Below are 55,143 nucleotides of genomic sequence, written 5' to 3'. Positions count from 1 at the left end.
AGCCCCGCCTCGGCGTCCACGGCGCGGATCCGGGCGAGCGCGGTCATGTCGAGCACGGACCCGCCGGCGTTCTGGGCGGCGTCTCCGTAGGCCCGGCCGAGGCCGCGCGCGATCGACCCACGGGCGCCGCACGCGCGGACGGCGGCTGCGGCCTCGTCGTAGGTACGCGGGCGGATCACGCGCGCGTGGGTGGGGGCGGTGCGGCCCCAGCCGGTGAGGGTGTCGATGTCGATGTCGATGTCGACGTCGGTGTCGAGGGCAGGGGCGACGTGGGTGTCGACGCCCGTCTCGAAGTCGGTCTCGGCTGCCATGGAGCGACCGTATAGCCGGGAGTGTCGCTTATGCCGGGATTGGTGGGCGGTTCGTCGAAATGGGTGATTAAACGAGTGTCAGGAAAGCGTGCCGTGCCGAAGGCCGCCTCCGGGCGTCAGAGTCGCCCATGGTTGACGGCGCACCGGGGAGGCGGGCGAGAGACATGCGATACGGGGAGTGGGCCGCACCCGGGACGGAGCACGGGATGGACCCCGGGATGGCGGCCGGGGTCGCGCCCGGGACCGCGCCCGGGACGGCGCCCTGGCCCGCGCCCGGGGTCGAGCCTGAGACCGCGCCCGGGGGCGAGCCTGAGACCGCGCCCGGGACCGCGCCCGGGGTCGAGCCTGAGACCGCGCCCGGCTCCGTATCCGGGACCGCACCAGGGACCGCAACCGGGACGGCGCCCTGGGTCGCACCCGGGCCCGCGCCCGGCACCGCGCCCCGGGGCGCGCGGAACGCGCCCGGGTTCGTTGCCGCCGCCGCGGTCGACCGGCGGGTGCTGGTCGTAGCGCGCCGCGCCGGGCAGTGGCCCGTCGTGGCCGGACTCGCCCGCGGCCTCTCGTACGGCGGTGAGCACGCCGCGCTCTGGCTCGCCGCCGGGGCCACCGCCGCCGCGTTCGACCCGGAGCGCCGGGCGGCCTGGCTGCGCGGCACGGCTCTGGTCGGGGCCGCGCACCTGGTCAGCATGGGCGTCAAGCGGGTGGTACGGCGCCCCAGGCCGCGCCCCGAGCGTTACGCACCGCTGGTCCCCACCGCCGGGCGGCACTCCTTCCCCAGCTCGCACGCGAGCTCGGCGGCCGCGGCGGCCGTCGCCTTCACCGTCCTGCATCCACCGCTCCGGCACGTCGCCGTCCCGGCCGCCGTGGCGATGTGCCTCTCGCGGCTGGTCGTCGGCGTCCACTATCCGAGCGACGTCGCCGCGGGCGCGCTCCTCGGCGCGGCCACGGCCGCGGCGGGCCGCGACTGGCTGCGCGCGACCTCACCAGGAGGCACCCGTGGCTGAACCGGTCGCGTCCACCTCCCTGGCCGTCTCCGCCGGCGCTCCCACTGCCGCCACTGCCGCCACTGCCGCCACTGCCGCCACTGGCGCCACCGCAGGCGCCGCGGCCGCCGCCGGCACCGCCATCGGCACCGCCCTGCTCGACGCGCCCGACGCGCCCGGCGCATCTGACACACCCGCCGCCGCACCCACCCGGCCCGCCACGCGGCCCGGGGCGCTCGCCCTCGCGGTGGCCCTCGTCCGCACCGCCCGGCCCCGCCAGTGGGTCAAGAACACCCTCGTCGTCGCTGCGCCCGTCGCCGCCGGGCAGCTCGCCTCCTGGCACAGCGCCGCCCGACTCGGCCTGGTCTTCGCCCTTTTCACGGCCGCCGCCTCCGCCGTCTACCTGGTCAACGACGCCCGCGACGCCGCCGCCGACCGCGCCCACCCCGTCAAACGGCACCGCCCGGTCGCCGCCGGCCTCGTCCCCGTACCCCTCGCGTACGCGACGGGAACCCTCCTCGGGACCGGCGCGGCGGTCGCCGCCGCCGTGCTGTGCAACGCGATGACGGCGCTGCTCCTCACCGCGTACCTGGCGATGCAACTCGCCTACTGCGTCCGCCTCAAGCACGTCCTCGTCGTCGACCTCACCGTCGTCACCACCGGCTTCCTCATGCGGGCGATGATCGGCGGGATCGCGCTCGGCATCCCGCTCTCGCGCTGGTTCCTCATCACCACCGGCTTCGGCGCGCTGTTCATGGTGGCGGCCAAGCGCTACTCGGAGGCCGTACAGATGGAGGAGGCCCAGGGGGCGACCCGGGCGCTGCTCACCCAGTACACGGCCGGCTACCTGCGTTTCGTCTGGCAGCTGGCGGCCGGGGTCGCCGTCCTCGGCTACTGCCTGTGGGCCCTGGAGAGCGGCGGCGTCGCGAACGGCTCGCTGCTGCCGTGGCGACAGCTGTCCGTCGTCGCCTTCGTCCTGGCGGTGCTGCGATACGCGGTCTTCGCCGACCGGGGCACGGCCGGCGAACCCGAGGACGTGATCCTGCGCGACCGGCCGCTCGCCGTCATCGGCCTGGTGTGGGCGGCGATGTACGGCATGGCGGTCGCCGACCTGTGAGCGGCACCGGACGAGCCGGCGCCCGCCTGAAAACAGTCGGCCTCTGCAGAGAGCCGAGGGCCCGCGTGGGCGGCGAGCTCCCGGCCCGCCTCCACAGCCCGCTGACGCGCCGCCCGCGCCGCGAGCCGACGGGTCGCCGGACAGGCAAGCACGCCGGCCGCCCGGGCGGCGAGATCCTCGGCTTCGCCCTCGCCGGTCTCGCCGCGTACGCCGCCGACCTCGCCCTCTTCCTCTCGCTGCGCGGGCCGCTCGGCCAGGACCCGATCACGGCCAAGGCCGCCTCCTTCCTCGCCGGCTGCACCGTGGCGTACCTCGGCAACGCGCTCGGCACCTACCGCCGCCGGACCGTCGCCCTCCGCGAGTACGCCGTCTTCTTCGCCGTGAACGTCGCCGGAGCCGTCGTCCAGCTGCTCTGCCTCCTCGTCTCGCACCACGGCCTCGGATTCACCTCCGCCCGGGCCGACACGGTGTCAGGACTCGGTCTGGGCATGGCCCTGGCCACGTGTCTGCGATTCTGGGGTACTCGGACCCTGGTGTTCCGGATTCCGTCCCGCGAAGGACCAGAGGAAGAGGCGCGTAAGGCATGGACTGGCTGACCAAGCTCCCCGTCGTCGGCCCGTGGGTCACACGGCTGATGAAGACCCACGCCTGGCACTCCTACGAACGCCTCGACGAGGTCCGCTGGGCCCGGCTCGCCGCCGCCATCACCTTCCTCAGCTTCCTCGCGCTCTTCCCGCTGATCACCGTCGGCGCCGCGGTCGGCGCCGCGCTGCTCTCCGACGAACAGCTCAAGAAGATCGAGGACAAGATCGCCGACCAGGTCCCCGGCATCTCGGACCAGCTCGACATCGCGGGCCTCGTCGACAACGCCGGCACCATCGGTCTCGTCGCCGGCGCCGTGCTGCTCTTCATGGGCATCGGCTGGATCGGTTCGATGCGCGAGTGCCTGCGCGCGGTCTGGGAGCTGGACGCCGTCGACGAGGGGAATCCCTTCCTGCGCAAGGGCAAGGACGCGATCGTCCTGCTCGGCCTCGGCGGTGTGATGCTCTGCTCGTTCGCCGCCTCCTGGCTCGGCTCCACCGCCGTGGGCTGGAGCGCCGAGCGGCTCGGCATCGCGCACACCGGCCCCGGCCGGGTGCTGATCGAGGCCGCCGCGATCCTGGTGGCGGTCGTCGCGGACTTCCTGATCCTGTCGTACGTGCTGACGCTGCTGCCCGGCGTCGAGCCGCAGCGCCGCGACCTGGTGATCGCGGCGCTGCTCGGCGCGGTCGGCTTCGAGCTCCTGAAACTGCTGCTCGGCGGTTACATGAGGGGCGTCGCCGCGAAGTCGATGTACGGGGCCTTCGGCGTGCCGGTGGCCCTGCTGCTGTGGATCAACTTCACCGCGAAGCTGCTGCTCTTCTGCGCGGCCTGGACCGCCACGGGCAGGGCGACGGAGCAGGCCCCGGCGGCCGAGTCCGAGCCGGAGGGAGCGGGAACGCCTACGGGTTGACGCTCTCGTCGACCGGAGCGGCGGGCTCCTCGGCCGGGCGGGAGCGACGGGCCGCCCCCGCCAGCGGCCAGCGCCGGTTGACCAGGAACACCGCGCCCGCGAGCAGCACCAGCACACCGCCCGCCACGGCGAGCGCGATGCCCACGCCGCCCGACTTCCCCCCGACGGCCGCCGCGTGCTCGGTACCCGCGGGGGCGTTCTTGCCGGGAGCGGGCTCCGTGCCGTTCGAGCTGCCTCCCGAGCTCGTCCCGGGGCTCGTACGCGCCGACTTCGGCGGCACCAGCTCGCCGACGGGCGTCACCTTCCCCGACGCCGCGAAGCCCCAGTCGAGCAGCCGCGCGGTCTCTTTGTAGACGGCGTGCTGCTCCTTCGACGACGGGTTCATGACGGTGACGAGCAGCACCCGGCCGTTGCGCTCGGCGACGCCGGTGAAGGTCGCGCCGGCGTGCGTGGTGTTGCCGTTCTTGACGCCCGCGATGCCCTGGTAGGCGGGGACACCGAGATCGCCGGTGAGCAGCCGGTTGGTGTTCTGGATCTCGAAGGTCTCACGCTTCTTGCCGGGCTTCTGCTCCCCGGGGAACTTGGCGCGCGCGGTCGCGGCGTACTCCCGGAAGTCCGGCTTCTGCATGCCGCTGCGCGCGATGAGGGTGAGGTCGTACGCGGAGGAGACCTGGCCCGGCTCGTCGTAGCCGTCGGGGGTCTTCACCGTGGTGTCCAGGGCCTGCAGCTCCACCGCCCGCTGCTGCATCTCCTGGACGGTCCGCTCCTTGCCGTTGTTCATCGCGGTGAGGACGTGGACGGCGTCGTTGCCGGAGCGCAGGAAGACGCCCATCCACAGGTCGTGGACGCTGTAGGTCTGCTTCTCCTTGATGCCGACCAGACTGGACCCGGAGCCGAGACCGGTCAGGTCCTGGGGCAGGACGGTGTGGTTCTGCGTCTTGGGGAACTTGGGCAGCAGGGTGTCCGCGAACAGCATCTTCAGGGTGGAGGCGGGGGCCAGCGGCCAGTGCGCGTTGTGCGCTGCGAGGACCTGCCCGCTCTCCGCGTCCGCCACGATCCACGAGCGCGCGCTGAGCTCCTTCGGCAGCACCGGGGCGCCCGGGCCGAGCCGCACCTGGGTGCCGGGCTGGGCCAGCAGCGCGCCACCGACGCTCGACATCCGGGCGGGCGGCTGCGGCTGCGGGGGCTTGCCGTCGGCGTGCGCGGGGGCGGCGGCGAGCAGCGGGAGCAGCGCGGCGGCGGCCGTCGCCGCCAGGGCGGCCTTCGCGGTGGTCGAGGCCTTCGCGGTCATCTTCGAAGCGGACACGATCGAGAACGTACATCCCCGGAACCCCCTTCCGAACCCCGCGGGGCGGTTCGCCGCCGCTCGTCCACCCGTCCGCAGGGCCGCGGGACCCCCCGGCGATACCGGGAGCATGAAGCTCGGCCGCCCCGTCTCCTGGTTCCTGCTCGGGTTCGGAGTGTGGAGCTGGTTCATCTGGATCACTTTCGTCCAATAACTGACTGTTAGAGCTTCAGCAGCGGAAAAGAGCAGGTGAGAGGCTTATCCCCTGGGTTCACCCGTGGGAGCCGAGCATCTGGACCCGGTGCGGGTTGTCGTCCGCGGTCGGCAGTCCAAGGCGCGCCCGGACTCGTCGGAGGCGTTCCAGGAGGCGCGGGTGGCAGTAGGCGAGGCTCTGGCGGCGAGCCGGAGGTGGGAGGTGTTTCACACGTTCAAAGACGTGGGTCGGTCCGGTTGGGATCCAACGCCGTCCGCCCGGGGTTCGAAGACCTCATGCCGGCTGTCCGCGCGGGCGAGGTCGGCGTGGTGGTGGCCGACGAACTGTCCCGACTGACCGGCAAGGGCGCGCACGACGCCCTGGAGGTCGGCAAGGGGGCGGCCGATGGCCGGCTCTCCAGCTCCGCGCCGTACGGCACGCCGGCCGGAGCGGAGGCCCGGTTGGAGACTGCCCGGGAGGCGGAAGCGGCGCGCCGTGCCGGGGCTGCCGCCGGCTCAAGACGAGCGCGGAGTTCGGGCGCGCCGCTCAGCGCTGTGCCCACCAGGTTCCCGCTGCCCCGCCGGCGGTGGTGACCAGGGTGACGAGCCATCCAGGGATGCGCTGAATGGTCAGGTGCAGCCCGCCGACGCGGAGTTCCATGGCGGGGCGGGTGGGTGTGGACGACATGACGCACCGTGAGGCGGTGCGGCCTTACCTCTTGCCCGCGCGGACACCCCGGAAGCCGATCACACCGACGGCCGTCCCTAGGATGAACGACGTGACGGCGAGGGCGAGGTGGACCCAGAAGTACGCGGTCGGGTTGCCCGCGTCGTCGAAGGCGAGGCCGCTCCCGTCCTTCCAGAGGTTCTTCGCGAAGGTCACCCAGATCACCCACGACCAGACGCCGAAGGCGAGCAGGAACCAGGAGACGCGGCGGCTGAGCTTCATGGGGTGTCCTTCGGGGTGGGATGGCCGTGCCCTGCCAGTATCGAACGGGCCTGCGGCGATCTTGCGGCAGGGTCTGCCGGCCCCGTGACGTCCGTTGTCTCGGGGACGGTGGTCGGGGTGGTCGGGTTGCGTGGCGTGCGCGCGCTTCGGCGCGAGCGCTGCTGACGGAGGAGGAGAGGGTGGGGCGGGGCGTGGTCGTGTTCCTGGTGGTACTGGTCGTGATCCTCGCGCTGCTGGGCGCGGTGCACTGGTACGTGTGGCGGCGCCTGGTGCGCGATCTCACAGCGCCCGGCGGCGCGGCCCGGCGGATCGGTACGGGCGCCGCCGTCGTGCTGCCGTTGCTGTCGGTCGCGGCGCTCGTCTCCGGGCGCGCCGGTGCGCCGTTCGCCGTGGAGCAGGTCCTCGCCTGGCCGGGCTTCCTGTGGCTCGCCGTGCTCCTGTACGTGACGCTGGCGCTGGTCGTGACGGAACCGCTCCGGCCGCTGCTGCGGCGGCTGCTCGCCCGGCGGGGGCCCGTGGCGGTGGCCGAGGCCCCGGCCGCTGCCGTGTCCGTGCCCGCACCCGCTTCCGCGGGGGCTGCCGAGGCCGCCGCGGAGGCTCCTGCCACCGCTCCGGCCCCGGTCCCCGACCTCTCCCGTCGCCTGTTCGTCAACCGGATCGTCTCCGGGACCGCCGCTGCCGTCGCCGTCGGGACGGTCGGATACGGGACGTACGGGGTGCTGCGCGGGCCGCGCGTGAAGCGGGTGACCGTGCCCTTGGCGAAGCTGCCGCGCCGGGCGCACGGGTACCGGATCGCGGTGGTGTCGGACATCCACCTCGGGCCCATCCTCGGGCGCGCCCACACCCAGCGGATCGTCGACACGATCAACGCCGCCCAGCCCGACCTCGTCGCCGTCGTGGGCGACCTGGTCGACGGCTCCGTGGCCGACCTGGGTCCGGCCGCCGAGCCGCTCGCGCACCTCAGGGCCCGTGACGGCGCGTTCTTCGTGACCGGCAACCACGAGTACTTCTCCGGTGCCGACGCCTGGGTCGACCACGTCCGCGAGCTCGGCCTGCACCCGCTGCGCAACGCCCGCGTCGAGATCGGCGCCGGGTTCGACCTCGCCGGCGTGGACGACGTCGCCGGTGAGAGGGAGGGCCAGGGGCCCGACTTCGGCAGGGCGCTCGGGGACCGCGACCGGTCCCGTACCGCCGTGCTCCTCGCGCACCAGCCGATCGTCATCGACGACGCCGTCCGGCACGGCGTCGACCTCCAGCTCTCCGGCCACACCCACGGCGGGCAGCTCTGGCCCGGGAACTTCATCGCCGAGCTGGCCAATCCCACCGTCGCGGGGCTGGAGCGCTACGGCGACACGCAGCTGTACGTGTCGCGCGGCGCGGGGGCCTGGGGGCCTCCGGTCCGGGTCGGCGCGCCCTCCGACATCACGGTCGTGGAGCTCGCGTCCAGGCAGGCGTGATCGGGTGGCGGTGGTGATGTGACGGACGGCGGCGGGACGGTGGCGGGTCGGTCGCAGTGGCGGCGGGGCCGTCGCCACGCGCCGGCGGGTCGCCGGGGCCGGGAGGCCGCTGCGAGCGTGTGACCTGGTGCGTTACGGAGTGCTTGGTGACCGGTACGTACTGTTTCCGTCGGTCGAAATCTCTTATCCCTGGACATATGCGTGCGGTGTGAAGGTTTACTCTTCCACCAGTGAAATTCGTGTGATGGGATGACGCCCATCGCGGCTGGCCGTTTTCCGCCGCGACAGGGGTGGGGATCCGATGAAGGAAACACGACTCATGCGGTCGACGGTCCGTCTGCGAATTCTGATCACTTGCGGGGTTCTGGTGGTCGCCGGGATCGGAGGCTGGCAGCTGCTGCCCTCCGACGACGTACGGACGGATCCGATCTCCGTCGGCACCACGGACGAGGTGACCTCGCTGGACCCGGCCGGGGCCTATGACGCCGGTTCCTGGGCGATGTACAGCAACGTCTTCCAGTCGCTGCTGACCTTCAAGCCCGGCTTCACCACGCCGGTTCCGGACGCCGCCGAGAGCTGCCGTTTCGTCGGCAACAAGCTGACCACGTACGAGTGCACGCTGCGCGACGACCTCACCTTCTCCAACGGTCGCAAGATCACCGGTGAGGACGTCAAGTACTCCGTCGAACGCATTCTCGCCATCAAGACGGACGTCGGCCCGGCGCCCCTCTTTCCGACCCTGAAGAACGTCGAGGCGGACGGCCAGAAGGTCACCTTCCACCTCGGCGGCCGTGACGCCACGTTCCCGCTGAAGCTCGCGACGGGCGCCGGCTCGATCGTCGACCGCACCCTGTACCCGGCGAAGAGGCTGCGCGAGGGCACGGCGGTTGACGGCTCGGGGCCGTACATCCTCAAGGAGTACAGGCCGGGCGAGCTCGCCCGCTTCGAGCCCAATCCGAGCTACCGGGGCGCGGTCTCCAAGGCCGGTCGCACGGTCGTCGTGAAGTACTTCAAGGAGTCGGAGGAGCTCGCCGCCGCCTGGAAGGCGAAGCAGGTGGACGTGACGCACCGGCAGATGCCGCCCGCCTTCATCAACTCGTTGAAGGAGGCGTCCGGCGACGGAACCCGGATCACCGAGGTGGCGACCGCCGAGATCCGCAATCTCAACTTCAACCTCCGGTCCGGCTCGGTGATGGCGGACAAGGCGGTACGGAAGGCCGTCGCCGCCGTCCTCGACCGCCCGGCCATCACCACCGGCCCCTACCAGGGCACGGTCGAGCCGCTGTACTCCCTCGTCCCCCAGGGCTTCGTCGGTCACAGCACCGCCTTCTACGACGCCTACCCGGAGCCCAGCGCGGCCGTCGCCAAGCGCCTGCTGAAGGACGCGGACGTCGACGTCCCGGTGAAGTTCACCCTCGGCCACCGCGCGGACGCCACGTACGCCGCCGAGGCCGCCGAGATCAAGAAGCAGCTGGAGCAGAGCGGGCTGTTCGAGGTCGAGGTCGAGTCGGTGGACTGGAAGGCCTTCCAGAAGGCTTACGCGCAGGGCAAGTTCGACGCCTACCCGATCGGCTGGTTCCCCGACTTCCCGGACTCCGACAACTTCGCCGCGCCCCTCGTCGGCACCGGCAACGCGCTGCACAACGGGTACTCCAGCAAGACGGTCGACTCGCTGATCGCCGCGTCGCAGCAGTACAGCGACCGGGCGCGGGCCAGCGACGACTTCAAGGACATCCAGAGCGAGGTCGCCAAGGACGTGCCGCTGGTGCCGCTGTGGCAGAAGAAGGACTACGTGCTGGCCACGGACCAGGTCGCCGGCTCGCAGTACCTGTCGGACGGCACGGGCGTGTGGCGCCTGTGGGAACTCGGGTGGATCTAGGGCCTGTCCGGCGGATCAGGCCGGAAGGGCCCTAGGGGCCTGCTCCGAGGGCCCGCTCCCGAGGGCCTGGCCCCCGGGAGCTCCGGACGCTCAGGTCCTCGGTCCTTTTCCGGTGGGTCCCTAGGACTTCCGGCCGGCCCGCTTCGGCTTGCCGGAGGCCGCCATTCCCGCCGCGGTCGGCATGAAGTCGGACAGGACGTCGTGGACGTCCGTGACCAGGGGGCGCAGGATCCGGAAGCGGGACAGCGAGATGGCCCGGGCCGTGACCGGGGCGAGGCGCTCCACGAGGCGGCGGCTGTTGGCGGCGTCCTCGGAGCGGTCGTACACCCAGAACAGCACCAGGCCCATCTGCTGGAGCCAGAGCAGCCGCGGCAGCGGCTCGGCCAGTTCCTTGTCGACCTTGACCGCGGCCCCGCGGATGACCCGCCGGTGGACCTCGATCGCCGCCTCCCGCGGGCCCTCCGACTCGGGGGAGAAGGGGCTGAGCGGGCTGTCCGGGTCGGCGGCGTTCTTGAAGAACTGGGACGCGAACTCGTGGTACGGCTCGGCGATGTCGAGCCAGGCGAGGAGCACCCCGCGGATCCGGGCCGTCAGGTCCTTCTCGCCGCCCTCCAGGATCGGCTCGACGGCCGCCTGGTGCTCCTCGGCGATCCGGTCGTAGAAGCCCTGGACGAGGTGCTCCTTGGAGGAGAAGTAGTAGTACGCGTTGCCGACGGAGACCCCGGCCTCCTGGGCGATGGCCCGCATGGTCGTCTTGTCGTAGCCGCGCTCCTTGAACAGCCGGAGCGCGGTCTCCAGGATGAGCGCGCGGGTCTGCTCGCTCTTGGGCGCCTTGGCGGCCCTGCCCTGCTTCTCTTCCATCTCTTCCCTCGCGTCCTCCACGGGACCTGAGCCTAGCCGGACGAGCTGTGAGTCTCGCACCGTCCGTCGGCGCAGCCGGTGCCGGCGTGCTCGCCGCCTTCGTCAGGACCCTCTCCGCGGCCGGACTTCAGCGCCTCGCGCCACTTGGCGGCGGCGAGGACGGTGGCCCGGGCGAACGGCTGCCCGGCGGGTGTGGCCAGCCAGTGGGCCCGGGGCCGGTGCTCGGCCAGGGCCCAGAGGCAGACGATCCAGGCGGCGGTGGAGCGGTAGATCTGGCCGCCGTCGCCGACGACGGTGATCTCGCGCAGGGTGGACGCGTGGTCGAGGTCCGGGAAGCGCTGCCGCGCCTCCCGGGAGCCGGCCGGGACCAGGTCCAGGGGCACCAGCTGCGGCTGTCGGAGCAGCCAGTGCCTCAGGTGGACGCAGAGCGGACAGTCCGCGTCGTACAGGACGGTCAGGCGCCGCACGGGCGCGTTCGGGTCCACGGGTGCTGCCGGCCGGGCGGGGCGTCAGGCGCCGGTCGCGGGGGCCGCCCAGGGGCCGGGGCCCTGCGGGCCGTTGGGGCCGCCCTTGCCGGGGCCCATCCAGCCCTGCGGCGGCACGGGCGGGACCTGGCGGCGCTCCATGACGCCCCGGCGGCGGATCTTGTTGAGGACGTAGACGTTGGCGAGGTGCAGCACGCCGAGGACGAGCAGGACGACGCCGAGCTTGACGGAGAGGGCCTCGAAGAGCCCGCGTGCGTCGGGGACGGCCTCGTCCTGGCTCAGATAGAGGGCGACGAAGCCGAAGTTGACGAGGTAGAACCCGACGACGAGCAGGTGGTTGACGGCGTCCGCGAGCTTCTCGTTCCCGTGCAGGACGTCGGAGAGGAAGACCTTTCCGTTGCGGCTGAGGGTGCGGGCGACCCAGATGGTGAGCCCGACACTGACGAGCAGGTAGACGACGTACGCGACGACAGTGAGGTCCATGCCCCACGCTCCCTTGAACGCGTTCAAAGCTGACAGGCATGACTGTAGACCTCTCTTTGAACGTGTTCAAGCCGCGATCGGTGATCCCGGGGAAACCCCTGGTGGGGCGGGTCTCCGGGGATCTAGGGTCAGGCCCATGACACTTGCTCACGATGTGGCCGGCGACGGCCCCTCCACCGTGCTCCTGCTCCACTCCGGCGTCTGCGACCGGCGCATGTGGGACGGACAGTTCCACGCCCTCGCCGAGGCCGGACGCCGGGTGGTGCGGTGCGACCTCCGGGGCTTCGGCGACAGCCCGATCGACCGCCCGCACGTCCACGCCGACGACATACGTGAGCTGCTCGACCACCTCGGCGTCGAACGCGCCGCGCTCGTCGGCTCCTCCTTCGGCGGGGAGGTGGCCCTGGAGTTCACCGTCCGCCACCCCGGCCGCACCACCGCCCTCGCCCTGCTCTGCGCCGCCGCCCCGGGCCACGAGGCCGGGCCGGAGCTGCGCGAGTTCTTCACGCGCGAGCGGGCGCTGCTCGTGGACGGCGACATCGCCGCCGCGGCCGACCTCAACGTCGACTTCTGGCTCGGCCCGGACGCGGACGCCGACGCCCGCGAGCTCGTCCGCCGCATGCAGACCCGCGCCTTCGAGCTCCAGCTGCCGGCGCCCGACGAGTTCGCGCCCGGAGACGTCGAGGTGACCGACGCCGACCTCGCCGCGATCGGCGTCCCGGTGCTCGTCGCCACCGGGGCCCACGACGTGCCGGACTTCCGCGCGATCGGTGACCGGCTCGCCCGGCTCTTCCCGGACGTGCGCCGCATCGAGCTCGACCGGGCCGGTCATCTGCCCGCCGTGGAGCACCCGGAGGAGACCGCGAAGCTGCTCCTCGACTTCCTGGGCTCCCGCGACCTCCTCGGCACACCCGCCGCCTGAGGCCGCGCCCGGGCGCCCGGGGCCGCCGACCGCATGGCGCCGCGCGCGGGCCTAAGTCCACCGGCCGCCTGAGACCGCGCCCGGCCGGGGGCCGCGCCCGGACCGGAGGTCACCCGTCGCCTGTGGCCCCGCCCGGCGGTCCTCCCCGCCCCGCCGTCAGCCGCTCCTGAAGCTCCGCACGCCCGGCACCAGTGCCGTCCCGAGGCAGCACGCCGCCACCGTCACTGCCGCGGCCACCAGCGGGAGCTCCGGCCCCCAGGCCGAGGCGGCGAGGGGGGCCAGGGCGTAGCCCAGCGGCATCGCCGCGAAGGAGAGCAGCCAGTCGTACGAGGTCACGCGCGCGAGCGCGTGTTCTGGTACGGCTCTCTGCACCGCGGTCTCCCAGACCGGCGTGAGGAACCCGAGCCCCGCCTGTGCGAGCCCGTACGCGGCGAAGACCGCCGGGCCCGGCGCGTGGACCGCCAGGAGCAGCAGCGGCAGCGCGTACAGGGCGAGGCCCAGGTTGGCGGCGAGGATCGGGCGCCGGGGGCGGATCCGGTCGGCGGCCAGCGAACCGGCGAGCAGCCCGATCGCCCCCACCTGGAGCAGGCCCGCCCAGGCGAGGTCGCCGCCCAGCCGGTCGAGGGCGAGCGCGGGGCCGAGCGTCATCAGGACGGCGGCGGCGCCGTTCCAGGCGCTGTGCCCGACGAGGCTCGTCCAGTACCAGTCACGGGTGCGGACCTCCCGCCAGCCCTCCTTGAGGTCGGCGAGCACCGACCGGCGCGGCGGCGCCACCACCCGCTCGACCCGTACGGCGCACAGCAGCGCGGCACTGACCGCGAAGCTGGCGGCGTCCAGGACGAAGGCCCAGCCGGGTCCCACGGTCACGATCAGCGTCCCCGCGAGCGCCGGACCGCCGACCCGGCTCCCGCTGTACGCCACGGCCATCGCCGCGTTCGCCCGCTGCAGGGCCTCCGCCGGAACCGTGCCCTTGACCAGCGGCGCGGCCGTGGGCATCGCGAAGGCGCCCGCCGCGCCGCCGAGCACCTCGACGACCGCGATGACCGCGAGGGACGGGGTGCCGCCCAACAGCTGGATGCCGACGACGAGCTGGGTGACACATCGGACCAGGTCCATGGTCAGGGCGACCGTCCTGGCGTCGAACCGGTCGCCCACCACACCGCCGAGCGGCAGCAGGAGCAGCTTGGGCACCATCGAGCAGGCGAGCACGAGCGCGAGGGCCGAGGTGGAGCCGGTCGCCTTCAGGACGGCGAGGGCGAGGGCGGCCGGGATGACGGCGTCGCCGAGGAGGGAGAGCGCGCGCCCGGCGAAGAGCAGCCGGAAGGAGCGGGTGCGCAGGGGATGGAGGAGGGGCGGCCGGTCGAGGGCGGTGGCAGGCATGCGCCGCAGAGTATTTCGATACCGAATAATTCGTCAACGAAATACTTCTCCCGTGCTGCGCCCGCGCGCCGACGTACGATCGCCCCATGGCACCGACCGAGCAACCGAGCGCAGAGGACCCCGGCGCGGAGCAGCCGAGCGCCGAGCGGTCGGGCGAACCCGCGCCGCAGGGCTCTCCCGCGCCCCGGCGCGACTGGACCGACGAGCACGTCGCCCGCTGGCAGCCCGTCCTGCCCGGCCTCGACCCGGTCGTCGAGGGCGCGGTCACCCGGATGAAGAAGCTCTCCGTCTACTTCCGCCGGGTCCGGGAGCAGTCCCTCGTCGACTTCGACCTCGAACGCCACGAGTTCGACACGCTCCACAAGCTCGCGGGCCGCGGCGGCAGCGCCGCGCCCTCCGAACTCGCCCAGGACCTCGACCTCGCCCCGGCCTCCGTCACCGGCCGCCTCGACGCCCTGGAGAGGCGCGGCTTCGTCCGCCGTACCCAGTCCACGACCGACCGCCGCCGCGTGATCGTCGAACTCACCGAGTCGGGACACGAGACCTGGCTCGGCGCCATGGACGTCCTCGGCCACGAGGAATACCGCCTCCTCGGCGTCCTCGACCCCGAGGAGCGCGCCACCCTCAACGACCTGCTCCGCCGCATCATGCTCGCCGCCGAGGAGGACCCCACGGTCCCGCACTGGCACGGCTAGCGCCCGCCGGCGGGCCGTGGCCCCGCGCCCGCGAGACACCCCTAGCGCGTCACGCCGCCGAACGCGGCGTCGGCTATCCTCCGGACCCGCGCGACCTCCTGGTCCGCGTTCTTGCCGGTCGGCAGTGTGGAGTAGACGAGGACCCGGTCCAGGTCCGCCGTGGCGAACACCCCGCTCGCGTAACCGTGGTTCGAGCCCGTCTTGCCCCAGACCACCGTCCCGTCCTTCAGCTCGACACGGGTCAGCCCGCCGTAACTGAAGGCGGCCCCCGGCACGTCCGGCATCGCGAACAGCAGCCGCCGCTCGGCCGGGCGCAGCAGTCCGCCGCGTATCAGCGCGGTCGTGAAGCGGCGCAGATCGGTGGCGTCGGACACGAGCCCGCCCTCCGCCCAGGCCCAGTCGTCGGCGGGCAGCCGGGTGTGCCGCAGGCCGAGCGGGCGCAGCACCCGGTCGTTCAGCTCCTCCGCGTACGTCCGGCCGGTCACCTTCTCGACCACCAGGCCGAGGACGAAGTAGTTGATGCCGTTGTACTGGACGGCGCTCCCCGGGGCGCCCGGAGTCCCGCAGGAGACCGCGGACCTGACGACCTCCACCGGCGTCCCAGGACGGACGCATGTGGGCTTCTGCAGCCCGCTGGTGTGACTGAGGAGCTGCCCCACGGTGATCGGGGCGTAGGAGTCCGGCAGCAGGCCGGGCAGCACCTCCTGGACCGTGTCGTCGAGCGACAGCCGGCCCTCGCCGACGAGCTGGAGGACCACGGCGGAGGTGAACAGCTTGGTGACGCTGCCTATGGCGAACTCGGCCTCGGCCGGCGCGGTCCACTCGCCGGCCGTCCCGCTCCACCGCCCGTCCCGCCCGGTCACCTTCACCATGGCGCCCCGCACGTAGTCGTCGGGCAGTCCGGCGAGCGCCTTCCGCAGGGCCGCGGGATCGACCCGGCCGGCGGCCGGCGCCACCGTGGCCTGCGCCACCGCCGTCGGCGCTGCCGGAGAAGGGGCCGCCGCCGCGCCCGCCGGCACGGCCGCACCCGCCACCACCAGGGCAGCCACCGCCGCAGCCGTCGTCCAACGCGTCTTGATCGTCCACGAGTTCGTCATGGATCAAGGTTCCCGCCGGACCGACCCTCCGGACCATCGGGGACCACCCTGGTCCACCCCTGACGAACAACCCTGAGGAAGGCCGGAAAGGCCCTCAGGACAACCCTGAGACCCGCTCAGACGCTCAGCGACCGCGCGTAGTTCAGCTGCCCCATCACCCAGTGGATGGTGTCCGGACCGGTCGCCGGGATCATCGTCGAGTGGTGCTTGCCGCCGCTCGTCACCGTGACCTGGATGAAGCCGGTGGTCTGCTTCTCCTTCATCAGCAGGAACAACAGGCCCAGCAGACACAGCACGAAGAAGATGATCGCGAGCACGATCGCGACCGTCGGGATCTTCTCCTCGGTCCGTGACATGTCCATCGCGTTCCACACCGCCCCCTTGAGCGGCATCGCCCCGGCCGGCGTGATGATCTGGTCGCCGACCACGGTGATGTCACCGAGGCTCAGCAGCGGGGCCCCGCCCGCCATCGGCATGGCCGGCACCGGCGCGTGCTGCGGCGGCACCGGGACGCCGCCCGGCAGGGTGGGCTGGTAGGCGGGCGGCGTCTGCGGGTAGCCGTAAGCCGGCGTCCCCGCCTGCTGGCCCGGCCCCCACTCGTAGTTGCCCGAGTCGTCCGACTTGTAAGGGTTCGGCTCGCTCATCAGTCCCCGTCCTCCATACCCACACTCGTGCGCGCACACGAAAAAGCCCGCTCCTGCACGTCGCAGCGTACAGAAGCGGGCTTCCCCGTAGTGACCTGGTGTCAGAAGCGGCGGGTGATGAGCGCGCGCTTCACTTCCTGGATCGCCTTCGTGATCTCGATGCCACGCGGGCAGGCGTCCGTGCAGTTGAACGTCGTGCGGCAACGCCACACGCCGTCCTTGTCGTTCAGGATCTCCAGGCGCTGCTCGCCGGCCTCGTCACGCGAGTCGAAGATGAAGCGGTGCGCGTTGACGATCGCGGCCGGACCGAAGTACTGGCCGTCGTTCCAGAAGACCGGGCAGGAGGAGGTGCAGGCCGCGCAGAGGATGCACTTCGTCGTGTCGTCGAAGCGCTCGCGGTCCTCCGCCGACTGCAGCCGCTCGCGGGTCGGCTCGTTGCCCTTGGTGACCAGGAACGGCATGACGTCCCGGTACGCCTGGAAGAAGGGCTCCATGTCGACCACGAGGTCCTTCATCACCGTGAGGCCCTTGATGGCCTCGACGGTGATCGGCTTCTCGGGGTTGATGTCCTTGATCAGCGTCTTGCAGGCAAGGCGGTTCTTGCCGTTGATCCGCATCGCGTCCGAGCCGCAGATGCCGTGCGCGCAGGAGCGGCGGAAGGTCAGCGTGCCGTCCAGGTCCCACTTGATCTTGTGGAGACCGTCGAGCACGCGCTCCTTCGGGTCGATCTCGATCTGGAAGTCCTCCCAGACCGCCGCGTCCGACACCTCGGGGTTGTAGCGGCGGATCCGGAAGGTGACCGTGATGTACGGGGACGCGGCGGAGTCCTTCTCCACCTTGTCCAGAACGGGGGTAGCCATCAGTACTTACGCTCCATCGGCTGGTAGCGGGTCTGGACGACCGGCTTGTAGTCGAGACGGACGGTCTCGGAGCCGTCCTCGCCGACCTCGCGGTACGCCATGGTGTGGCGCATGAAGTTGACGTCGTCGCGGTTCGGGTAGTCCTCGCGGTAGTGACCGCCGCGGGACTCCTTGCGCGCCAGGGCCGAGACGGCCATGACCTCGGCCAGCTCGAGCAGGTTGCCCAGCTCGATGGCCTCCAGGAGGTCCGTGTTGAAGCGCTTGCCCTTGTCCTGGATGGACACGTTCTTGTAGCGCTCGCGCAGCTCGGCGATCTTCTCGACGGCCGTCTTGATGGTCTGCTCCGTACGGAACACCATCACGTTCGCGTCCATCGTCTCCTGGAGCTCACGGCGCAGGTCGGCGACCCGCTCGTTGCCCGTGGAGTTGCGAAGGTTCTCGATCTGCTCGACGACGAAGGCCTCCGGGTTCTCCGGCAGCTCGACGTAGTCGTTCTTGGCGGCGTACTCGGCGGCGGCGATGCCCGAGCGCTTGCCGAAGACGTTGATGTCGAGCAGGGAGTTGGTGCCGAGGCGGTTGGCGCCGTGCACGGAGACACAGGCGACCTCGCCGGCCGCGTACAGACCCGGGACGACGGTGGTGTTGTCCGAGAGGACCTCACCCTCGACGTTGGTCGGGATGCCGCCCATGGCGTAGTGCGCGGTGGGCTGGATCGGGATCGGGTCCGTGTACGGCTCGATGCCGAGGTACGTACGGGCGAACTCGGTGATGTCCGGGAGCTTGGCGTCCAGCTGCTCCGGCGGGAGGTGCGTCAGGTCCAGGTAGACGTGGTCGCCCTCGGGACCGCAGCCGCGGCCCTCGCGGATCTCCGTGTAGATGGAGCGGGAGACGACGTCACGGGACGCGAGGTCCTTCATGACCGGCGCGTACTTCTCCATGAAGCGCTCGCCGTCCTTGTTGCGGAGGATGCCGCCCTCACCACGGGCGCCCTCCGTCAGGAGGATGCCCATGCGCCAGATGCCCGTCGGGTGGAACTGGAAGAACTCCATGTCCTCCAGCGGCAGACCGCGGCGGTAGCACGCGGCCTGGCCGTCACCGGTCAGGGTGTGGGCGTTGGAGGTCACCTTGAAGAACTTGCCGGTGCCGCCGGACGCGTAGATGACCGCCTTCGCCTGGAAGACGTGGATCTCGCCGGTGGCCAGCTCGTAGGCGACCACACCGGCCGACTTCTTGATGCCGTCGACCTCGGTGATCAGCTGGTCCAGGACGTAGAACTCGTTGAAGAACTCCACGCCCTCCTTGACGCAGTTCTGGTACAGCGTCTGGAGGATCATGTGACCGGTGCGGTCCGCGGCGTAGCAGGACCGGCGGACCGGGGCCTCGCCGTGGTTGCGGGAGTGACCGCCGAAGCGGCGCTGGTCGATGGTGCCGTTCGGGGTCCGGTTGAACGGCAGACCCATCTTCTCCAGGTCGAGGACGGCGTCGATGGCCTCCTTCGCCAGGATCTCGGCGGCGTCCTGGTCGACCAGGTAGTCACCGCCCTTGACCGTGTCGAAGGTGTGCCACTCCCAGTTGTCCTCCTCCACGTTGGCCAGCGCGGCGGCCATGCCGCCCTGCGCGGCGCCCGTGTGGGAGCGGGTCGGGTACAGCTTCGTCAGCACGGCGGTGCGGCTGCGCTTCGTCGCCTCGATGGCGGCGCGCATGCCGGCGCCGCCGGCGCCGACGATGACGGTGTCGTACTTGTGGAACTTCATGACGTGGTTACCTCAGCCCCGTGCCTAGCGGATGTTCGGGTCGAAGGTGAAGATCACCAGCGTGCCCAGAAGGATGGTGAACACCGTGGCGGTGTACAGCAGGCCCTTGAGCCACAGGCGCGTGTTGGCGCGCTCCGCGTAGTCGTTGATGACCGTGCGGAGGCCGTTGGCGCCGTGCAGCATCGCGAGCCACAGCATCAGCAGGTCCCAGACCTGCCAGAACGGGGACGCCCAGCGGCCGGCCACGAAGGCGAAGCCGATCTTGGAGACGCCGCCGTCCAGGAAGAGCTGGATCAGCAGGTGGCCGAGGACCAGGACGACGAGGACGACACCCGAGAGGCGCATGAAGAGCCACGCGGCCATCTCGAAGTTGCCTCGGGTCGCCCGCGGGGTCTTGCCCGTGCGCTTGCGGGGGGCCTCGATGTACGGGGCCGGGTTGTCCACGTCGTAGCCGGCGCCTTCGACGGGGCCGATCGCGGTAGAGGTGTCAGCGGACATGTGCGTCAGCTCCCGAACAGTTCACGTGCGGCGTGGCCGAGGACGGGGTAAAGGGAGCCCGCCATCAGCACGACCCAGATGCCCACGACGGTCCAGAGCATCTGCTTCTGGTAGCGCGGGCCCTTGGACCAGAAGTCCACGGCGATGACCCGGAGGCCGTTGAGCGCGTGGAAGAGGATGGCAGCGACGAGGCCGTACTCGAGCAGAGCGACGATCGGCGTCTTGTAGGTCGCGACGACCTCGTCGTACGCCTCGGGGGAGACGCGGACGAGAGCGGTGTCCAGCACGTGTACGAACAGGAAGAAGAAGATGAGGACGCCGGTGACTCGGTGAGCCACCCAGGACCACATTCCTTCCCGGCCGCGGTACAGCGTTCCAGCCGGCACGGAAAAACCCTCCGGGAGCGGGGATCAGGGCCGGCCGGCTTCTCTGTCGGTCTGGCCCGGCCGGGTACGGTCCACCGGCCCCGGTCATCGTAGCGACGACTTGTCGGTTCGCTCGCGCGGGGTCCATAGGTGTGATCAAACAGGCACGGACGGGCTATCGTCCGACCCTGGATCGCCGCATTCCGGGCGAACTCACCGCGCGGTGATCGAACGCGTGAGCCGGGTACGGGCCAGCCGGCGCAGTTCCTCGGCCGCGATCGCCCGTTCCTCCTCGCTTTCGTTGCCGAGGCGTGACCGGATGCCCGCGAGCACCTGGTCGAGCCGCTCGCCCGCCGGGACGCCGTCCAGGCTGATCACGAAGGCATGGCCGAAGCTGCTCTCGTACGCGGCGAGGGCGGCGCCGAGCGCGGTGCGGGCGGCCGGCGGCGCGTCCGGGTGCGGCAGCGACGAGGTCTCGCGCGACAGCGCCTCGTCCAGATCCGGACCCGACAGGTCGTACCCGGCCTCGTCGGCGGCGGCGAGCAGCGCGTCGAGGGTCGGGTAGGGCCGGTGCGCGGCCACCCGTTCGGCCCAGCGGCGGCTGCCGCAGCAGTCGAGCAGCAGTGCCTCGGCCGCGCCGGGCGGGTCCGCGTTGAAGCGCACGAGCCCGGTGAGGTGCCGGCCGGTGCCCTGCTGGGCAGGTATGGCGGGGGAGACCGGCGTCCGGCAGGGGGCGGCGTGGGTGTCGCTGGTCAGCGGGGACTCCGGGAGCGAGACGTGGAGGTGTCGGGGAGAACGATGGGGAGGATGTGACGCCACGCTATCGGCGGGAAGGGGGAAGTGTCCGACGGATGCGCGAATTTCACCTGGACGAGTGGGTTTCGTCGAGAAGGTCGACAGTGTCGGCGGGGTGGGCGGAGGGGCCGGAAGACCCCGGGATGCCGTGATTCGCGTGGTGAGGGAGGATTCCGGGTGATGCGGTACTCCATACGAGGGCCCCGCCGGGGGCCCGCACTCGTGGCGGCCGCGGTGGCACTGGCCACCGTGGCGGCCTGTTCGAACGGATCCTCCGCCGGGCCGCCGGACGGCACCGGCAGCACCGCCGCGAGCGGCGCGTCCAGCCCGGCCGGCCCGGCCGTGAGCAGCCCGCCGCCGAGCCCGCCGCCGAGTCCGACGCCGACGCGGACGTACCCGCTGTCGAAGGCGCCGCAGGTCGTCCCCGCCGTCGTCGCCCACCGGGCGGCCCGCGGCCCCGGCTGGAAGCCGGGCCGGGACACCGCCGTCGTGGTCGCCGAGAAGGACGAGTTCGCGCTGGCCGACGAGGCCCGGCTGATCGCCGCCGAGCTGCGCGTCCCGTACCGGGGCACCGCCGCCGCCGGGCCCGGTGACGTCAGCCTCGCCCTCGGCGGGGCGGGCGGCGCCGAGTCGTACACCCTCACCGTCCAGGGCGGCGGGGTCCGCATCACCGGGCCCGACCAGGCCGGGGTCTTCTACGGCACCCGCACCCTCAAACAGTCCGTCAGGTCCAGCGGCGCGATGCCGGAGGGCGTGGTCACCGACGCCCCGGCCAAGCCGCAGCGCGGACTGATGGTCGACATCGCCCGCAAGTACTACTCCGCCGACTGGATCGAGGGCCGGCTGCGGGAGATGGCCGACCTCAAGCTCAACCAGCTCGGTCTGCACTTCTCGGACGACCAGGGCTTCCGCATCGCCTCCGACAGCCACCCCGAGGTGGTCTCCCAGCGGCACCTCAGCAAGGCCGAGGTGCGGCGGATCGTGGACCTCGCCGCGAGCCTGCACATCACGGTCGTCCCCGAGATCGACTCGCCGGGGCACTTGGGCGCGGTCATCGCCGCGCACCCCGAGCTGCAGCTCGTCAGCGTGAGCGGCCGCACCCCGCGCGGCGCCGTCGACATCTCGAAGCCCGCCTCGGCGAAGATCGTGGACGAGCTGCTCCGCGAGTACGCCGGGCTGTTCCCCGGTGCCTTCTGGCACCTGGGCGGCGACGAGTACGTGGCCCTGATGGTGAAGAACCCCGAGGCCACGTATCCGCAGCTGGCGCGTGCCGCGACCGCGAAGTACGGGGCTTCGGGCCGGGTCCAGGACCTGGCGACCGGCTGGCTGAACGACCGCGCGGCCGTGGTCCGTCCGACCGGCAAGGCCATGCGCGTCTGGAACGACGGCTTCTTCACCGGCGGCGTCACGAGCGCCGACAAGGACCTCCAGGTCGCCTACTGGACGGGCAAGGAGATCGGGGCCAGGACGCCCGTCTCGTATCTGAGCGCCGGCCGCAAGGTGATCAACTACAACGACAAGTACCTCTACTACGTGCTCGGTCAGCCGAACCAGTTCGTGTACCCGACCGGGCGCCTCATCTACGAGCAGTGGACGCCGCTCGTCCTGCGCGGCAGCACCCCGGTGCCCGCCCGCTACGACCCCCAGATCCTCGGCGGCAGCTTCGCCGTCTGGGGCGACCTCCCGAACGCCCAGACCCAGGCGCAGGTGGCGGCCGGCATCCGGATGCCGCTGGCGGCCACCGCCCAGAAGCTGTGGGACGCCAGGAAACCGGCACTCGGCTGGGCTGCCTTCCAGGCGCTGGCGGGACGCGTGCGCTGAGGCGCGTGCGCTGCGGCGATGCGCGGGAGGGTGTCCTGGGGCGCGTGCGCTGCGACGGTGCGCCGGCGGGTGGGCTGAGGCGCGTGCGCTGCGACGGTGCGCCGGCGGGTCTGCTGAGGCGCGTGCGCTGCGACGGTGCGCCGGCGGGTCTGCTGAGGCGCGTGCGCCGGGGCGCGGGCGGCGCCGACGTCCTGCGGACGTCCCGGCCGGCGGGTACTCAGACGCATCTGAGTACCCGCGCCGAGGTGGCGGCCGCCGCGTCGCCCGTACGTTCCCCGTGTCCGGCGCCCGAGTGGGGCGCCCGCGCCCGTGGGGGCCCGCACCATGAACCCTGACCGTGACGGTCTCACGTACGCCGTCGCCACCCTGCTCGCCGTCACCGCCGTCGTCGACGCCCTCGCCGCCGCGGCCGCGTGGAGCGTGCGCGGCCTGTTCCTCGGTCCGCTCGCCGACCACCCCGATCCCGCGGGCTTCGGCGACCTGGACCTGGCGGCCGCGGGCGCGCTCCAGTGCCTGCTGATGCCGGTCACGGCGGTGTTCCTGGTCGTCCTGCTGCGCCGCCGCCGGGCCGGGGCCGGCTGGTGGGCCGGGCTCGGGGTCGTGGCGCTGGTGACGGCGGGTGGCACCTGGGCGTACGTCTCCGCCGACACCGTGGCGGGACTGGTCACCGGCTCCGGTCTGCTGGCCGCGGCCGACCTGCTGAACGCCCTCGTGGCCGTCCTCGCGAGCGTCCTCGTCCTCCGACCGACCTCTATGCAGGGCCCGAAGACCACTGGCATGATTCCGGCCGCGCAGTGACGAAAACGCGCCGGGCGGCGCAGTAGTGGAAGTACTGCTTCCGCATAGCTGGCGAGGAGGCGTCCATGACGTCCGTGACGAGCACGAGCCTGCAGGAACTGATCGACCGCGCCGACGAGCGGGGCCTCGCGGCCGCCGGACTCGCCTGCCTCGACCGGTGTCTGCCGCTGCTCGCGCCCGACGGTGCGGACGTCCTTCGGCCCGTCTGGGCCGCCGTCGCCCGCGGGGACGGCGGTGCCTGGGGCGAGGCCGTCGCCAAGGCCCGGGTCGCACTCGACGGCGCGGACTCCGGGGCCGGTGACGAGGCCGCCGCCCTGGTGCGCGGGATGCTCGACGGCGCGCCCGCCGACTGGGCCGGGGAGCCGCTGCGGGAGTGGGCCCGGCGCTGTTCCGAGGCGGCGCTCACCGCGCACGCCCACCACGACGCCACCGACGCGGGCCCGCTGTACGCGGGCGAGCTCCGGCGCCAGCAGGCCGTCCTGGAGGCCGTGGCGCACGGGCCGACCGGACTGCGCCGCGCCCGCGACCTCTCGACCGAGGGCGGGCGCGTCCTGCGCGCGGTCGTCTCGCGCCGGGCGCGCACCGCCTGAGCCGCACGGCACCGGTGCGATCCGGCGCCGGCGCGACCTGGCACCGGTACGACCTGCCGCCGGTGCGATTCCGGGTCGTACGGCCCGGTGCAGCGCCCGGGCCGTACGCCGGTCAGGCCTCCGGCTCGGTGTCCGCGATCGCCAGCGAACCGATCGCCTCGGAGATCTCCCGCTCGGCCCTGGCCTTGTCGAGGCCGAGGCCCGCGAGCACGCCCTTGCCGTCCTCGAACTCCAGGAGCGCGAGCAGGATGTGCTCGGTGCCCACGTAGTTGTGGCCGAGCCGCAGCGCCTCCCGGAAGGTGAGCTCCAGGACCTTCTTGGCGTCCGCGTCGTACGGGATGAGCGCGGGCACCTCCTCGACGGCCGGCGGCAGCGTGGCCGTGACCGCCTCGCGGAGCCGCTCCGGGGTGACGCCCTGGCCGGCGATCCAGTGGCCCGCGAGCCCCTCCGGCTCGGCCAGCAGGCCGAGGGTCAGGTGGGCCGGGACCGTCTTGTCGTTGCGGGCGGCGGAGGCCTCGTTCTGCGCGGCGACCACGACGTTGCGGGCCCGGGGCGTGAACCGGCTGAAGCCGGCGTTCGGGTCCATCTTCGCCGCGTCCGCCTCCTTGTCGTCCTTGGGGACGAACCGCTTCTGGGCGGCCTGCCGGGTGACGCCCATGCTCTTGCCGATGTCGGTCCAGGAGGCGCCGGCCCGCCGTGCCTGGTCCACGAAGTGGCCGATGAGGTGGTCGGCGACCTCGCCGAGGTGGTCCGCCGCGATGACCGCGCCGGACAGCTGGTCGAGGGCGTCCGAGTGGGACTTCTTGATCGCTTCGATCAGGTCGTCGAGTCGCACGGGGTTGCTCGTGCCGAGAGGATTCGTCATGAGGCAACCTTAGGTTGACACCCGTGGAGTGTCAACGGTCGGTTGACAGTCGGGTGGGTCCGAGGGCGAAGGCGATGGGCGCAGTCGCGCGGGCGCGGTCGCGGGCAAAAGAAAAGGCGCCCTCATGGGCGCCCGTAACCGCAGGTGAAAGGAAGACGACCGGGGCCGCCACCCCCCACAGGAGAGGCCCCGGTCGTCGTCCGCGGAGCCGCAGCACGGCCCCGTACTCCTAACAGCGCCGGGCATGCGTTTTCTGTCACACCTCGAAGTTGCGAGTTGCACAAAGAACCGGACCCGCGTGGACGCGGCGCCCGAAAAGGACGTAGCGTTCTGCTGCGCCCGGGCGGCGTGGCGGTGACGACCAGCCGCGATGAGCGCGACGACGGACAGGTGTGGGGAGTGCTGGGGGACGACGCGGAGCTGACAGCCGCAGTGCTCGCCGCGCAGGAGGGCGACGAGCACGCCTTCCGTACCGTCTACCGCGCGGTGCACCCGCGGCTGCTCGGTTACATACGCACCCTCGTCGGCGAGGCCGACGCGGAGGACGTGGCTTCCGAGAGCTGGCTGCAGATCGCCCGCGACCTCGACCGCTTCGACGGCGACGCGGACCGGTTCCGCGGCTGGGCCGCCCGCATCGCCCGCAACCGCGCCCTGGACCACATCCGGATGCGCGGCCGCCGCCCCGCCGTGGGCGGCGACGAGACCGAGCTCACCGACAAGCCCGCCGACTCCGACACCGCGGACGAGGCCCTGGAAGCCCTGGCCACCGGCCGCACCATGCACCTCATCGCCCAACTGCCGCAGGACCAGGCCGAGGCCGTCGTCCTGCGGGTCGTCGTCGGACTCGACGCCAAGAGCGCTGCCGACACCCTCGGCAAGCGCCCCGGCGCCGTCCGCACCGCCGCACACCGCGGCCTCAAGAAACTCGCCGAACTCCTCGGCACGGCCGGTGCCGACGACACCGCCCCGCTGGACGGCGTCCCTCCGCAGCGCGGCCCCCGCCCCGGGGCCGGCGCCCCCGGCGGTGTGACGCAATCGCGCGCGCGGACGCAGAAGGACATGTGATGGCCGACGAGCGGTACCAGTGGCTCGACCAGGAGGCCGCGGAGCGGCTGCTGCGCGGCGAGCCGGTCGACCCCGTCGACGACGCCTCCCGCGCGCAGGCCGAACTCCTCGCGCGGGTCCTCGACACGGCCCGCACCCCCGCCCTCGGCGCGCTCGCGGGACCCGACGGGGAACTCCCCGGCGAGGCCGCCGCGCTCGCCGCCTTCCGCAAGGCGGCCGCCGAGCGTGCGGCCGCTGCCGCCGCACCGGGATACGCCGGCCAGGCCGCCACCGATCTCGGCCGCGTCCGGATCGCGCCCGTGTTCACCGGCCGCCGCTGGGGACGCTCCCTGCGCTACGGCCTGGCGGCCGCGGTCGCCGCCGTCACGGTCGGCGGAGTAGCCGTCGCGGCGGGTACCGGCATGCTGCCGCTGACCACCGACCCGAAGCCCGGGAAGTCGGTCGTGTCCGTCGGCACCACACCGCCCGGCGAGTCCGCCGGCCCCGGCACCTCCGGCTCGCCGAGCGGCGGCGCCGGCACGCAGGTCCCCGGTGTCCCGACCGACCGGGACGGGCAGACCGCCACTCCCGGCGCCACGGACGGCCCCGGCACCGCCTCGGCGGGAGCCGGCGGTCACGACGGCGCCACGGCCACGCCCGGTGAGACCGCCGACGGTCGCACGCCGGACGGCGACGAGCGTGCCAAGGTGATCCAGGCCTGCCAGGACTACCGCGCCGGCCGGCTGGCGGACAGCGGCCGCGACCGGCTCACGAACGCGCTCAGGAGCGGCGAGACCGTCAAGCGCTACTGCGACCGGATCCTCTCCGGCGCGCCGGCCACGGCCACCGCCACGCCCAAGCCCACCGCCGGGCGGACGTCCTCCGGCGGCGGCTCGGGCAGCGGCGGCTCCGGCGATTCCGACTCGGGCAGCGCCGACGGCGACGACAAGAGCGACCGAGGCGACCGGGACCACGGGAAGAACCGCGACCGCGACGGCGGGAAGACCGGCGCGGCGGGCGGCGGGACGCACGGCGGAACGGGCGGAACGGGCGGCGGAACGCACGGCAGGGACCGCTGACGTTCACGGCGCCGACGGGGGTGTGACACTTTTCGACCCCGCGACGCAGTACTGAATGAGCCGACTGGTCATCGGCGAGCGCAAGGAGCCGGGGTTCCCCCCGTACCTTCGGCTCGGCGCACCGGCGCGGGTGGGGCACGTTCCCCCGGTCCCACCCGCGCCCTCTCTCCTACGGGGTCACCCGCGCACGACGGTCCGGCGCACGAGGCTCCCGCACACGGCGGTCACCAGTGCACGACGACCTTGTCGCCCACCTTCACCTGGTCGAACAGCACCGCCAGCCTGGCCTTGTCACGGACGTTCACGCAGCCGTGCGAGCCGCCGTTGTAGCCGCGGGCCGCGAAGTCGGCCGAGTAGTGGACCGCCTGGCCACGGCTGAAGAACATCGCGTACGGCATCGGCGTGTGGTAGATCGTCGACGTCCAGTCGCGGGCCTTCCACTCCACCTTGAACTCGCCCTCGCGGGTCGGGGTGTTCTCCGAGCCGAAGCGCACGTCGAGCGACGACACGACCTTGCCGTCGATCATCCAGGCCAGCGTCCGGCTCTCCTTGCTGATGCACAGCACCCGCCCGGTCATGCAGCGCGGGTCGGGCGTGTCCAGCTTGTTGGTGGTGGACGGCTTCAGCTCGTCGGCCGTCGGCTTGTGCGTCATGGCGAGCAGCCGCTGCCAGGTGACCTCGTCCACCGTGCCGGTCTGCGGCAGCTCCCGCTTCTTCTGGAAGGCCTTCACCGCACCCGCCGTCATCGTCCCGTAGAAGCCGGTGGGCGCCCGGTCGAAGTAGCCGATCTGGCGCAGCCGCGCCTGGAGCTCGCGCACCTGCTCGTTCTCGTCGCCGTCGTCCATCAGGACCTTGGGCTTCGGCTTCTCCGTCGTGGGCGTGGCCGACGGCTTGTCGTCGGACGAGGGCGTCGCCGGGGGAGCCGTGGTGCCGGCCGACGGCGTCGCCGTACCGCCCGTGCCCCCGCCGGAACCGGAGCCCGCCGCCTGGGCCGTACAGCCGGCGGCGAGCGCGACGGCCGCGGCGGCCAGCACTGCTCTGCGTATGACGGATGACGAACGCTTCATCGGAGCCCCCCGGGAAGAATGACGTGTGTACGAAGTGATGCTTCCCGCGCCCGAGTGGTTGCGCACGTGACCGAAAAGAGACGGGCATGCTGGGAACGAGCACGACGTCGATCGGGAGGCACAGCACATGGCGCGCGAGTCCGAGTCGGGGCTGCCCGTGGAGCCGGTCTACGGGCCGGAGGCCCTGGAGGGCTGGGACCCGGCCGAGAAGCTGGGCGAGCCCGGCGCGTACCCCTTCACCCGTGGCGTGTACCCGTCGATGTACACCGGCCGGCCGTGGACGATGCGCCAGTACGCCGGCTTCGGCACGGCCGTCGAGTCCAACGCCCGCTACAAGCAGCTCATCGCGAACGGGACCACGGGCCTTTCGGTCGCCTTCGACCTGCCGACCCAGATGGGCCACGACTCCGACGAGCCCATCTCGCACGGCGAGGTCGGCAAGGTGGGCGTGGCCGTCGACTCGCTCGACGACATGCGGGTCCTCTTCGACGGGATCCCGCTGGACAAGGTGTCCACGTCGATGACGATCAACGCCCCGGCCGCGCTGCTGCTCCTGCTCTACCAGCTCGTCGGCGAGGAGCAGGGCGTCCCCGCGGAACGGCTGATCGGCACCATCCAGAACGACGTGCTGAAGGAGTACATCGCCCGCGGCACGTACATCTTCCCGCCCAAGCCCTCCCTGCGTCTGACCGCCGACATCTTCAAGTACTGCAGGGCCGAGATCCCGAAGTGGAACACCATCTCGATCTCCGGCTACCACATGGCGGAGGCGGGCGCCTCGCCCGCGCAGGAGATCGCCTTCACCCTCGCCGACGGCATCGAGTACGTCCGCACCGCGCTCGACGCCGGCATGGACGTCGACGACTTCGCGCCACGGCTCTCCTTCTTCTTCGTCGCGCGCACGACGATCCTCGAGGAGGTCGCCAAGTTCCGGGCGGCCCGCCGGATCTGGGCACGGGTGATGAAGGAGGAGTTCGGGGCCAGGGATCCCAGGTCGCTGATGCTCCGCTTCCACACCCAGACCGCCGGCGTGCAGCTCACCGCCCAGCAGCCCGAGGTCAACCTGGTCCGGGTCGCGGTCCAGGGCCTCGCGGCCGTCCTCGGCGGCACCCAGTCGCTGCACACCAACTCCTTCGACGAGGCCATCGCCCTGCCGACGGACAAGTCCGCCCGGCTCGCGCTGCGCACGCAGCAGGTCCTCGCGTACGAGACCGACGTCACCGCGACCGTCGACCCGTTCGCCGGCTCGTACGTCGTGGAGAAGATGACCGACGACGTCGAGGCCGCGGCCCTGGAGCTCATGCGGAAGGTCGAGGACCTCGGCGGTGCCGTCAGCGCGATCGAGCGCGGCTTCCAGAAGAACGAGATCGAGCGCTCCGCCTACCGCATCGCGCAGGAGACCGACTCCGGCGAGCGGGTCGTCGTCGGCGTCAACCGCTTCACCCTCGACGTCGAGGAGCCCTACGAGCCGCTGCGGGTCGACCCGGCGATCGAGGCCCAGCAGGCCGAACGGCTCGCGAGGCTGCGCGCCGAGCGCGACCAGGCGGCCGTGGACACGGCGCTCGCGGAGTTGAGGAAGGCGGCGGAGGGCACGGAGAACGTCCTCTACCCGATGAAGACGGCGCTCAGGGCGCGGGCCACGGTCGGCGAGGTCTGCGACGCGCTGCGCCAGGTCTGGGGCACCTACGTCCCCACCGACGCCTTCTGACGTCCCCGCCGCCCGCCTTCCGATCTTCCGCGATGCGAAACACCGGAGCGGAGTGTCGTACCCACGTGCGACACTCCGCTCCATGCTGGGTGTCACCGATCTGCCGACCTATCTCGCCGGGCTCGTCCTCATCATCCTCCTCCCGGGGCCGAACTCGCTGTACGTGCTGTCCGTCGCCGCCCGCAAGGGCACCAGGACCGGATACAAGGCCGCCGCCGGCGTGTTCACCGGCGACACGGTCCTGATGACCCTGGCCGCCCTCGGCGCGGCCTCGCTGCTCCAGACCACCCCGCTGCTCTTCATGATCGTCAAGTACGCGGGCGCGGGCTACCTGGCCTGGATGGCCTACGGGATGCTGCGCGCCGCCCGCGAGACGTGGCGCACCCGCGGCCAGGCCGTCGCGGACGAGCCGGCCGCCGAGGGCACCGCGGGTCCGGTGGAGCGCCCCTACCGCCGCGCCCTGGTCATCAGCCTGTTCAACCCCAAGGCGATCCTCTTCCTGATCTCCTTCTTCGTGCAGTTCGTGGACCCGTCCTACGCCTACCCGGCGCTGTCCTTCCTGGTCCTCGGCACCCTGCTGCAGCTCGGCAGCTTCCTCTACCTGACGACGCTCATATTCGGCGGCACCCGCCTCGCCGCCGCCTTCCGCCGTCGCAGGCGCCTCTCTGCGGGAGCGACCTCCGCCGCCGGCGCGCTCTTCCTCGGCTTCGCCGTGAAGCTCTCGCTGAGCAGCGCCGCCTGACCGGTTGACCCTGACACGGTGTGAGGCCGTTCCGTAGGAGACGTCATGTTCGCCATCGGAGACTTCGCCCGGCACGGGCGGGTGTCGGTCCGCATGCTGCGTCACTACGACGCCATCGGACTGCTGCGCCCGGCCCACGTCGACCCGCACAGCGGCTACCGCTTCTACTCCGCGGACCAGCTCGCCCGGCTCAACCGCGTCATCGCGCTCAAGGACCTCGGCTTCACCCTCGAACAGGTGGCGGCCATCCTCGACGACGAGATCGGCGCGGACGAGCTGCGCGGAATGCTGCGCCTGCGCCAGGCCGAGCTGGAGACGGCCCTGGAGGAGGCGCGGGCCCGGCTCGCCCAGGTCGGTGCGCGGCTCCGAGCCATCGAGAGCGAGGGACGCATGTCCACGCAGGACGTCGTCGTCAAGAAGATCCCCGCCGTCCGGATCGCCGAGCTCAGCGGCACCGCCGGCAGCTTCGGGCCGAAGGACATCGGCCCGGTCGTCGGCCCGCTGTACGAGGAGCTGTGCGGCCGCCTGGAGGCGGCGGGCGTCACCGGGTTCGGCCCGGGCATCGCCTACTACGAGGACGCGGGCACGGGCGACGGGTCGGTCGTCGTGCACGCCGGGATGACCGTCCCCGAGGGGACGGCCGCGGAGGGCGTGCTGGTGCACGTCCTGCCGGGCATCGAGGAGGCCGCCACCATCGTCCACCGCGGCTCCACGGACGGGATCCTCCCGACCGTGCAGACCCTGGCCTCCTGGATCGACACCAACGGCTACCGCTCCGCCGGCTACGCCCGGGAGCTGTACCTGGAGTGCCCGGAGGATCCCGCCGGCTGGGTCGCGGAGATCCAGGAGCCGATCACCAGGGGCTGACCCCGTCCGGCGCGCGGGCCGGGTCCCCGGGTCTCACCGGCCGCCGAGGGCCCGTCGCTTCAGCTTCAGGGCGCGGCGGGCCAGACGGCGCAGGCCCGGGTGGCGGGGGACCGGAAGGCCGCCGGGGAGGCCGAGCGAGGTGAGCCGGCGGCGGGTGAAGTGGTGCCGGGTGCCGGCCGCGAGCGGGCCCGACAGGTGCCGTACGGCCTCCTCGCGCAGGTCCGGCCGGATCTTCGGCTGCATCGCGAAGCCCACCGCCGCGACCAGGCCGGTCAGTTCCGGCAGGCCGAGCGCCGGCTGCCCGGGCTCCTCCAGGTCGGGCACCAGCGAGTCCACGAGGACCACCGGCACCCGGTTGCTGTTCTGGTACGGCGAGAGCCGGGCCAGCAGCGGCCGGGTGCCGACCTTGGCGGTCTCGATGCCGTAGAAGGCGCTCGCGGTGAACAGCGCCGTCGAGAAGCAGCCCACGACGAGCGCGGGCCGCAGCTCCCGGTAGAGCACCTCGGCGAGCACCGGCCGGTCCTCGACGGTGAGCTCGGCGCCCAGCGTCTCCGCCTCCCGGACCAGGGCCTTCGACCAGGCGTCGGGGGCCGTCGGGTGCGGCTTGAAGACCAGTCGGCGGTGGCCGCGGGCGACCGCGCCGCGCACCATCCGCAGGTGCAGTTCGCCCTCCTCCTCGGCGGTCAGCAGCGAGAGCGCCGCCAGGTACTGGCCGAGCAGCAGGGCGGGGCCCCGTTCCGCGCCGGGGTCCGTGGCCTCGGGGCCGGAGAGTTCCTCGACGACCTTGGTGAAGGCCTCCGTCGGCACGGTCTCCGGGGCCGCGCCGAACTCGGCGAGCAGCAGCGGCGCGAGACCGGGCACCAGGTCCAGGTGGAGCAGCCGGCGCACCCGTTCGCCGACCAGCGGGTCGATCTTGTTGCGGGTGGGGCCGTAGCTCATCAGGCCGTCCGCGTAGACGTCGATCGGCGCGTCGGGGAAGAGCTGGGCGATCGTCAGGGCGGGCGCGACCTGGAGGGATTCCACGACGAGTTCGACCCGGTCGGTGCCGAGCTCCCAGAGCCGGCGCAGGTGCCGCTGGAGCAGCGGCAGGTCGTCCGGGCGCGGGGTCCAGCCGCCGGGGTGCAGCGGCTCGATGGTCTCGTTCCAGTCCAGGATCCCGTCGAACCGGCCGCGCAGCCGCTCGAATCCGGGCATCCGGTCCAGCGGGGTGGTGGTCTCCGGCACGGCCGCGTTGGTGGAGACGAGCAGCAGGCGCCGCCCGGCCGGGCGGAAGCAGCCGCTGTCGAGGGCCGCGGCGAGCGTGGCCGCCCCGTACAGGGTGGAGGCGTAGAAGATCTGGGTGGTTCCGGTGCGGTTCTCGCTGCTCATGCGGCGTTCTCTTCCTGGGCCGGGGCGGCGGGTGCGGCCGGGGCGGGCGCGGGGCGGCGGCGCTTGAGGCGGCGCAGCGGGCCCGCGCGGTCCTCGCCCATCGCGGACAGGGCCTCGGCGAGCACGTCCTGCGGCAGCCGCCGCAGTGCGCCCGAGCTCATGGCCCGCAATTTCCTGCCGACCTCGGGTTCGAATTTCGCCATGTTGCCGATGTGGTGGGAAATCACCGCGCAATAGGTACGGACGGCTTTCGGAAGCAGTAGCTCCGCATCGGGATCGTTCTTTGTCTCGTCGATCACCTGATCGAAAGCGCGGATGAAATCGAGCTGCCGGACGTCACCGATCTGTGTGAGCGAGGTGGCGACCCCGCGCCGGTAGAAGATTCCCAGATCACCGGTCACGGCGAAGGATTCCGCCTCCCGGTGCAGCCGCCAGATCCACGGCCGGTCCTCGGCGGTCCGCAGCCCGTGCGGGAAGTGCAGGAGTCCCCGGTCGAGCAGCCGCCGGTGGTACATCCCGGCCCAGGCGTACGGGTAGTCCACCGAGGTCGTCCGGTCGGCCGGCAGGATCGCGTCACGGGGCCGCAGCAGCTCCCCGCGCCGGCCCACCGGTGCCCGCCGCACCGAGCGGCTGCGGCCGGTCACCCGGACGTGGTCGGTGCGCAGGAAGTCGCAGTCCAGTTCGTCCATGGCGGCGACCAGGCCCGCGTAGAAGCCGGGCGAGAGCCAGTCGTCCCCGTCCAGGAAGGCCACGTACCGGCCGCGGGCCTGGTCGAGGCCGGTGTTGCGGGCGGTCGCGAGTCCCTCGTTGCGCGCGTGCCGGAGCAGCCGGGCCCCCGGGATCTCGCGCTCCGCCCGTGCCAGGAGCTCCGGGGTCCCGTCCGTCGAACAGTCGTCGACCAGCAGGAACTCGAAGTCCTCACGGGCGTTCGCACGCAGGCTTCTGAGGGCGTCGGGGGCATATGTCTGCACGTTGTAGAACGGCACGACGACGGAGAGCTTGACCACGCAACCGACGCTAGGCGGCGCCCCGGCATTCGTCCTGACCGGCAAGGGGATGCTCGGTGAACACGAAGCGGCGAGCCCCTTAACCGCCCCGGATCCGCTTCTCTTTCTGTCCGTTTCCCGCAATGCGTCATGGTGCTGTTAACCATTTGTTGTGGCCCAGTTGGGCTGTGAATCCCCGGGCCCTCCTAGCGTCCTGGACGTGCCATCACGTACCGATCGAGCGGTGCGCGTCGCCGTTCTCGCCGACTCCGACACCCGGTGGAAATGGGGCGTGCTCACCGCACGCAGAATCAGCGCCGAAAACGCCCCGGATCCCACGGGATTCGTGCTGCGCGGCCGCGCCACCCCCACCTCCCGCCAGCTCGCCGAGACGGCGGTGTCCGACACCGCACCGCGCGAGGTGACGGGCACGGAGTTCCTGCGTGAGGTACGCGACGCCGCCGACCGCGGAGAGGGCTACGACGTCGTGGTCCTCGCCCTCGTCGGCGGCACCGTCCGCGCCATGCTCCAGGGCCTCGCCGACCTCGCCCTCGACCGCCGCCCGGTGCTCGTCACCGGCTACGTCGGCGTCGTCTACGAGAAGCTCGCCGACGGACTCCTGCTGCGGCACGGCGCCGACGTCGTCCTCGCCAACTCCCGCCACGACGCGGAACGTTTCCGTGCCGTGTACGAGGGTGTCGGCGCCGATCCCGGCTCGGTCGTCGAGGCCGCCCTGCCCTTCCTGGGCGGCGCCCCGCACCGCCCCGAACCCGGCCGCGACACCCTGGTCTTCGCCGCGCAGCCCTCCGTGCCCGTCACCAAGGCCGAACGCGCCTACGTGCTGCGCCGACTGGTCGAGCACGCCCGGCTGCGCCCGGACCGCGAGGTGCTGCTCAAGCTGCGCTCCCGGCCCGGCGAACACACCACGCACCTGGAGGAGTTCCCGTACCAGAAGCTGGTGCGCGACCTGCCCGTGCCGCCCAACTTCCGCCTCGTGTACGGGCACATGGGCGAGGTCCTGGACCGCACCGACCTGCTGGTCACCGTGTCCTCCACGGCCGCCCTGGAAGCCCTGCACCGGCGCGTCCCCACCGCGGTCCTCACCGACCTCGGCGTGCGCGAGGCGCTCGGCAACCACCACTTCATCGGCTCCGGACTGCTCACGTCCTTCGACGCGCTCGACAAGGGCTCCGTACCGCGGCCCGACGAGCACTGGCTGGCCCGCCAGGGCGTCGGCGCCGCGGGACTGCCCGGCGGAGTCCCGTACGAGAAGGCCTTCGACGCGGCCCGCGAGCGGGTCGCCGAACTCCTCGCCGGACCCGCGCTGCCGCCGGTCGCCCCGTACTACACGGCCGAGACCGCCGGCGGCTACCTGCCCGGCATCCTCGCCCGCCACCGCCTCGACGTCACCGCGCCCGAGCCCCGCGAGAGCGGGGTGCGCCGGATCGTCCGCGAGGCGGCACGGGGCGCCTACCGCCACGGCGTCCAGCGCGTGGCCCCCGTCATCCGCCGCCTGGGAGAACTCTGATGCCCACCGACACGCCGACCGTGCTCGCCGTCATCCCCGCACGGGGCGGCTCCAAGGGCGTTCCCGCCAAGAACCTCGCCCCGGTCGCCGGGATCCCGCTGGTCGGCCGGGCCGTCCGGGCCTGCCTCGGCGCCCACGGCGTGACCGACGTCGTCGTCTCCACCGACGACCCGGCCATCGCCGAGGCCGCCCGCGCCTTCGGCGCGGAGGCGGTCCACCGCCCCGCGGAGCTCTCCGGCGACACCGCGACCAGCGAGTCCGCCGTGCTGCACGCCATGGACGCCTTCGAGGCCACGCGGGGGCGCGGCCCGGACGTGGTGCTGCTCGTCCAGTGCACGAGCCCCTTCCTCACGCCGGACGAGGTGGCCGAGACCGCCGGGCGGATCACCTCCGGCAGGGCCGACACCGCCTTCACCGCGGCCCCGAGCCACGGCTTCCTGTGGCGGGAGGCCGACGGCGACGCCACCGGCGTCAACCACGACAAGGCCCACCGGCCGCGCCGCCAGGACCGCGAGCCGGAGTACCTGGAGACCGGCGCCGTCTACGCGATGGCCGCCGAGGGCTTCCGCACCCACGGCCACCGCTTCTTCGGCCGCACCGCGCTCGTCGTCACCGACCCGGCCCGGGTCCTGGAGATCGACGACCCGCACGACCTGGCACGCGCCCAGGCCCTCGCGCCGCTGCTCGACACCCCCGCGACGCCCGTCCTCGCCGACGTCGACGCCGTCGTCCTCGACTTCGACGGGACCCAGACCGACGACCGGGTCCACATCGACGCCGACGGACGCGAGTTCGTCTCCGTGCACCGCGGTGACGGCCTCGGCATCGCCGCCCTCCGCAGGGCCGGCGTGCCGCTGCTGATCCTCTCCACCGAGCAGAACCCCGTCGTCGCCGCCCGCGCGCGCAAGCTCCGCATCCCCGTGCTGCACGGCGTGGACCGCAAGGACCTCGCCCTCAAGCAGTGGTGCGACGAGCAGGGCATCGACCCGCAGCGCGTGCTCTACGCCGGCAACGACGTCAACGACCTGCCCTGCTTCCACCTCGTCGGCTGGCCCGTCGCGGTGGGCAGCGCCCACGACGCCGTACGGGCCGCCGCCCGCGCGGTCACCCACGCCCCCGGCGGCTCCGGAGCGATCCGCGAGATCGCCGCCTGGCTCCTCGGACCCGAGCTCACCATCCCCGAGCCCCGCACCCCCAACTCGTAAGGAACCACCACCATGAGCAGCAACCGTCTCCGCACCCTCGGCAGCAAGACCGCCGGCCCGGGCCGGCCCGTGTACATCACGGGTGAGATCGGCATCAACCACAACGGCGACCTGGACAACGCCTTCGCGCTCATCGACGTGGCCGCCGAGGCGGGCTGTGACGCCGTCAAGTTCCAGAAGCGCACCCCGGAGATCTGCACCCCGCGCGACCAGTGGGACATCGAGCGCGACACGCCCTGGGGCCGGATGACGTACATCGACTACCGCCACCGCGTCGAGTTCGGCGAGGACGAGTACCGGGCCATCGACGAGCACTGCAGGAAGCGCGGCATCGACTGGTTCGCCTCCCCGTGGGACACCGAGGCCGTCGCCTTCCTGGAGAAGTTCGACGTCCCCGCCCACAAGGTGGCCTCCGCCTCCCTCACCGACGACGAGCTGCTGCGCGAGCTGCGCGCCACCGGTCGCACGGTGATCCTCTCCACCGGCATGTCGACCCCGAAGCAGATCCGCCACGCGGTGGAGGTCCTGGGCTCCGACAACATCCTCCTCTGCCACGCGACCTCCACCTACCCGGCGAAGGCCGAGGAGCTCAACCTGCGCGTGATCGAGACGCTGCGGGAGGAGTACCCGAACGTGCCGATCGGCTACTCGGGCCACGAGACCGGCCTGCAGACCACCCTCGCGGCCGTCGCCCTCGGCGCCACGTTCGTGGAGCGCCACATCACCCTCGACCGCGCCATGTGGGGCTCCGACCAGGCCGCCTCCGTCGAGCCGCAGGGCCTGCAGCGCCTGGTCCGCGACATCCGCACGATCGAGACCGCGCTGGGCGACGGCGTGAAGAAGGTCTACGAGTCGGAGCTCGGCCCGATGAAGAAGCTCCGCCGGGTCCAGGGACTCGTCTCCGCATGACCGGCCAGCTGGCGTTCGTCGAGAGCCCGGTCCAGCTGCTGAACGTCCTGGAGTGGGCCCACGCCACGGCCCGCCGCCCCGCCCCGCCCCTGCCCGCCGTCCCGGCCCAGCCGGCCGGCGGGCGCCGGGCCGCCGCCCCGGCCCCCGGTGCCGACGGCGGCCCGTTCGTCGTGACCGGGCGGGGCACCGGCCCGGTCGGGCCGCTCGCCGGGCTCGGGCTCACCGTGGTCGTACTGTCGCCCACCGACCCGATGTCCCGCGGGCAGCTGCGCCGGATGGCGCAGCTGGCGCGGGACGAGGGGGTCGCCGTCAAGTGGCAGGACGCGCGGCAGGGCCGGGGGGCGCTGGCCAGTACGCTGCGCGAGCTCGCGGGGCCGCTGCGGACCGCGGAGCGGGTGATCGTCGGGGATCCGTTCTCGCGCTACGTCCAGCTGCTGCTCACCCTCTTCGGGCCCCGTCGGGTCACCGTCGTCGACGACGGCACGGCCACCATGGAGTTCGCCGCCCAACTCGCGCGCGGCGAGCGGCTGGTGCGCTGGCACCGGCGGGGCAGCGGACGGGGGCCGCGCGAGCTGGTGCTCGCGCCGGTCACCACGCTCGCCCGCCGCAAGCTCGCGCCGGGCCGCCGCCGCACCGTGGAGATCTTCACCTCGCTGCCGGTCGAACCGCCGCCCGGTACCACCGTCACCGCCAACGACTTCGCCTGGACCCGGTCCCGCTTCGGCCCGCCCCGGCTCACCCGCGGCGCCGACCTGGTCGGCACCTCCCTCGTCGAGACCGGCGTCGTCGACCCCGACGAGTACCTGCGGGCCGTCACCGTCCTGGCCCGGACCCACGGCGCCACCCGCTACTTCGCGCACCGCCGCGAGAGCGCCGAGAAGCTGCACCGGATCGCGGTGGAGACCGGTCTGGAAGTGGTCCGGCCCGACCTGCCGCTGGAGCTGATCGCCCGCCGCGGCCCCGTCGGCCGCACGATCGTCAGCTTTCCGTCCACGGTCGTGCACACCCTGCCGCTGGCCCTCGCCGGCACCGGCGTGAAGGTCGCCGTCTGCGAGATCGCCCCCGAGTGGCTGCGCGACAACGCCTCGCCCCGCGCCCAGGGCTTCCTGGCCGGCGTCGCCGGCACCGCCACCCGCACCGAGAGACTCGAATTCGGGTAACCATACCCACAGAGGGTGACCGTCATGCCCAAGGAACAAGATTTCTTTCCCCTATCGGGCTGAACTTTTCGTGATCAACGGGCAGTTGATCTCACCGGGGGCCTACCCTTCAAAAGGTGAACCAGTTGAAGTCCCGAGAGCCCGGTCCCGGCGCGGCGCCCGCAGCACTGCCCGGAACGCTGTCCGAACCCCTGCGTGCCGAACTGATCGCGTTCCGCAGGGACTTGCACATGCACCCCGAGCTCGGCAACCAGGAGTTCCGTACCACCGCCGCGGTCAGGGCCCGCCTGGAGGCCGCGGGACTGCGACCGCAGGTGCTTCCCGGCGGCACGGGGCTGATCTGCGACATCGGGACCTGGGACCGCGGACGGCCCATGCTGGCGATCCGCGCCGACCTCGACGCGCTGCCCATCCCGGACGTCAAGACCGTCCCGTACCGCTCCCAGGAGCAGAACCGCGCCCACGCCTGCGGCCATGACGTCCACACCACCGCCGTCCTGGGCGCCGGACTCGTCCTCGCCGAGCTCGACCGCCAGGGCCGCCTCCCCGCGGCCGTACGACTGCTCTTCCAGCCCGCCGAGGAGGTGCTGCCCGGCGGCGCCGCCGACGCCGTCGCGGCGGGCGTCCTGGACGGCGTGGGCCGGATCCTCGCGGTGCACTGCGACCCGCGGGTCGACGCCGGGAAGATCGGGCTGCGGCCCGGCCCCATCACCTCCGCCTGCGACCGCCTGGAGGTCACCCTCGACGGTCCCGGCGGCCACACCGCCCGCCCGCACCTCACCACCGACCTGGTCACGGCCGCCGCCCGCATCGCGGTCGACGTGCCCGCCGTCCTGGCCCGCCGGGTGGACGCCCGCTCCGGGCTCTCGGTCACCTGGGGCCGCATCGAGTCCGGCCACGCCCCCAACGTCATCCCGCAGCACGCCGAGCTCTCCGGCACCATCCGCTGCCTCGACCTGCCGACCTGGCGCGAGGCTCCGGACCTGGTCCACGCCGCGATCGACGAGATCGCCACGCTGCACCGCGCCAAGTCGACCGTCGACTACGTCCGCGGCGTCCCGCCGGTCGTCAACGACCCGGTGATCACCGAGCTGCTCCGCGACGCCATGACCGCCCGCCGCGGTCCGCTCGCGGTCGAGGACACCGAGCAGTCGCTCGGCGGCGAGGACTTCTCCTGGTACCTGGAGCACGTCCCCGGCGCCATGGCCCGCCTCGGCGTCCGCACGCCGGGCGACACCCGGGTCCGTGACCTGCACGCCGGCGACTTCGACGTCGACGAGCGGGCCATCGGGGTCGGCGTGGAGCTGTTCACGGCGGCCGCGCTGCTCGACGCCACGCCGAAGGCCGCCAAGCGCTGACCGGGGGCCGGGCCGGTCTTCGGCGCAAACGACGAAATCCGGACTTTTAAGTACGACTTAATGGGGACCGGAGGCGGTTCATCCGCCCGGCCCAGTGTCCGGCGTGTCGCTTCGTGGCCCGGCCCGTACGCCCGTACCAGCGTGTATGACGGGCGGTATCGGGCCGGACGCCACCGGTGTCCGGCCTGGCTGGTTCGCGTCGATCCGATAACGACTCATGAACGGGTCTTTAACTGACATCTACGCGCGTTACGATCGCCGCGAAACCAGCGCCGGAAGAGGCGCTTTCGGTCAGTCTTGAAGGGACCCTCCTCTTGCGCCGGATCACCAGGATCACGACCGTGGGCATCGCCTCCGCGGCGCTCGCCCTGTCCGCCACCGCGTGTGGCAAGTCGTCGACGGACTCGGGCTCCTCCTCCGACTCCAAGGCCGTCAAGGCCGCCATCGCCTACGACATCGGCGGCCGCGGCGACCAGTCCTTCAACGACGCCGCCTACGCGGGTCTGAAGAAGGCCGAGGACGAGCTGGGCGTCAAGGGCGCCGAGGCCGAGCCCTCGGAGGGTGAGGGCGACGCCGACAAGGTGCAGCGCCTCACCGCGCTCGCCCGCGCCGGCAACAACCCGGTCATCGGCGTCGGCTTCGCCTACGCGCCGGCCATCGAGAAGGTCGCCAAGTCCTACCCGAAGACCACCTTCGGCCTGATCGACGACACGTCGAAGACCGGCCCGAACATCGCCAACCTCGTCTTCAACGAGGAGCAGGGCTCCTACCTGGCCGGCGTCGCCGCCGCCAAGGCGTCCAAGACCGGCACGGTCGGCTTCATCGGCGGTGTCGAGGTCCCGCTGATCAAGAAGTTCGAGGCGGGCTTCGTCCAGGGCGTCAAGGACACCAACCCCAAGGCCAAGGTGCTCACCCAGTACCTGACCCAGCCGCCGAACTTCGACGGCTTCTCGAAGCCCGACCTCGGCAAGGCCGCCGCGCAGGGCCAGCTCGACAAGGGCGCCGACGTGATCTACGCCGCCGCCGGTCTCGCCGGCTCCGGCGCGATCGAGGCCACCGCGAAGGCCGGCAAGTGGGCCATCGGCGTGGACTCGGACCAGTACAACCAGAAGGGTCTGGCCGCCTACAAGGACCACATCCTGACCTCGGTCACCAAGGACGTCTCGGACTCCGTCTTCAACCTGATCAAGTCGGTCAAGGACGGCAAGCCGCAGAGCGGCGAGGTCCGCTACGGCCTCGCGACGGACGGCGTCGGCCTGGCCACGTCCAACCCGGCGTACTCCAGCATGACCGAGATGGTCGCCGCCGTGGACAAGGCGAAGAAGGACATCGTCGACGGCAAGATCACCGTCAAGACCACGCCGTAACGGCGACCCCAGGTCCTGACCTGAGCCCAGGGCCCGGCGGCGGTGGGAGCCCCCACCTCCACCGGGCCCCGGGTCCATTCCCGTACGGGTTTTCAATTTTCGGCAGTGCTACGCGCGTAGATGTCCCACCGGCACGATAACTTCGCCCCGCCCTGCCCCTCCGCTCCGACTCCTTCCGGCCAAGGAGAGTGCGCCATCAACGCGTCCAGCCCCCCTGCCGTAGAACTCCACGGCATCACCAAGCGCTTCCCCGGCGTCGTCGCCAACAAGGACATCGCGATCACCGTTCGCAAGGGCACCGTGCACGCCCTCATCGGTGAGAACGGTGCCGGCAAGTCGACCCTGATGAAGATCCTCTACGGCATGCAGAAGCCGGACGAGGGCACCATCGCCATCGACGGCGAGCAGGTCTCCTTCTCCAGCCCCGGTGACGCCATCGCGCGCGGCATCGGCATGGTGCACCAGCACTTCATGCTCGCCGACAACCTCACCGTCCTGGAGAACGTCGTCCTCGGCGGCGAGAAGCTCTACGGCATCGGTGCCAAGGCCCGCAGGAAGATCCAGGAGATCTCCGACGCGTACGGCCTCGGCGTCCGCCCCGACGCGCTCGTCGAGGACCTCGGCGTCGCCGACCGGCAGCGCGTGGAGATCCTCAAGGTCCTCTACCGCGGCGCCAAGATCCTCATCCTCGACGAGCCGACCGCCGTGCTCGTCCCGCAGGAGGTCGACGCGCTCTTCGACAACCTGCGCGAGCTCAAGTCCGAGGGCCTGACCGTCATCTTCATCTCGCACAAGCTGGGCGAGGTCCTGAAGGTCGCCGACGACATCACCGTCATCCGCCGCGGCACCACGGTCGGCACCGCCGACCCGAAGACCGCCACCACCAAGCAGCTCGCCGAGCTGATGGTCGGCACCGAGCTGCCGTCGCCGGAGACCCGCGAGTCGACGGTCACGGACGTCCCGATGCTCCAGGTCAAGGGCCTCACCCTGACCGAGGCCGGCGCCGCCGCCGCAGCGCCGCTGACCACCGCCGCCCCGCCGGACCCGTCCGGCGCGGTCGCCCTCCAGGAGGTCGGCGCGGGCCGCAAGCTCCTCGACGACATCTCGCTCACCATCCACAAGGGCGAGATCCTGGGCATCGCCGGTGTCGAGGGCAACGGCCAGACCGAGCTCATCGAGGCCCTCATGGGCATGAACGCCCCCGACGCGGGCGTCATCACCCTCGACGGCACCGACATCACCAAGGTCTCGGTGCGCAAGCGCCGCGAGGGCGGCATCGGCTACATCCCCGAGGACCGCCACCGCCACGGCCTGCTCCTCGAGGCCCCGCTCTGGGAGAACCGCATCCTCGGCCACGTCACCGAGGCGCCCAACTCCAAGCGCGGTGTCCTCGACCCGAAGGCCGCCCGCAAGGACACCGAGCGGATCGTGCGCGAGTACGACGTGCGCACGCCCGGCATCGACGTCACCGCGGCCTCGCTCTCCGGCGGCAACCAGCAGAAGCTGATCGTCGGCCGCGAGATGAGCCACGCCCCCAAGTTCCTGATCGCCGCCCACCCCACCCGCGGAGTGGACGTCGGCGCGCAGGCGCAGATCTGGGACGCGATCCGCGACGCCCGCCGCGAGGGCCTCGCGGTGCTGCTGATCTCCGCCGACCTCGACGAGCTGATCGGCCTGTCCGACACCCTCAAGGTCATGTACCGCGGCCGGCTCGTCGCGGACGCCGACCCCGCCACCATCACGCCCGAGCAGCTGGGCTCCGCCATGACCGGCGCGGCCACCGGCCACCTCGAAGGCACCGACGCGCCCTCCGCAGAGCACCCCGAAGACGGTGACGCCCGATGATGAAATTCGACAAGGACAAGCTGATCATCGGGGCCGCGGGCCCGGTGCTCGCGCTGGTCTCCTCGTTCGTGCTCACCGTGCTGGTGCTGCTCGCCACGGGTCTGGACCCGATCGAGCCGATCCGGATCATGATCGACCAGGCCGGCTTCGCCGACATCCAGGTCCTGATCGTCAACCAGACCGGGATCTACTACCTGGCGGCCCTGGCCGTGGCCATCGGCTTCCGGATGAACCTCTTCAACATCGGTGTCGACGGCCAGTACCGGCTCGCCGCGATGGTGTCCGCCCTGGTCGGCGCGTCCATCGAGCTGCCGGGTCCGCTGCACATCCTGGTGATCGTGCTGGTCGCGATGTTCACCGGTGCCTTCTGGTCGGGCATCGCCGGCATCCTCAAGACCACCCGCGGTGTCTCCGAGGTCGTCTCGACGATCATGCTCAACGCCATCGCGACCTCGCTGGTGGCCTGGCTGATCCTGCCGAAGAACTTCGGCGTCCAGCCCGAGGGCTCCAACAACCTCACCACCGGTGAGATCTCCGAGTCCGGCTGGTTCCCCGGCATCGACATGGGCGAGGGCAACGGCGTCATCTACGGCTTCACCTTCGTGGCGCTCGCGCTCGGTGTCGTCTACTGGTTCGTCCTCAACCGCACCCGCTTCGGCTTCGACCTGCGCGCCACCGGCGCCAGCGAGTCCGCGGCCCAGGCCAGCGGCGTCGACGCCAAGAAGATGATCCTCACCTCGATGCTGCTCTCCGGCGCCCTCGCCGGTCTGTCCGGCATGCCGACCCTGCTCGGCGAGACCCACACGTACAGCCTCGACTTCCCCGTGGGTGTCGGCTTCACCGCGATCACCATCGCGCTGCTCGGCCGCAACCACCCGGTCGGCATCTTCTTCGCCGCCCTGCTCTTCGCCTTCCTGGAGAAGGCCTCGTCGTCGCTCGACGTGGAGGGCTACCCGAAGGAGATCACCAAGATCATGCAGGGCATCATCGTGATCGCCGTGGTCGTCTCCTACGAACTCGTCCGCCGTTACGGCCTCCGCCGCCAGCAGCAGAAGGTCGGCGAGGAACTCGCCGCCGGCGGCGCCCTCAAGACCGACAAGGAGGTTGCGGCATGAGCACGGGCACCGTCACCAAGCCGAGCGCCGCGCCCAACAAGGCGGGCGGCCGCCGCAAGCTCACCTGGCCCTGGATCCTGCTGATCGTCGCGGCCGGCCTCGTCCTCTTCTCGATGGTCCGTGCCATCTCCGGCGCCAACGACCTCACCTCGGTCGGCCAGGTCTCCGGCGCCCTGCAGCTCGCGGTGCCGATCGGTCTCGCCGGTCTCGGCGGTCTGTGGGCCGAGCGCGCGGGCGTCGTCAACATCGGTCTCGAGGGCATGATGGTCCTCGGCACCTGGTTCGGCGCCTGGGCCGGCTACCAGTGGGGCCCGTGGACGGGTGTCGTCGTCGGTCTGCTCGGCGGTGCGCTGGGCGGTCTGCTGCACGCGGTCATCACCGTCACGTTCAACGTGAACCACATCGTCTCCGGTGTCGCGATCAACATCCTCGCGGTGGGCTTCACCCAGTACCTGTCGAACTTCACCTTCGCCGAGGCCGAGGGCGGCTCCTCCAAGCAGTCCCCGCGCATCGACCAGATCACCCAGATCACCATCCCGGGGCTCTCGGACTGGCTGGCCGACCTCCAGGCCAAGCACTGGTTCCTGATCTCGGACGTGGCGGGCATCCTCGGCGGTCTGGTCACCAACCTGTCGCTGCTGACCGTCGTCGCCGTCCTGCTCGTCCCGGTCACCTGGTGGGTGCTGTGGCGTACGGCCTTCGGCCTGCGGCTGCGTTCCTGCGGTGAGAACCCGGTCGCCGCCGAGTCGCTGGGCGTCAACGTCTACAAGTACAAGTACATCGCCGTGGCGGTGTCCGGTGCCCTCGCGGGCCTCGGCGGCGCGTTCCTCGCGATCGTCTCCACCGGCATCTACCAGGAGGGCCAGACCGGCGGCCGCGGTTACATCGGTCTCGCCGCGATGATCTTCGGCAACTGGATGCCGGGCGGCATGGCGATGGGCGCCGGCCTGTTCGGCTTCACCGACAGCCTCAAGCTGCGCGGTGGCGCCGAGAACGTCCACGCGCTGCTGCTGCTCGTCGCGGTCCTCCTCGTGATCGCCGCCCTGTGGCAGCTGTACAAGAAGAAGTACGTGGCCGCGGTGCTCGCCGCCTTCTTCTCGGCCGGCTTCTTCCTCTGGTACGCGCTCACCGACGAGGTCCCGAGCCAGTTCGTGGACGCCGCCCCGTACGTCACCACGCTGCTCGTGCTCGCCCTGTCGGCGCAGCGGCTGCGGATGCCGAAGGCGGACGGTCTGCCGTACCGGAAGGGCCAGGGCAAGTGACCCGGGCCGGATCCGAGCCGGACTGGGAGCTGCTGCGTACGACGGCGCGCGAGGCGATGTCGCACGCCTACGCCCCGTACTCGAAGTACCCGGTCGGCGCGGCGGCCCTCGTCGACGACGGGCGGGTGGTCTCCGGCTGCAACGTGGAGAACGCCTCGTTCGGCCTCGGCCTGTGCGCCGAGTGCGGCCTCGTCTCGCAGCTCCAGGCGACCGGCGGCGGGCGCCTCACACACTTCGTGTGCGTGGACGGCAGCGGCGGCCCGCTGGTGCCGTGCGGCCGCTGCCGGCAGCTCCTGTACGAGTTCGGCGGCCCCGAACTCGTCCTGGAGACGCCCGCCGGGTTCACCACCCTGGCGGAGATGCTTCCGCAGGCCTTCGGCCCGGACCACCTCGCCCAGTAGCACCTCCGAGCGGCCCTTCCGGCACGATGGGAAGGGCCGCTCCTCCTTTCCCCCTCTATGCGCGTAGAAAGAGGCACCATCACATGGACGTCATCTCCGTCATCCGCACCAAGCGGGACAAGGGCGAGCTGAGCCCCGAGCAGATCGACTGGGTCATCGACGCCTACACCCGCGGTGTGGTCGCCGACGAGCAGATGTCCGCGCTGGCCATGGCGATCCTGCTGAACGACATGAACCGCGAGGAGATCGCCCGCTGGACGGCCGCGATGATCGCGAGCGGCGAGCGCATGAACTTCGACTCGCTCTCCCGCCCGACCGCCGACAAGCACTCCACCGGCGGCGTCGGTGACAAGATCACCCTGCCGCTCGCCCCGCTGGTCGCCGCGTGCGGCGCGGCCGTCCCGCAGCTCTCGGGCCGCGGTCTCGGCCACACCGGCGGCACCCTCGACAAGCTGGAGTCCATCCCGGGCTGGCGGGCGCTGCTCTCCAACGAGGAGATGCTGCACGTCCTCGACACGACCGGCGCTGTCATCTGCGCGGCGGGCGACGGCCTGGCCCCGGCGGACAAGAAGCTCTACGCGCTCCGCGACGTGACGGGCACGGTCGAGGCCATCCCGCTGATCGCTTCCTCGATCATGTCCAAGAAGATCGCCGAGGGCACCGGCTCCCTCGTCCTCGACGTCAAGGTCGGCACCGGCGCCTTCATGAAGAACATCGAGGACGCCCGCGAGCTGGCCTCCACGATGGTCGCGCTCGGCACGGACAGCGGCGTGAAGACGGTGGCCCTGCTCACCGACATGTCGACCCCGCTCGGCCTCACGGCGGGCAACGCGCTCGAGGTCCGCGAGTCGGTCGAGGTCCTGGCGGGCGGCGGCCCGGCGGACGTCGTCGAGCTCACGGTGGCCCTCGCCAAGGAGATGCTGAGCGCGGCCGGCATCAAGGACGCCGACCCGGCGAAGGCCCTCGCCGACGGCTCCGCGATGGACGTGTGGCGCCGCATGATCGCCGCGCAGGGCGGCGACCCGGACGCGCCCCTCCCGGTCGCCCGCGAGCAGCACGTCGTGACGGCCCCGGCCTCCGGCGTCCTCACCCGCCTCGACGCCTACGACATCGGCATCGCCGCCTGGCGCCTCGGCGCCGGCCGCGCCCGCAAGGAGGACCCGGTGCAGGCCGGCGCGGGCGTCGAACTCCACGCGAAGCCCGGCGACACGGTGACGGCGGGCCAGCCGCTCCTCACCCTGCACACGGACACGCCGGAGAAGTTCGACTACGCCCTGAAGTCCCTGGAGGGCGCCTGGGACATCGCGGCGCCGGGCACGGCGTTCACCCCGAACCCGATCGTCCTGGACCGCATCGCGTGACGTCCTGATCGCGGCTGACATATGCCAGCGACACCTTCGGGTGAACGGGGTCGATGGACGTCCATCGGCCCCGTTCGGCATGCTGGGATCGGTGACGACCGACTGAGGAGCACACCATGAGCGCACTCGCCGCCGAGGCCGGCCAGGGCTGGGACGATGTCGTCCGCCTCTGGCACGAGATGGACTGGCCCGAGGGCTGCAAGGTGGAGATCATCGAGGGGATCATCACCGTGGCGCCGTCACCCGCCAACCAGCACAACAGCATCGCCGAAATGATCCAGCGCAGGCTGTACCAGGTGATCCCCGAGGATTGGGGCGTCTACCAAACCCAAGCCGTAGCTGTCCCGGCCCGTTCGGGCATGTACATCCCGGACCTCCTGGTGGCGCCCAAGGCAGCCCTGCGCGGACCGGGCCACTACATCCCGGCGCCGATGGCCGAGCTCGTCGTCGAGATCACCTCGCAGTCCAACGCGAACCATGACCGCATCGCCAAGTGTGCCGGATATGCGACAGCGGGAGTCCCGCTCTACCTCCTGGTGGACCGGTGGGCTGCGGGCGGCCCGACGGTGACGCTCTACGGGGAGCCGTCGGACTCTGTCTACCGGGTGCTCCGCGCCGCGAAGTTCGGCGACCAGATGCACCTACCCTTCCCCTTCGACCTCACCCTCGACACCGACGAGTTCCTCCTCGGCTGAGAGCTGATTTCCCACCCGCGATGAGTTCCGGGCGCGGCGGCGGTCCACCACGTGTGGACACCTCACGCCCTCTTGAACTGCGGCTCTCCGGGCCGCCCGCGCCCACCGACGTCGGGCGGCTCTGCGCGCTGCTCGACGCCGCCGAGCCGACCGTCGTGGTCTGCGACATCGGCGGCCTGGAGCCCCCCGGGCTCGCCGGCGTCGACGCCCTCGCGCGGCTGCGGCTGACCGCACGGCGGCGCGGGCACCGTCTGGTGTTCACGGGCGCCGGGCCCGAGCTGCGCGAGACGCTCGACCTCTTCGGGCTCGGGGAGCTGCTGTGAGCACCCCCGAGGAGGTCAGGCCTCCAGTCGCTCCGGCAGGTCGAACAGCGGGAACCAGCGCTTGGTGTCCAGGAAGAAGTCCATCCCGCCGATCTTCCCGTCGTTCACCTGGAGCACGATCAGCGCCCACGGCGCGTACCCGCCCTCCGGGTCCGGGTGGTAGTGCGCGAAGGCCGGCTGGCCGTTCGCCACGGTCGGCACCAGCTTCGAGCCGCGGCACACCTCGCCGACGCCCAGCATCCAGCCCACGATGTCCTCGTGGCCGCGCAGCCACAGGTCGTACGGCGGCATGGACATCGTCGCGTCCTCGTGGAGGAGCGCGGTGAGGGCCTGCATGTCGTAGCCCTCGAAGGCCGCCACGTAGCGGTCGAGCAGGGCCTTCTGCTCCTCGTCCAGGGGGTCCGCCGCGTCGGACGCGGCCGGGGCCTGCTCGGCGATGGTGGCCCGGGCGCGCTGCAGCGCGCTGTTGACCGAGGCGACGGTCAGGCCGAGCAGCTCGGCCACCTCGGCCGCCTTCCACGCGAGCACCTCGCGCAGGATCAGCACCGCCCGCTGCTTCGGCGGCAGGTGCTGGAGGGCCGCCACGAAGGCCAGCCGCACCGTCTCGCGCGAGACGGCCGTCTCCGCCGGGTCCGCCACCGACGGCAGCACCCGCCCGTCCGGCACCGGCTCCAGCCAGGTGACCTCGGGGCGCTCGTTGAGCCGGGCCTGGGCGACCGGCGTCGGATCCGTCAGGTCCATCGGACGGGCCCGCCGGTTGCCCGCGTTGAGCGAGTCCAGGCACACGTTGGTGGCGATGCGGTAGAGCCAGGACCGCAGGGACGAGCGGCCCTCGAAGGAGTCGAGGGAGCGCCAGGCGCGCACCATGGTGTCCTGCACGGCGTCCTCCGCCTCGAAGGCGGAGCCCAGCATCCGGTAGCAGTAACCGGTCAGCTCCGTGCGGTACTTCTCCAGGTCGTCCGACTTCAGGTCCTCGGCCGTCCGTGCCATCGCGTCCACCCCGCTCGCCCCTCACCGGCGCCCGTTCGCACCGATGAGGGGAAGCTACCGCAGGGCACCGACAACCGGGGCCGACTCCGGTCAGTCGCCCCGGTTCCGCCGGTCAGGTTCCCGGCTTGCGCCCGTAGACGTACACGTCGTCGCCGTTGCGGAGCAGGTTCCAGTACGCCTTGGCGTCCTTCTGCGTCATGTTGACGCAGCCGGCCGAACCCGGCGGGTTCCACATCGACTTGGTGACCGAGTGGAAGGCCTGGCCGCCGTCGAAGAACTGCGCGTACGGCATCGACACGTGGTAGAGCGTCGACCAGTGGTTGATGTTGCGCCAGTAGATCTTCTTGGCGCCCGTACGCGTCTCCGAGCCGTCCCGGCCCGTACGCACCGGCACCGGGCCGTACTTGAGCCTGGCGCCGTCCTGGATCCAGCTGAGCTGCCGGGTCAGGTCGACACAGGCGATCCGGCCCTTGTTGGTCGGGCACTTCCCCGCCTTGTTGGGGTTGGTCCCCGCCGCCTTCTGCGCCAGCATCGTCGACATGGTCCGCCAGGTCACCGGCCCCGCGTACCCCGCCGACGGGGTGATCCCGTGCTTGACCTGGAAGGCCTGGGTGGCCTTGCAGTCGGCGAGCGACTGCTTCCCGTCGACCGGCCGGCCGAGGAACTTCTCCACCTGCTTCTGGTACGGGCCGGTCGTGACGTTGCACGACGCCGCCTGGGCCGGGGCGGCGGTGAGCGCCACCGTCATGGGTACCACCAGAGACGTGACGGCGAGCCCGATGCCCGCGCGTCTGCGTATCCCGTTCATGATCGTCAACTCCCCCTAGAGTCCTGACCCGTTTGACGCTCGGGGGAGCCCGACAGTTGCAGTCCTCAGACGGCCGTGGCGACTTCGTGACCGAGCGCCTTCACCCGCCGGGCCTCGACCCGGGCGCTGTGCGTCCCGTACAGGGTGATCGACACGACGCCGAGCACCGCCACCAGGCCGATCAGCACCGTCCCGGCCCAGCCGCCGGCGTGGAAGGCGACCGCGCCGAGCGTGCCGCCCGCGCTGCTGCCCAGGTAGTACGCCGACTGGTAGAGCGCCGATGCCTGCGCCCGGCCCGTCCGCGCCGTGCGGCTCACCGAGGAGGACGCCACCGCGTGCCCCGCGAAGAAGCCCGCGGTGATCAGCACCAGGCCCGCGAGGACGGCGGGCAGCGCGTCCGCGAGGGAGAGCAGCAGACCGGCCGCGGTCGTGGAGACCGCGAGGTAGAGCGCGCCGCGCCGGCCGAGCCGGCCGACCAGTTTGCCGGCCGCCGCCGAGGAGACCGTACCGACCAGGTAGACGAGGAAGATCGAGCCGACCACGCCCTGCGGCAGCGAGAACGGGGCCTCGGCCAGGCGGTAGCCGATCACCGTGTACACGGCGCCGAACACCGTCATGAACAGCGCGCCGATCGCGTACAGGCGCAGCAGCAGCGGATCGGCGAGGTGCCCGCGCACGGTCCGCGCCAGCGCCGCCGGGTTCAGCGTGCCGGGGGTGAAGTGCCGCGCCTTCGGCAGCAGCGCCCGGAAGACGAGCGCGCACACCGCGGCCATCAGGCCGACCGCCGCCAGACCCGCCCGCCAGCCCCACAGCTGCGCCACCCAGCCGGTGACGATCCGGCCGCTCATGCCGCCGATGGAGTTGCCCGCGACGAACAGGCCGATCGCCGCGATCAGCGCCCTCGGCCGCACCTCCTCGGCCAGGAAGGCCATCGCCGAGGCCGGCACGCCGGCCAGTGCCGCGCCCTGCACCGCGCGCAGCGCGACCAGGGTCTCCAGGTTCGGGGCGAGCGGCACGAGCAGACCCACGGCCACGGCGACCGCGAGCGAGACCGTCATCGTCGAGCGGCGCCCGAAGCGCTCGGAGAGCGCGCTCAGCGGGAGGACGCACAGGGCCAGCGCGCCGGTCGCGGCGGAGACCGTCCAGGAGGCGGCCGACGCGCTCGCGCCGAACTCGGCCGAGACGGCGGGGAGAAGGGCCTGGGTGGAGTAGAGGAGGGCGAAGGCGGCCACTCCGGCGGCGAAGAGCGCGAGGCTCATCCGGCGGTAGCCGGGGCGGCCGGGGGAGAGGCGGGTGTCGGCGGAGTCATGACCGGTGTCGGCGACCGCGCGGGTGGCGGCCGCCTTGGTACTGGCGGAAGGCATGCCTCGAACGTAGGACGGTCCGCTTCATGCGTCCAATGCACGGAACTGCTGTAATCGTTCCCATGGTGCATGAGTACAGGTCACAGCCTCGGCTGTCACCGAACAGTAACGAAGAAGACATGGGACTGCTGCTCGCGCCGCGGCTCGCGTACTTCGCCGCCGTCGCCCGGCACGAGCACGTGACCCGGGCCGCGGCCGAGATGGGCGTCCCGCAGTCGACGCTGTCGCGGGCCATGGTCAGGCTGGAGGAGGACCTCGGCGTCGCCCTGTTCGCCCGGCGCGGCCGCACGGTCGCGCTCACCCCGGCCGGCCGCCGCTTCCTCTCCGCCGCGGAGCGGGCCCTCGCCGAGGTCGAGCGGGCCGCCGACACGGTACGGGCGGACGCCGATCCCGCCGCCGGCCGGGTCGCCTTCGGCTTCCTCCACACCATGGGCTCCGAGACCGTGCCGGGGCTGATCCGCGCCTTCCGCGTCGACCACCCGAAGGTCCGCTTCACCCTGGTCCAGAACTACGGCGAGGCGATGATCGAACGGCTCAGGGCCGGCGAGCTCGACCTGTGCCTCACCTCGCCCGTGCCGGACGCTCCCGACCTGGTCGGCCGCCGCCTCGACGAACAGCGGCTGCGGCTCGTCGTGCCCGACGACCACCGGCTCGCCACCCGCAAGCGGATCCGCCTCGCGGAGGCCGCCGACGAGACCTTCGTGACCCTGGAACCGGGCTACGGGCTGCGCCGCATCACCGACGACCTGTGCGCGCAGGCGGGCTTCACGCCGCGCATCGCCTTCGAGGGCGAGGAGGCGGAGACGCTGCGCGGCCTGGTCGCCGCGGGCCTCGGCGTCGCCCTGCTGCCGCCGCCGGCCGTCGCCCGCCCCGGCGTCGTCGAGCTCGGCGTGACCTCGCCGCGCGCGGTCCGGGAGATCGGCGTGACCTGGCTTGACGGCCATCCGGACACCCCGCCGGTGGCCGCGTTCAAGAAGTTCCTGCTGAGCAAGCGGGGCAGCCTGCTGCCCGAGTGACGGGCCGGCCGCGCGGGGCCGTCAGCCGAACGACCGCCCGAACCCGGCCGCCAGCGGCATCCGGAGTCCCAGCGGCGGGGGCGCGGCCATCGCGTCCGCGAGCGGACGGCTCTGCGGGCGGGCGAAGAGCGCGGACAGCACGAAGTCGGCGGCCAGGGCGTGGACTTCCTCGCGGTACTGCCGCAGCGCGTGCCCGTCCGCGTGGACCTCGAAGCGGCAGGTGTCCCGGTTGGACTTCTTGGCCCGCTCGGCGAACCGGTAGCTCAACTCGGGGTCGGTACGCGCGTCGTTCGTGCCGTGCACGATCAGCACCCGCCGTCCCACGAGCTGCCGCACCGGCTCCGGCTCGGCCGCCCGGTCGTCCTCCGGCAGCCACGGGGCGAGCGCCAGGACCGCCGTCACCGCCGTGTGCCCGCCGGCCGCCAGGGCGGCCCGGGCGCCCATCCCGCGCCCGACGAGGCAGACCGGCACGTCGCCGTAGCGCCGCACCGCCTCCGAGACCGCCCACCGGGCGTCGGCCGCCAGCTGCGCGTCCGTCCCGTTCCAGCCCCGCCCCCGGTACCGCACCACGTGCGACACGAGCCCGTCGGCCCGCCCCGCACGCACCAGCCGCCGTCCCAGCGGCAGGACCGCGGCGTGGGCCCGTACGGAGTGCCGCCGCCCGGACGCGACCTCGCCGTCCGGGAGCAGCAGCACCACCCCGCCCGCTTCGGTGACCGCTGTCGTCGCCGCGACGGGCCGGCCGAGGCGGGGTGTCCGGGAGCCGGCCGTTCCCACGAGTGCGTTGTGCGCCATGGCAGAACAGTCTCAGAAGCCGAGGTGTACGCGAGTGGTACGCGCGGTCTCTGTTACGTATCGTCCGCTGGCCGAACGCCCGTACGCCTCAGGGCCGTTCGAAGCAGTGCACGCTGCCCACCGGGACGAAGCCGCGGCGCGCGTACCAGTGGCGCGGCCAGTCCGTGGCGAGGGCCGTCAGGAAGACGGTCGTGCAGCCGGCGGCGTCGGCCATGCGCAGGGCGGTGTCCAGGACGACACCGGCGTGGCCCTGGCGCAGGTGGGTCTCGGCCGTCACCAGGTCCTCGATCTGGGCCGTCCCCGAGGCCGCGTCGATGTACAGATCGGCCCAGGACGCCACCTCGCCGAACTCGTCGTGCGAGGCGAGGAAGCGGACGTCGTCGGCGCCCCGGCGCCGGGCCGCGCGGCGCTCGACCAGGTCGCTGATGACGTCGTCCCCGACGTCCGGAAGGAAGCGCCGCTGGCTCTCGGTCAGCGGGCCGCGCAGGGCGGGCAGGTCGACCTCGCGCGCCCCGCCGAGCTCCGGTACGGGGCCGGTGTGGACCATCAGGAGGACCTCGGAGCACTCGTACCCGGCCCGGGCCAGCGGCCCGGCGCAGACCTCGGCGACCGCCGTGTCGGGGATGTACACGGTGCGGTGCGAGAGATGGGCCATCAGCTCGTCGACCCGGCCCGGCAGGGCGTCGGGATCGGTCCGCCCGTCCACCAGGACGTGGTTGTTGCCGTGGGAGAGCGCGTACGTGTCGTCGAGCGCGGCGAACCCGCCGGGGAAGTCGACGGTCCGCTCGGCCTGCCGGCGCGTGAAGGCGGACAGGAAGCCGATGATCCGGCGCAGTTCGGAGTCGCTGGTGGCCGTGGTCATACCGGCAGGCTAGGGCTCCGCGGAGGTGCCCGCACCCAGGTTTCGGGTCGCACCCGCCCGGAAATCCGGCCTAAGGATGCGGCGCAGAAGAGGCGCGCTCTACGCGCGTAGGCGCTAGAGTGCGGCAATGACGAGCCAGATCCCCAGCACCCCCTCGGCGGATCAGATCCGCCGCGCCCCGAAGGTCCTGCTGCACGACCACCTCGACGGCGGCCTGCGCCCCGGCACGATCATCGAACTCGCCCGGGCCCAGGGCTACGGCAGCCTTCCCGAGACCGAGCCGGACAAGCTCGGCATCTGGTTCCGGGAGGCTGCCGACTCCGGCTCCCTGGAGCGCTATCTGGAGACCTTCGCGCACACCTGCGCCGTCATGCAGACCCGCGAGGCCCTGGTCCGGGTCGCCGCCGAGTGCGCCGTCGACCTCGCCGAGGACGGCGTCGTCTACGCGGAGGTCCGCTACGCACCCGAGCAGCACCTGGAGGGCGGTCTCAGCCTCGAAGAGGTCGTCGAGGCGGTCAACGAGGGCTTCCGCGAGGGCGAGCGCCAGGCCAGGGCCAACGGCCACCGGATCCGGGTGGGTGCGCTGCTCACCGCGATGCGGCACGCGGCCCGGGCCCTGGAGATCGCCGAACTGGCCAACCGCTACCGGGACTCCGGCGTCGTCGGCTTCGACATCGCGGGCGCCGAGGCCGGCTTCCCGCCCACCCGGCACCTCGACGCCTTCGAGTACCTGAAGCGCGAGAACAACCACTTCACGATCCACGCGGGCGAGGCCTTCGGCCTGCCCTCGATCTGGCAGGCCCTGCAGTGGTGCGGCGCCGACCGGCTCGGCCACGGCGTGCGGATCATCGACGACATCGAGGTCGCCGACGACGGTACGGTCAGCCTCGGCAGGCTCGCCGCGTACGTGCGCGACAAGCGCATCCCGCTGGAGATGTGCCCCACCTCCAACCTGCAGACCGGCGCCGCCGAGTCGTACAAGGAGCACCCCATCGGGCTGCTGCGCAAGCTGCACTTCCGCGCGACGGTCAACACGGACAACCGGCTCATGAGCGGCACCAGCATGAGCCGCGAATTCGAATTCCTGGTCGAGGCATTCGGTTACACGCTCGACGACATGCAGTGGTTCACGGTCAATGCGATGAAATCAGCGTTCATTCCTTTCGATGAACGACTCGCGATGATCAATGACGTCATCAAGCCCGGTTATGCCGAGCTGAAATCCGAATGGCTGTTCCAGCAGACCGCCACGACCAGCGAGTCTTCCCGCCAGTCGGACTGATCACCCGCCCTCGGGACGGGACGGACGGCGGCCGGGCGCACCACGCCCCGGACCCCTA

At 72.1% G+C, this 55,143-nt stretch carries 55 protein-coding genes (1 of these 55 only partly in view); 31 read left to right on the top strand and 24 right to left on the bottom strand.

Going from position 1 to position 55,143, the window contains the following annotated elements; translation table 11 throughout:
• Nucleotides 1-311, bottom strand: partial view of an FAD-binding protein gene (locus tag ACFVGS_RS28725; protein ID WP_385694483.1) — the 5' portion only. It extends 1,120 nt beyond the left edge of the window; the window shows 311 of its 1,431 coding nt (coding positions 1-311); its start codon is at nt 309-311; the stop codon falls past the left edge of the window.
• 497 nt (nt 312-808) lie between these two features.
• Between ACFVGS_RS28725 and ACFVGS_RS28720 the strand changes: the two genes are divergently transcribed.
• The 4 genes from ACFVGS_RS28720 to ACFVGS_RS28705 all read left to right on the top strand — a co-directional run bounded on the left by ACFVGS_RS28720 (nt 809) and on the right by ACFVGS_RS28705 (nt 3,903).
• The gene (locus tag ACFVGS_RS28720) at nt 809-1,315 is read left to right on the top strand and encodes a phosphatase PAP2 family protein (RefSeq protein WP_385694480.1); all 507 of its coding nucleotides are present in this window, start codon (nt 809-811) and stop codon (nt 1,313-1,315) included.
• Between the two features lie 133 nt (nt 1,316-1,448).
• Nucleotides 1,449-2,411 carry a decaprenyl-phosphate phosphoribosyltransferase gene (locus ACFVGS_RS28715; RefSeq protein WP_384417843.1) on the top strand — a complete coding sequence of 321 codons (963 nt, stop codon included), beginning with the start codon at nt 1,449-1,451 and terminating at the stop codon, nt 2,409-2,411.
• A gap of 173 nt (nt 2,412-2,584) precedes the next feature.
• Nucleotides 2,585-3,007, top strand: a complete 423-nt coding sequence (locus ACFVGS_RS28710; RefSeq protein ID WP_385694505.1) for a GtrA family protein — start codon at nt 2,585-2,587, stop codon at nt 3,005-3,007.
• Nucleotides 2,995-3,903 (top strand): YihY/virulence factor BrkB family protein, encoded by a 909-nt coding sequence (locus tag ACFVGS_RS28705; protein WP_385694477.1) that lies wholly within the window; start codon nt 2,995-2,997, stop codon nt 3,901-3,903. Before ACFVGS_RS28710 ends, ACFVGS_RS28705 begins: the two co-directional genes overlap by 13 nt.
• Here ACFVGS_RS28705 and ACFVGS_RS28700 read toward each other — a convergent pair.
• The 3 genes from ACFVGS_RS28700 to ACFVGS_RS28690 all read right to left on the bottom strand — a co-directional run bounded on the left by ACFVGS_RS28700 (nt 3,893) and on the right by ACFVGS_RS28690 (nt 6,329).
• Nucleotides 3,893-5,194, bottom strand: a complete 1,302-nt coding sequence (locus tag ACFVGS_RS28700; RefSeq protein WP_384417704.1) for a D-alanyl-D-alanine carboxypeptidase family protein — start codon at nt 5,192-5,194, stop codon at nt 3,893-3,895. The two genes, ACFVGS_RS28705 and ACFVGS_RS28700, sit on opposite strands and share 11 nt — an antisense overlap.
• Before the next feature lie 733 nt (nt 5,195-5,927).
• Nucleotides 5,928-6,068, bottom strand: a complete 141-nt coding sequence (locus ACFVGS_RS28695) for a hypothetical protein (protein ID WP_385694474.1) — start codon at nt 6,066-6,068, stop codon at nt 5,928-5,930.
• 24 nt (nt 6,069-6,092) lie between these two features.
• Nucleotides 6,093-6,329 carry an SCO4848 family membrane protein gene (locus ACFVGS_RS28690; RefSeq protein ID WP_384417709.1) on the bottom strand — a complete coding sequence of 79 codons (237 nt, stop codon included), beginning with the start codon at nt 6,327-6,329 and terminating at the stop codon, nt 6,093-6,095.
• Nucleotides 6,330-6,520: 191 nt separating this feature from the next.
• Here ACFVGS_RS28690 and ACFVGS_RS28685 point away from each other — a divergent pair, with 191 nt between their 5' ends.
• Together ACFVGS_RS28685 and ACFVGS_RS28680 are read left to right on the top strand one after the other, a co-directional pair.
• Nucleotides 6,521-7,786, top strand: coding sequence for a metallophosphoesterase (locus ACFVGS_RS28685; RefSeq protein WP_384417848.1), 1,266 nt, complete (start codon nt 6,521-6,523; stop codon nt 7,784-7,786).
• Between the two features lie 319 nt (nt 7,787-8,105).
• Nucleotides 8,106-9,665, top strand: a complete 1,560-nt coding sequence (locus tag ACFVGS_RS28680; RefSeq protein WP_384417712.1) for an ABC transporter substrate-binding protein — start codon at nt 8,106-8,108, stop codon at nt 9,663-9,665.
• Between the two features lie 120 nt (nt 9,666-9,785).
• Here the strand turns inward: ACFVGS_RS28680 and ACFVGS_RS28675 are convergent, their stop codons facing one another.
• The 3 genes from ACFVGS_RS28675 to ACFVGS_RS28665 are packed head-to-tail and all read right to left on the bottom strand — an operon-like array spanning nt 9,786 to nt 11,494.
• A complete protein-coding gene (locus tag ACFVGS_RS28675; RefSeq protein ID WP_385694470.1) occupies nt 9,786-10,526 on the bottom strand; it encodes a TetR/AcrR family transcriptional regulator in 741 nt (246 codons plus the stop codon).
• Between the two features lie 32 nt (nt 10,527-10,558).
• Nucleotides 10,559-11,011 carry a thiol-disulfide oxidoreductase DCC family protein gene (locus ACFVGS_RS28670; RefSeq protein ID WP_384417716.1) on the bottom strand — a complete coding sequence of 151 codons (453 nt, stop codon included), beginning with the start codon at nt 11,009-11,011 and terminating at the stop codon, nt 10,559-10,561.
• Between the two features lie 24 nt (nt 11,012-11,035).
• Complete coding sequence (locus ACFVGS_RS28665; RefSeq protein WP_384417719.1) at nt 11,036-11,494, bottom strand: hypothetical protein; 459 nt, start codon at nt 11,492-11,494, stop codon at nt 11,036-11,038.
• A gap of 136 nt (nt 11,495-11,630) precedes the next feature.
• Here ACFVGS_RS28665 and ACFVGS_RS28660 point away from each other — a divergent pair, with 136 nt between their 5' ends.
• Nucleotides 11,631-12,416 (top strand): alpha/beta fold hydrolase, encoded by a 786-nt coding sequence (locus ACFVGS_RS28660; protein WP_385694467.1) that lies wholly within the window; start codon nt 11,631-11,633, stop codon nt 12,414-12,416.
• A gap of 156 nt (nt 12,417-12,572) precedes the next feature.
• On the opposite strand, the gene ACFVGS_RS28655 is transcribed toward ACFVGS_RS28660, so the two are convergent.
• A complete protein-coding gene (locus ACFVGS_RS28655) occupies nt 12,573-13,796 on the bottom strand; it encodes an MFS transporter (RefSeq protein ID WP_385694464.1) in 1,224 nt (407 codons plus the stop codon).
• A gap of 86 nt (nt 13,797-13,882) precedes the next feature.
• Here ACFVGS_RS28655 and ACFVGS_RS28650 point away from each other — a divergent pair, with 86 nt between their 5' ends.
• The gene (locus ACFVGS_RS28650; protein WP_385694461.1) at nt 13,883-14,491 is read left to right on the top strand and encodes a MarR family winged helix-turn-helix transcriptional regulator; all 609 of its coding nucleotides are present in this window, start codon (nt 13,883-13,885) and stop codon (nt 14,489-14,491) included.
• Between the two features lie 41 nt (nt 14,492-14,532).
• Here the strand turns inward: ACFVGS_RS28650 and ACFVGS_RS28645 are convergent, their stop codons facing one another.
• The 7 genes from ACFVGS_RS28645 to ACFVGS_RS28615 form a co-directional block, all read right to left on the bottom strand.
• Entirely contained in the window at nt 14,533-15,588 is a 1,056-nt protein-coding gene (locus tag ACFVGS_RS28645; RefSeq protein WP_385694460.1) for a serine hydrolase domain-containing protein, read from the bottom strand.
• Between the two features lie 116 nt (nt 15,589-15,704).
• Nucleotides 15,705-16,232 carry a hypothetical protein gene (locus ACFVGS_RS28640; protein WP_384417733.1) on the bottom strand — a complete coding sequence of 176 codons (528 nt, stop codon included), beginning with the start codon at nt 16,230-16,232 and terminating at the stop codon, nt 15,705-15,707.
• 101 nt (nt 16,233-16,333) lie between these two features.
• Nucleotides 16,334-17,092 (bottom strand): succinate dehydrogenase iron-sulfur subunit, encoded by a 759-nt coding sequence (locus tag ACFVGS_RS28635; protein WP_128982423.1) that lies wholly within the window; start codon nt 17,090-17,092, stop codon nt 16,334-16,336.
• On the bottom strand, nt 17,092-18,846 hold the full coding sequence (gene sdhA / locus ACFVGS_RS28630) for a succinate dehydrogenase flavoprotein subunit (protein WP_385694456.1): 1,755 nt from the start codon (nt 18,844-18,846) through the stop codon (nt 17,092-17,094). Before sdhA ends, ACFVGS_RS28635 begins: the two co-directional genes overlap by 1 nt.
• 24 nt (nt 18,847-18,870) lie before the next feature.
• Entirely contained in the window at nt 18,871-19,344 is a 474-nt protein-coding gene (locus ACFVGS_RS28625) for a succinate dehydrogenase hydrophobic membrane anchor subunit (protein WP_384417739.1), read from the bottom strand.
• A gap of 5 nt (nt 19,345-19,349) precedes the next feature.
• The gene (gene sdhC / locus ACFVGS_RS28620) at nt 19,350-19,730 is read right to left on the bottom strand and encodes a succinate dehydrogenase, cytochrome b556 subunit (protein ID WP_015035721.1); all 381 of its coding nucleotides are present in this window, start codon (nt 19,728-19,730) and stop codon (nt 19,350-19,352) included.
• 192 nt (nt 19,731-19,922) lie between these two features.
• Nucleotides 19,923-20,528, bottom strand: a complete 606-nt coding sequence (locus tag ACFVGS_RS28615) for a 2-oxo-4-hydroxy-4-carboxy-5-ureidoimidazoline decarboxylase (protein ID WP_384417742.1) — start codon at nt 20,526-20,528, stop codon at nt 19,923-19,925.
• Between the two features lie 156 nt (nt 20,529-20,684).
• On the opposite strand from ACFVGS_RS28615, the gene ACFVGS_RS28610 reads away from it, so the two are divergent.
• From ACFVGS_RS28610 to ACFVGS_RS28600, 3 genes are all read left to right on the top strand, one after another.
• Nucleotides 20,685-22,325, top strand: coding sequence for a glycoside hydrolase family 20 protein (locus ACFVGS_RS28610; RefSeq protein ID WP_385694453.1), 1,641 nt, complete (start codon nt 20,685-20,687; stop codon nt 22,323-22,325).
• Nucleotides 22,326-22,649: 324 nt separating this feature from the next.
• Nucleotides 22,650-23,123: a hypothetical protein gene (locus ACFVGS_RS28605; RefSeq protein WP_385694450.1), complete on the top strand. Its 474-nt coding sequence runs from the start codon at nt 22,650-22,652 to the stop codon at nt 23,121-23,123.
• Nucleotides 23,124-23,188: 65 nt separating this feature from the next.
• Entirely contained in the window at nt 23,189-23,713 is a 525-nt protein-coding gene (locus ACFVGS_RS28600) for a hypothetical protein (protein ID WP_385694448.1), read from the top strand.
• Between the two features lie 112 nt (nt 23,714-23,825).
• Here the strand turns inward: ACFVGS_RS28600 and ACFVGS_RS28595 are convergent, their stop codons facing one another.
• Complete coding sequence (locus ACFVGS_RS28595) at nt 23,826-24,578, bottom strand: Clp protease N-terminal domain-containing protein (protein WP_384417753.1); 753 nt, start codon at nt 24,576-24,578, stop codon at nt 23,826-23,828.
• A 399-nt stretch (nt 24,579-24,977) separates the two neighbouring features.
• On the opposite strand from ACFVGS_RS28595, the gene ACFVGS_RS28590 reads away from it, so the two are divergent.
• Nucleotides 24,978-25,643, top strand: a complete 666-nt coding sequence (locus tag ACFVGS_RS28590) for an RNA polymerase sigma factor (RefSeq protein WP_384417851.1) — start codon at nt 24,978-24,980, stop codon at nt 25,641-25,643.
• Nucleotides 25,643-26,701, top strand: coding sequence for a hypothetical protein (locus ACFVGS_RS28585; protein WP_384417756.1), 1,059 nt, complete (start codon nt 25,643-25,645; stop codon nt 26,699-26,701). The genes ACFVGS_RS28590 and ACFVGS_RS28585 overlap by 1 nt, the downstream gene beginning before the upstream one ends.
• 224 nt (nt 26,702-26,925) lie before the next feature.
• Here ACFVGS_RS28585 and ACFVGS_RS28580 read toward each other — a convergent pair whose 3' ends face one another.
• On the bottom strand, nt 26,926-27,768 hold the full coding sequence (locus ACFVGS_RS28580; RefSeq protein ID WP_384417759.1) for a peptidoglycan-binding protein: 843 nt from the start codon (nt 27,766-27,768) through the stop codon (nt 26,926-26,928).
• Between the two features lie 127 nt (nt 27,769-27,895).
• On the opposite strand from ACFVGS_RS28580, the gene ACFVGS_RS28575 reads away from it, so the two are divergent.
• The 3 genes from ACFVGS_RS28575 to ACFVGS_RS28565 all read left to right on the top strand — a co-directional run bounded on the left by ACFVGS_RS28575 (nt 27,896) and on the right by ACFVGS_RS28565 (nt 31,085).
• Complete coding sequence (locus ACFVGS_RS28575; RefSeq protein WP_385694443.1) at nt 27,896-29,476, top strand: methylmalonyl-CoA mutase; 1,581 nt, start codon at nt 27,896-27,898, stop codon at nt 29,474-29,476.
• A gap of 82 nt (nt 29,477-29,558) precedes the next feature.
• The gene (gene leuE / locus ACFVGS_RS28570) at nt 29,559-30,218 is read left to right on the top strand and encodes a leucine efflux protein LeuE (protein ID WP_384417765.1); all 660 of its coding nucleotides are present in this window, start codon (nt 29,559-29,561) and stop codon (nt 30,216-30,218) included.
• A gap of 45 nt (nt 30,219-30,263) precedes the next feature.
• Complete coding sequence (locus ACFVGS_RS28565; protein WP_385694440.1) at nt 30,264-31,085, top strand: MerR family transcriptional regulator; 822 nt, start codon at nt 30,264-30,266, stop codon at nt 31,083-31,085.
• Between the two features lie 33 nt (nt 31,086-31,118).
• On the opposite strand, the gene ACFVGS_RS28560 is transcribed toward ACFVGS_RS28565, so the two are convergent.
• On the bottom strand, nt 31,119-32,453 hold the full coding sequence (locus tag ACFVGS_RS28560; RefSeq protein ID WP_385694438.1) for an alpha-2,8-polysialyltransferase family protein: 1,335 nt from the start codon (nt 32,451-32,453) through the stop codon (nt 31,119-31,121).
• Nucleotides 32,450-33,460: a glycosyltransferase family 2 protein gene (locus tag ACFVGS_RS28555; RefSeq protein ID WP_385694435.1), complete on the bottom strand. Its 1,011-nt coding sequence runs from the start codon at nt 33,458-33,460 to the stop codon at nt 32,450-32,452. The genes ACFVGS_RS28560 and ACFVGS_RS28555 overlap by 4 nt, the downstream gene beginning before the upstream one ends.
• A gap of 199 nt (nt 33,461-33,659) precedes the next feature.
• On the opposite strand from ACFVGS_RS28555, the gene ACFVGS_RS28550 reads away from it, so the two are divergent.
• The 13 genes from ACFVGS_RS28550 to ACFVGS_RS28490 all read left to right on the top strand — a co-directional run bounded on the left by ACFVGS_RS28550 (nt 33,660) and on the right by ACFVGS_RS28490 (nt 47,968).
• A complete protein-coding gene (locus ACFVGS_RS28550; RefSeq protein ID WP_384417778.1) occupies nt 33,660-34,967 on the top strand; it encodes a DUF6716 putative glycosyltransferase in 1,308 nt (435 codons plus the stop codon).
• The gene (locus tag ACFVGS_RS28545; RefSeq protein ID WP_385694432.1) at nt 34,967-36,172 is read left to right on the top strand and encodes a cytidylyltransferase domain-containing protein; all 1,206 of its coding nucleotides are present in this window, start codon (nt 34,967-34,969) and stop codon (nt 36,170-36,172) included. The genes ACFVGS_RS28550 and ACFVGS_RS28545 overlap by 1 nt, the downstream gene beginning before the upstream one ends.
• Nucleotides 36,173-36,184: 12 nt before the next feature.
• A complete protein-coding gene (locus ACFVGS_RS28540; protein WP_384417783.1) occupies nt 36,185-37,081 on the top strand; it encodes an N-acetylneuraminate synthase family protein in 897 nt (298 codons plus the stop codon).
• Nucleotides 37,078-38,241: a hypothetical protein gene (locus ACFVGS_RS28535; protein WP_385694430.1), complete on the top strand. Its 1,164-nt coding sequence runs from the start codon at nt 37,078-37,080 to the stop codon at nt 38,239-38,241. Before ACFVGS_RS28540 ends, ACFVGS_RS28535 begins: the two co-directional genes overlap by 4 nt.
• A gap of 116 nt (nt 38,242-38,357) precedes the next feature.
• On the top strand, nt 38,358-39,599 hold the full coding sequence (locus ACFVGS_RS28530) for an amidohydrolase (protein WP_384417789.1): 1,242 nt from the start codon (nt 38,358-38,360) through the stop codon (nt 39,597-39,599).
• Nucleotides 39,600-39,913: 314 nt separating this feature from the next.
• On the top strand, nt 39,914-40,966 hold the full coding sequence (locus tag ACFVGS_RS28525; RefSeq protein ID WP_384417792.1) for a BMP family protein: 1,053 nt from the start codon (nt 39,914-39,916) through the stop codon (nt 40,964-40,966).
• Between the two features lie 120 nt (nt 40,967-41,086).
• Nucleotides 41,087-42,811 (top strand): ABC transporter ATP-binding protein, encoded by a 1,725-nt coding sequence (locus tag ACFVGS_RS28520; RefSeq protein ID WP_385694428.1) that lies wholly within the window; start codon nt 41,087-41,089, stop codon nt 42,809-42,811.
• Nucleotides 42,808-43,926 (top strand): ABC transporter permease, encoded by a 1,119-nt coding sequence (locus tag ACFVGS_RS28515; RefSeq protein ID WP_384417798.1) that lies wholly within the window; start codon nt 42,808-42,810, stop codon nt 43,924-43,926. Before ACFVGS_RS28520 ends, ACFVGS_RS28515 begins: the two co-directional genes overlap by 4 nt.
• Entirely contained in the window at nt 43,923-45,188 is a 1,266-nt protein-coding gene (locus tag ACFVGS_RS28510; protein ID WP_385694426.1) for an ABC transporter permease, read from the top strand. The genes ACFVGS_RS28515 and ACFVGS_RS28510 overlap by 4 nt, the downstream gene beginning before the upstream one ends.
• Nucleotides 45,185-45,589, top strand: a complete 405-nt coding sequence (locus ACFVGS_RS28505) for a cytidine deaminase (RefSeq protein WP_384417803.1) — start codon at nt 45,185-45,187, stop codon at nt 45,587-45,589. Before ACFVGS_RS28510 ends, ACFVGS_RS28505 begins: the two co-directional genes overlap by 4 nt.
• Nucleotides 45,590-45,672: 83 nt before the next feature.
• Entirely contained in the window at nt 45,673-46,950 is a 1,278-nt protein-coding gene (locus ACFVGS_RS28500) for a thymidine phosphorylase (protein ID WP_385694424.1), read from the top strand.
• 116 nt (nt 46,951-47,066) lie between these two features.
• Nucleotides 47,067-47,645 carry a Uma2 family endonuclease gene (locus tag ACFVGS_RS28495; RefSeq protein WP_385694422.1) on the top strand — a complete coding sequence of 193 codons (579 nt, stop codon included), beginning with the start codon at nt 47,067-47,069 and terminating at the stop codon, nt 47,643-47,645.
• Between the two features lie 53 nt (nt 47,646-47,698).
• Nucleotides 47,699-47,968 (top strand): STAS domain-containing protein, encoded by a 270-nt coding sequence (locus tag ACFVGS_RS28490; protein ID WP_384417811.1) that lies wholly within the window; start codon nt 47,699-47,701, stop codon nt 47,966-47,968.
• 15 nt (nt 47,969-47,983) lie between these two features.
• On the opposite strand, the gene ACFVGS_RS28485 is transcribed toward ACFVGS_RS28490, so the two are convergent.
• From ACFVGS_RS28485 to ACFVGS_RS28475, 3 genes are all read right to left on the bottom strand, one after another.
• Nucleotides 47,984-48,958, bottom strand: coding sequence for a sigma-70 family RNA polymerase sigma factor (locus ACFVGS_RS28485; protein ID WP_384417815.1), 975 nt, complete (start codon nt 48,956-48,958; stop codon nt 47,984-47,986).
• A 112-nt stretch (nt 48,959-49,070) separates the two neighbouring features.
• Nucleotides 49,071-49,766 (bottom strand): L,D-transpeptidase, encoded by a 696-nt coding sequence (locus tag ACFVGS_RS28480; protein ID WP_384417818.1) that lies wholly within the window; start codon nt 49,764-49,766, stop codon nt 49,071-49,073.
• A gap of 65 nt (nt 49,767-49,831) precedes the next feature.
• Nucleotides 49,832-51,130, bottom strand: a complete 1,299-nt coding sequence (locus tag ACFVGS_RS28475) for an MFS transporter (protein WP_384417822.1) — start codon at nt 51,128-51,130, stop codon at nt 49,832-49,834.
• A gap of 62 nt (nt 51,131-51,192) precedes the next feature.
• Between ACFVGS_RS28475 and ACFVGS_RS28470 the strand changes: the two genes are divergently transcribed.
• On the top strand, nt 51,193-52,146 hold the full coding sequence (locus ACFVGS_RS28470) for a LysR family transcriptional regulator (RefSeq protein WP_384417825.1): 954 nt from the start codon (nt 51,193-51,195) through the stop codon (nt 52,144-52,146).
• Between the two features lie 21 nt (nt 52,147-52,167).
• Here the strand turns inward: ACFVGS_RS28470 and ACFVGS_RS28465 are convergent, their stop codons facing one another.
• Nucleotides 52,168-52,941 carry an alpha/beta hydrolase gene (locus ACFVGS_RS28465; protein ID WP_385694417.1) on the bottom strand — a complete coding sequence of 258 codons (774 nt, stop codon included), beginning with the start codon at nt 52,939-52,941 and terminating at the stop codon, nt 52,168-52,170.
• An 88-nt stretch (nt 52,942-53,029) separates the two neighbouring features.
• A complete protein-coding gene (locus ACFVGS_RS28460) occupies nt 53,030-53,803 on the bottom strand; it encodes a GNAT family N-acetyltransferase (RefSeq protein WP_385694414.1) in 774 nt (257 codons plus the stop codon).
• A 127-nt stretch (nt 53,804-53,930) separates the two neighbouring features.
• On the opposite strand from ACFVGS_RS28460, the gene ACFVGS_RS28455 reads away from it, so the two are divergent.
• Nucleotides 53,931-55,085: an adenosine deaminase gene (locus ACFVGS_RS28455; RefSeq protein ID WP_384417834.1), complete on the top strand. Its 1,155-nt coding sequence runs from the start codon at nt 53,931-53,933 to the stop codon at nt 55,083-55,085.
• Nucleotides 55,086-55,143: the final 58 nt, after the last annotated feature.

It is taken from the genome of Streptomyces sp. NPDC127114, assembly GCF_042677525.1.
GTDB lineage: Bacteria > Actinomycetota > Actinomycetes > Streptomycetales > Streptomycetaceae > Streptomyces.
Note: the sequence above shows the minus strand (reverse complement) of the source record. Positions and strands in the feature narration are given on the sequence as shown.

Coding starts and splice junctions, on each gene's coding strand:
- ACFVGS_RS28705 (WP_385694477.1), top strand. CDS start 2,995: ATGGACTGGCTGACCAAGCTCCCCGTCGTCGGCCCGTGGGTCACACGG.
- ACFVGS_RS28700 (WP_384417704.1), bottom strand. CDS start 5,194: ATGACCGCGAAGGCCTCGACCACCGCGAAGGCCGCCCTGGCGGCGACG.
- ACFVGS_RS28695 (WP_385694474.1), bottom strand. CDS start 6,068: ATGTCGTCCACACCCACCCGCCCCGCCATGGAACTCCGCGTCGGCGGG.
- ACFVGS_RS28690 (WP_384417709.1), bottom strand. CDS start 6,329: ATGAAGCTCAGCCGCCGCGTCTCCTGGTTCCTGCTCGCCTTCGGCGTC.
- ACFVGS_RS28680 (WP_384417712.1), top strand. CDS start 8,106: ATGCGGTCGACGGTCCGTCTGCGAATTCTGATCACTTGCGGGGTTCTG.
- ACFVGS_RS28675 (WP_385694470.1), bottom strand. CDS start 10,526: ATGGAAGAGAAGCAGGGCAGGGCCGCCAAGGCGCCCAAGAGCGAGCAG.
- ACFVGS_RS28665 (WP_384417719.1), bottom strand. CDS start 11,494: ATGGACCTCACTGTCGTCGCGTACGTCGTCTACCTGCTCGTCAGTGTC.
- ACFVGS_RS28660 (WP_385694467.1), top strand. CDS start 11,631: ATGACACTTGCTCACGATGTGGCCGGCGACGGCCCCTCCACCGTGCTC.
- ACFVGS_RS28655 (WP_385694464.1), bottom strand. CDS start 13,796: ATGCCTGCCACCGCCCTCGACCGGCCGCCCCTCCTCCATCCCCTGCGC.
- ACFVGS_RS28650 (WP_385694461.1), top strand. CDS start 13,883: ATGGCACCGACCGAGCAACCGAGCGCAGAGGACCCCGGCGCGGAGCAG.
- ACFVGS_RS28645 (WP_385694460.1), bottom strand. CDS start 15,588: ATGACGAACTCGTGGACGATCAAGACGCGTTGGACGACGGCTGCGGCG.
- ACFVGS_RS28640 (WP_384417733.1), bottom strand. CDS start 16,232: ATGAGCGAGCCGAACCCTTACAAGTCGGACGACTCGGGCAACTACGAG.
- ACFVGS_RS28635 (WP_128982423.1), bottom strand. CDS start 17,092: ATGGCTACCCCCGTTCTGGACAAGGTGGAGAAGGACTCCGCCGCGTCC.
- sdhA (WP_385694456.1), bottom strand. CDS start 18,846: ATGAAGTTCCACAAGTACGACACCGTCATCGTCGGCGCCGGCGGCGCC.
- ACFVGS_RS28625 (WP_384417739.1), bottom strand. CDS start 19,344: ATGTCCGCTGACACCTCTACCGCGATCGGCCCCGTCGAAGGCGCCGGC.
- ACFVGS_RS28610 (WP_385694453.1), top strand. CDS start 20,685: ATGCGGTACTCCATACGAGGGCCCCGCCGGGGGCCCGCACTCGTGGCG.
- ACFVGS_RS28605 (WP_385694450.1), top strand. CDS start 22,650: ATGAACCCTGACCGTGACGGTCTCACGTACGCCGTCGCCACCCTGCTC.
- ACFVGS_RS28600 (WP_385694448.1), top strand. CDS start 23,189: ATGACGTCCGTGACGAGCACGAGCCTGCAGGAACTGATCGACCGCGCC.
- ACFVGS_RS28595 (WP_384417753.1), bottom strand. CDS start 24,578: ATGACGAATCCTCTCGGCACGAGCAACCCCGTGCGACTCGACGACCTG.
- ACFVGS_RS28585 (WP_384417756.1), top strand. CDS start 25,643: ATGGCCGACGAGCGGTACCAGTGGCTCGACCAGGAGGCCGCGGAGCGG.
- ACFVGS_RS28580 (WP_384417759.1), bottom strand. CDS start 27,768: ATGAAGCGTTCGTCATCCGTCATACGCAGAGCAGTGCTGGCCGCCGCG.
- ACFVGS_RS28575 (WP_385694443.1), top strand. CDS start 27,896: ATGGCGCGCGAGTCCGAGTCGGGGCTGCCCGTGGAGCCGGTCTACGGG.
- leuE (WP_384417765.1), top strand. CDS start 29,559: ATGCTGGGTGTCACCGATCTGCCGACCTATCTCGCCGGGCTCGTCCTC.
- ACFVGS_RS28565 (WP_385694440.1), top strand. CDS start 30,264: ATGTTCGCCATCGGAGACTTCGCCCGGCACGGGCGGGTGTCGGTCCGC.
- ACFVGS_RS28560 (WP_385694438.1), bottom strand. CDS start 32,453: ATGAGCAGCGAGAACCGCACCGGAACCACCCAGATCTTCTACGCCTCC.
- ACFVGS_RS28545 (WP_385694432.1), top strand. CDS start 34,967: ATGCCCACCGACACGCCGACCGTGCTCGCCGTCATCCCCGCACGGGGC.
- ACFVGS_RS28540 (WP_384417783.1), top strand. CDS start 36,185: ATGAGCAGCAACCGTCTCCGCACCCTCGGCAGCAAGACCGCCGGCCCG.
- ACFVGS_RS28535 (WP_385694430.1), top strand. CDS start 37,078: ATGACCGGCCAGCTGGCGTTCGTCGAGAGCCCGGTCCAGCTGCTGAAC.
- ACFVGS_RS28520 (WP_385694428.1), top strand. CDS start 41,087: ATGTCCCACCGGCACGATAACTTCGCCCCGCCCTGCCCCTCCGCTCCG.
- ACFVGS_RS28515 (WP_384417798.1), top strand. CDS start 42,808: ATGATGAAATTCGACAAGGACAAGCTGATCATCGGGGCCGCGGGCCCG.
- ACFVGS_RS28510 (WP_385694426.1), top strand. CDS start 43,923: ATGAGCACGGGCACCGTCACCAAGCCGAGCGCCGCGCCCAACAAGGCG.
- ACFVGS_RS28500 (WP_385694424.1), top strand. CDS start 45,673: ATGGACGTCATCTCCGTCATCCGCACCAAGCGGGACAAGGGCGAGCTG.
- ACFVGS_RS28495 (WP_385694422.1), top strand. CDS start 47,067: ATGAGCGCACTCGCCGCCGAGGCCGGCCAGGGCTGGGACGATGTCGTC.
- ACFVGS_RS28485 (WP_384417815.1), bottom strand. CDS start 48,958: ATGGCACGGACGGCCGAGGACCTGAAGTCGGACGACCTGGAGAAGTAC.
- ACFVGS_RS28480 (WP_384417818.1), bottom strand. CDS start 49,766: ATGAACGGGATACGCAGACGCGCGGGCATCGGGCTCGCCGTCACGTCT.
- ACFVGS_RS28475 (WP_384417822.1), bottom strand. CDS start 51,130: ATGCCTTCCGCCAGTACCAAGGCGGCCGCCACCCGCGCGGTCGCCGAC.
- ACFVGS_RS28470 (WP_384417825.1), top strand. CDS start 51,193: ATGGTGCATGAGTACAGGTCACAGCCTCGGCTGTCACCGAACAGTAAC.
- ACFVGS_RS28465 (WP_385694417.1), bottom strand. CDS start 52,941: ATGGCGCACAACGCACTCGTGGGAACGGCCGGCTCCCGGACACCCCGC.
- ACFVGS_RS28460 (WP_385694414.1), bottom strand. CDS start 53,803: ATGACCACGGCCACCAGCGACTCCGAACTGCGCCGGATCATCGGCTTC.
- ACFVGS_RS28455 (WP_384417834.1), top strand. CDS start 53,931: ATGACGAGCCAGATCCCCAGCACCCCCTCGGCGGATCAGATCCGCCGC.